Below are 55,813 nucleotides of genomic sequence, written 5' to 3'. Positions count from 1 at the left end.
GTATGATACGGAAAAGGAATGTCAGTATTTAGTGGAGTTTGCTGATAGTCAAGGGAGTGAATATGCTATGGCTATGTTGAAAGCTGATGAAATTTTAGTTCTGCAATATGAACTTGCAGTTGCTTAGTAATGTGAGGAGAAGAGAAGTTAGATAAGAGCGATTCCCTACGGGATAGCTTCGCACGCGCGTACTTGGGGAAGGAAAGGGCGATCGCCTTTTAGTTGGGTACTTAAATCGCGCCATCATTTAACGTGCCGTTTCAGCTTGAATTTCTCGAATAATAGTTGATATTTCTTCGGCTGACTCAAGGTGTCTAGCCAAAACTTGAGCAGTTTTGTCCAGCAAGCGTTCTGAAAAGACTTTAGCTAAGTCTTCCCGTAAACCTTGCCCTATATAAAACTTAAGCAATGCTTCTACAGACATATCTCGATTTGCCGCTATTTTATGAAGTGATGCTAAAGTATCTATTGGAATGTTTAGCGAGACTCTTTCCGCTGTACGAGGTCGCAATTGCAATTTTATTTCTTCTTCAGAATTGTTCATATAATTTCCTTTCAGTGCGGGTAGCAGGACGGGAAGAAATGATGCGTATTCGCAAGCTGCGTTCTACATAAACAACCAGTAATAGGCGTTGAGTGCGGGAGTAACCCAGGATAAAGTTACGCTGTTCGTCATTAGCCGTTGCATCTCCCTCCTGATAGAATGGATCGAAGAAAACTTCTGCGGCTTCTTCAAAGCTAACGCCATGCTTTTATAGGTTAATCTGGAATTTGTTTGTGTCCCATTCAAACTCAACGCCTTGCAGTCTGTACACACTATCCAGGCTTCGATATTAACATTCTTTAAATAAGAGCGATCGCACTTTGGGAAAAAAGGGCGATCGAGCTTTGACGAGTCTTCGTAGATGCCGACAAACTGACTAACGCAACCGAAAGATTCGTCTTAAGGCATTTTTTACCGTCACTGAAGAGTCTGTACATCAGGATATGCCAGAATTTTTGCATCAGCAGTTAGTAAGGGACACCCGCAAATCCTCGCAGTTGCCACAATGATTTGATCTGCTGGATCGCGGTGAAAACCTGTGAGTTTAGTTGACTCGACAATGATGGGAATGGTGAGTTCGAGTAGCTGCACTCCGGGATAAGCCAAAGCTTGTTTTAACCACTCATCAACTGTAACGGACAAAGTAAGTCTTCCCATTTCTACTAATTTAGAAACCTCCCAACAAGAAATGATGCTGATTCCTAAACCTTGAGATTGATATTGTTGTATCCAGTCCCGATGTTTCTGAGTCAGTCGTGTGTTATCGTCAACCCACCAAACCCATATATGAGTATCTAGTACAATCATTGTAGCACTTCCCAATCTTCCAAGGAAACCGCAGGTTCAAACGGCTCATTATAGCCAATGACAGTGCCTCGCAAAGGATATAGAAAAGTATTTTTCATGGTTTCATTTACCAAATTTAGATAGCTAATGAATTCTCGATATCCATCCAATTCTGTTTGTTCTTCGGGAGTGAGATTTGATGCTTGTTGTTGAGCTGTTAAAGTTTGAATTCGTTCCTGGGTTTGAATAGAAGCGCTAAATATTAAGAGTCCGTTGACTAACTCAATGCGGACAGAACCTTCGCTGGGCAAGCTGTTGGGTAAGTGAGGCAGCTTGATGGGCAAATTAGCAATCATGGCATTAATTGACTGTATTTGATGTTGTTTTTTTAATTATACCGATCGCTCTGTTGAATTTGACAGTGGTTGCCATGCTGAAATTATAGGCCGATCGCACTTTGGGAAAAAAAGGACGATCGAGCTTTGAGTAGTCTTCATAAATGCCGACAAACTGACTTACGCAAGTTAAAGTAAAATAAGATTAATTAAGCTTGACAATTTGCAAGTGAAACTTAGGTTATGTTAAAATGTTCTCAACAAGACCGCTTCTCCACCATACCGCACAGGAATCAGTGCCATGTCCATTTCTCAACCTGAAAAGCCACAGTATTTAAAACCGATTAATCCCCCGGATCTTCAAATGCGGGCGATCGCCTACAGTTTAGATACTTTAATTCCAGGGCTTTACATTTGGCTGGGTGCGCTCAAAATTCGGATTGGGGGTAGCGAGCCCGAAGAAAGCTATCCGGGGACTATTCACAGTCCCATTGGCATTGCTTTAGTATTCCCTGGCTACCGTATCTATAGCACTTACCAAGGTAGCTATGACCCTTGATAAGCATAAGCTTGACGGCATCATTCAAATTACTGCCAAAACTTTGCCTTCTACAGAATTTGAGTTACTTCTCTTGACAGCAGGCTACGGTAAAATTGGTACAGCTCCGGCTCAAGGAAATCGCCTGAAAGTATGGTGGACTCATTCTACTTTTAGACGCATCGAAGCCATTTACAGTGCTGATGGAATAGTTGCTATTACTGCTTATCACGTTTAGAGTTGTCGTTCCAACTCAGAAGTTTTTATTAATTGATGAAAGAGCGATCGCACTTTAGGAAAAAAAGGGCGATCGCACTTTTGGTTATTTCGGGGAAAAGGGATCTCGCTATCAATTTTTACTCTCGAATGCGAATTCTGTAAACTTCTACCAGTAGTAATTTACCTCGATAATGCTCCTCACTATCGTGCAATGATAAGTATTCTGTTAGCCTTGCCATCAACTGAGGAATAATTTCAGGGTGATTTCTCAGTTGAATAGAAATGATTCCTTGATATGAACTTGGCGGATAAGTTACAATATCTGCGAAGTCTCCATTGAGAGAAACAAGTATGGAATTAAATTCCTGAGCTTTGGCAATGACAATAGTATCTGGAGATTCAATTGGGATGTAATCTCACAATACAAAAACTTCATGCTCGGTATCACGAAGGATTTGAATAATAGACTTAGGAACGCATTGATCGATGAACAATCTTAAACTCATTAGGCAACTGTTTCAAAGTCAGACAAATCGCGAGCATAATCAAGACAAGCAGCTATCTGTTCTTTGGTGATATCTGGAAACTCGTCGATGATTTGTTCTACAGTATTATTTGATGCTAAATATCCTAAAATCAGGCCAACGGGAATTCTAGTCCCTTTGATTCTTGGTTTACCTCGCAGTACATCGGGGGTACTAACGATATGTTCTCTCCAGTTTACAGGCATAACTTGTCCTTTCTGAATCTGATAAGTTATATTATCTAATCTGACAAGTTATATTTTAACTTAAGGAATGGCGATCGCCCTTTGGGATTTGACATGGGAAAGGCGATCGCACTTTCGGACAATAAGGGCGATCGTACTTTAAAAAAGCAACAATTGCGTTACACCCAAAACATTAGGAAACTGCTTTGAGGTATTGCGTGACAGGCTTCAAATCGATGTCATCGTTGGAAGTGAGTATTTTAAATAAATGACGCGGGATGCCGGCTGCAATCAAAACTTCCAAATCGCGATCGAGCTTTGAGAAGTCTTCATAGATACCCACAAACTGACTTACGCAAGCTAAAGATGAATCTTTCGGGTCATTGACTCCCGTGTATTTGTACTGAATATCAAAACCTGCTTTTTCGCCAATTTCTTCGATATCCCAGTCTACAAGATTAAGATCGATCGCTTCAACGGCCAGGGCAATATGACCGGGCGGTATGGGGTCAAGAGGCTCGCAGCACCAGCCCTCAGAATGATTCCATACACTTTGACCAAGAGATTCTCGAATTTTCATGTCTTTTCCCTCACTGAAAGTAGCAGCGAAACCAGGCTTTGCCGCCCGGGCGAACATCTGCAAGAGACCGTTCATATTCAGTTGCTAGCTGTTGGCATTTCTTTTTCGCTTCTTTTAGGTTATACGCTTGTACGGGTTCGTTGATGGGATTGCCAAGCTCTTCTTTTTCCCGTTCTGGATCTCTCACTTGTCCCCCTTTTTGCTGCTCTTGCTGGATGAGGGGACTTGCTGAGCCTGAAACCACATCTCGATCGCCTCTTCCAACCCTTCTCCTATATTTAGCTGCTTCAGAGTACACGCAGCTTTAAACTGAAGTCCTAGTTCTTTTCGGACATCTCCCGATAGCTGTATGTAATTTGGGTCGTGTCGCTTGGCTGGCACTTCCGTACTTTTTCCCATTTAGGCTTCCTCCAATTTTTATATTCTCACGATCGTACACCTGTTATGCTGATATGTTATCATGTTAACAAGTTGAATATGTGCGCGAGTGAATAAAAAAAGGCCGATCGCCCTTTGGGATTTGAAATGGGAAAGGCGATCGCACTTTGGGATTCGGGATGGGAATGCCGATCGCACTTTCCGACAATAAGGGCGATCGAGCTTTGACGAGTCCTGGTAGATGCCGACTGGCCTGACTTACGCAAGCTAAAGATTCATCTTTCGGGTCATTGGTAGTAATGTCGGTAATTTCTTTGCTATACTTAAAGCATCGTCCGAAAGCGTGAAAAAGGAGCAAGAGTGTCAGCAAAAGATTACTATCATCCAGTTGTGAAACAGGCCCTTGTTAAAGCTGGCTGGAAAGTTACTCATGACCCGTTGTTATTGAAATGGGCTAAGCGAAAACTATTTGTAGATATCGGAGCAGAAAAACTGATTGGCGCTGAAAATAATCAGTCTAAGATAGCTGTTGAAGTTAAAAGTTTTATCAGTGACTCTAAAATTTGAGATTTAGAGAAGGCTTTGGGACAATACATTCTTTATCAGAAAATTTTAGAACAAACTGAACCGGAAAGAACGCTCTATCTTGCCATACCTGCGAGGTCTTTTGAGGAGCTTTTTATTGAAGATAAGTTTGCCGATCTTTTATTGGTCGATAATCATTTGAAGTTGATTGTTTTTAATCCACAAATAGAGGAGATTGTGAAATGGATACCCTAGTAGATTGCCGCCAGATTGTTAAAGGGATTCTCAATGAATACTCAGGGTTTTTTGGTTCTGAAATTGAGGTACAAAGTCAAGTAATTTTCGATTTAGAAAACGATCGGTATATGTTACTATCAATGGGATGGTTTCAGGGGAGAAGAATTCACGATTGTGTTATACACATGGATATTATCGACGGTCAAGTTTGGATTCAAGCCAATAATACCGATCGCTCGATCGCTGAAGAATTAGTAGCAGCGGGAATTCCTCCTAAGTTAATTGTTCTAGGACTTCAACCGCCAGAAGTAAGAGCTTATACAGCTTATGGCGTACCAAATTCCATACAGTCTCAAGAATTATTGCAAGTGGGTTAAATTTGCAGGGGAAGAGCGATCGCACTTTGGGTTATTTGGGAAAATAAGGTATATCGCGCTTTCGGAAAATAAGGGCGATCGCACTTTGACCAGTCCTCGTAGATGCCGACACTGAAAGTAGCATCGTACTTTGGAAAAAAGACCATCGCCCCTAAGAAGAAAAGGGGCAATGCCAGTATATTTCAAAGTGGAATAGGGGGCAGTGGGAAATCAGGTAACAAAGGAATAGGAGGTAAAGGAGGTTGCCCTGGTGTATTTACAGTCCCAGGGCTCTCAAGCAGTGGTTGATTAGGCAACAAAAGCCTTGTAGTTGTGATACTGGAAGCTAGAACATTATTCAGTTGAGCTAATTGTTCACCTGTACTTCTAAGACTAAGTAGGGTATTAGAGCCTGCGGTTTGAATCAAGATGTCACTGATACTTACACCTGCTGGTACTTGGATGAAATCGCTGCCATTTCCAAAGTCGGTGATTATATCTAAACCGCCACCTGTTGACAGTACAAATCTATCGTTTCCCAGCCCGCCTGTGAGAGTATCATTTCCCTGATCGCCTGAGAGGAAATCATCTCCTGCATCGCCAAAGAGTTGATCGTTGCCTTTGCCACCAAATAAACTGTCGTTTCCGTCTCCGCCTCTAATGATATCTTCATTAGAATCGCCTCGGATAGAGTCGTTGCCACTTCCTCCATCTACGAAATCGTTATCTTTGCCGCCTATCAGGGTATCGTTACCAGCACCACCTGAAATGCTATCTTGACCGTCGTTTCCCAGAATTAGTTCGCTGTCTGCAGAGCCTATTACTGTATCATTGCCGCCGAGAACCCACGCGCCACCGGGAATATTTGCTAGTTGTCCGGGGGATAGGGTGATAGATTCAGAGGTATTATCGCCTAGTAAGCGAATAAAACCATTATCATTGGTAAATCTTAATGCCATGTTTATCGCTTTGTTTGAAATTATTTTGAACGTTGTTTAACCACTAATTACACCTATCGCTTGTGGAATGTATCTTGGCCATATTGGCCTAGGATCTGTAGATTCAACGTAAGGCTTTCCCTGAGCTATCATTTGTGTAGACCCACTACCATCAAGCTGCATTATTTCATTAGCCCCAAAATATTTTAGTGTTTCAATTGCATCTGTTGTTGTAGTCTCTTTTTTTGAGGTTAAAATTAAAACTGTTTCATTGCTAAGATTAGAATCCCGATCTTTAACACCCACATAAGTCCTACTATTTGGGTCATTTGGATTTTGATCTTTAGTCTGTTTTGGCAGTCCAACTATCACCTGTGAAGCAGATGAATCCTTGATAGAACTAATATTGTCATTGAATTGAGTAATTGATGCCCTATCATTCCATATTTCTAATTTCAATTTTGATCCTTTATTATTATTTTCAGAACCATCAAATATTTGGGAATCTACTTTGAGGGGATAAGACAATTTAGTATCACCGAAAGCTAATATGTCCGCAGGACCTGATGGAAAAAATGCACCATTAGATACTGAAAAAGCTTTAGAGTTGCCTCTTGATAAATTATCCCAGAAACTATTAATACTTTCCCTTTTGAATGTGGGGCTATTTCCACCATAAGCACCGCTTGTTCCACTATTATCTTTCTGCTGACCAGTTAGCAATTTTATAGAAGCTCCTTGACTCAAATCTATAACTTGCACGTAATCAGACTTGTCCCTACTCTCGTATAGATTAACCCCTTTAGAATTTTTGACAGAAGTAAATCCATCCTTCTCCCAAGAGATATCGAAATAAGCCTTGCTATCTCTTTCCATATAGTAGGAAAACAACCAATATTTTCCATTATTTTCAGGCTTCCACTGAATCTCCTTGCCACCGTAAGCATCTTCCTTACCCTCCCAATTTATGTATTCCCACTTGTCGCCATTAACTGGGACTGCTGCTATATAGTAACGATCGTCAGCCCTGACTCGGAATTTGTAACTTTGATCTTTTTCAAAATCAGCTTGTGTCCAAAAGCCCAATAAGAAGAAGTCATTGTTTACGCCATTACCAGGACTCCCATCTCCCCAATCCTGTGCAAAACCTTTTTTGCCATCGCTGCGGGTAGCAGAACCAAAATCTTTGGCCTTACCATTCCATAACGCTTCCCAACTCTTTGAATTTCCCTTCCAATTCCAAGCTTGGACACCCCAGCGGTTGCCCCAATCAAAATCGGCTTTTTCAATTGAAATTGTTTGTCCATTGAAGAGAACAGTCCCACGATCGTCCTCACTCTTCAACCCCTGAAGCTCACCCTCACTCAACTCCTTCCCCTGAACAACCGCCCCAAAAATCGCCCCCTCATCCCCCACTGAATCCGTAACATTCAACCGCGAATCAACAGAGTGCCCGATTTCTTCCAACAACACATCCGCAACCGCCGCCGGATTCGCCGCATTCCCAGCCAAAAATTCCTTCGATAAATAAATCGTATCCGTCGCCGCCGCAAAAGCCCCATTCGCCCCATCAATCTCAGCAGACGAGACAACCTTCACCGGCGGGATATCACTAAAATCTCCCTCAAACCATCCTTCAGCTAAGGCTTTCGCACCCGCAGCATCCCAGTTTTCCCCAAAAGCCAAATTCATCTTCGCCACGAAATCTGGCTGGGCCACAAACTTACTCAAATCCGCATAGACTTCTGACATCGCCTGACCTGTTAGCAAATCGACAGAGCTATCCGGTAAACTGCTGTTGGAGTCCGCGATCGCCCCATTACCCATCCGCGTTAGCGCAGCATCAGGCAAGATCATATTGTCATAGGCTTCAGGCATTAAAGTCGGGAGATTAACTTCCTCACCGACACCGCCCGTTAGGACGCGGTTAGCATCTAGCTGCGGGATAATAGCCTTAGTCGGTTCTAGGCTGGCATTCCAAGGAGCGATCGCACTTTCGTTATTAAATTCAGGCGTGAAAAAATTAGACACGTTATTCTCCCGTGTTGATTAGAGACAAGTACATAGACTTGCCCTGTGTGTGCTTAGATTAAATAAACTGTTTGTTGTAAAAGCCGATCGGCCGATCGCCCTCATGAACCCTTAGCCCCGATGAACCGCAACAGTAGCGGTACTTCTAAAGCTCTATTTATCTATCGGGCTGAGTCCGCAAGTTTTATGCAAAATACTGCTTTTTTGTTACAAAACTTTACTTAGCGCCCTCTGACTTTTGCAAATACTAGCTTTGACGTTAGTTGAAGCGATCGCGCCCATTACTGACTCTGAGTATTCCTACTCCGCGCCACACCGCCCCAACAAACTCAACTATATATGATGTATATAACAATACACTAAGCAAACCTAGCAAGCAACTAACAAACGCTAGCAATTTCGGTTATGCTATCGTTAGCCACATCTCAACACACCCGACAATGGTACCAAAGGAAGACTTATTTGCCGAAGCCGCGAAACACTGGGACTTAGAAAGACTGTACCAAGCTTTTGCAGAAGCTAAACGGCAAATCTCTCCCCGATCGCGCAGGGGACTAACAGAAACAGAAAAACTCTACCTCCGAGGATTGCTTTCCGGTTGCAGTCCCGCCGAAATCGCCCGCCAACTGTTTCAGACTTCCAAAAGTGCAGAGGTTTATCTGTGTAAAACTTTATACCAATATGTTAAAAAACTCGCAGATGTACCTAACGAACCTGTAGGAAATTGGCGCAATATTTGCGATCGGCTACAGGAAGCCGGATATAAAACTCTGTCTTCTCCTGAATTTAAAATAAATAATTCTGTACCTACAGAAGCATTAATAAAGATAGTTAATATAGGTTGGCTGGAGCAAAGTACAATATCAATGGATATTAACATTCAATTAACATTCCCCTCAACTTCAGAAGCTCCGAAAACAGAAGATTTGGATAAAGACGGTTAGATGGGCGATCGCACTTGAGGACAGAAAGGGATCTCGCCCCTCCACTGAGAGGCAAAAATGTTAATAATCTTATAGCTGATAGTTTTAGAAGGAACTTTTTGATAAAATATCAAAATTAAAACTCCCTCACTCGCTTCGATTTTACCTAAAACAATCAAATTACTCAAATTTATGTCTCGATTAAGTATCAGATCGAACAAAAAAGCTCTGGGCTTTGTGCTGGGTTTATTAATTTTTGTCATTTTCATTCCCGGATGTTGGGATTTAACAACTAATATTGCTCCCACACCAGTACGGCAAATAAATAACACAGTAGCTGTGCGGGCCAATGTACAAAATACATCAAATTCTAGCTCTTCTTTAGGAATTGGGCTTAGTGGTATTGCTGACTACTCCACACAATTACCCTTTTTAGATGCTTTCAAATCTTCTAGAAAATGGATAACTCAGTGCGTCAGCGGACAACCAAACTGTAAAGGTGAATGGGATACAGAGGAGTATAATCTTTTAAACCTTGATGAAAATGGGTGGGTGAAGTCTCTGCCATCGCCCGAAGATGCTCCTAAATATACTAGGGTAAGTACGCTGTTACTTAGGGAAATCCCCAATCGCTATCCTTCAGGCCAATATATTGTTACTTATGAGGGTGAAGGTGCGATCGAATATAGCTTTGATGCCAAAAAAGATGAGGCTGCGTCGAAACCTGGGAGGGATATCATTAATGTAGATGCCACACAAGGCGGAGGCATAATGATTATAATTACTGCTACCGATCCCAAGAAAACAGGGAACTATATCCGCAATATTAAAGTTGTTCACTCGCAAGATGAAAAGCTTTATCAAAGTGGTGAAATATTTAATCCCCTGTTTATAGACAAGATTAAAAAATTTAGAGTCTTGCGTTTTATGGACTGGATGGGGACAAATGGTTCTGAACAAAAAGAATGGTCAAACCGACCTAAACCAGAGAGTATATCCTATTCTTACAGAGGAAATGTTCCCATAGAAATTATGGTGAATTTAGCTAATAAAGTCCAAGAAGAACCCTGGTTTAATATGCCACATCAGGCTACGGATGAATATATGACTAACTTTGCTAAAATGGTAAAAGATAGTTTAGATCCAAAGCTGAAAGTTAATGTAGAGTATTCTAATGAGGTTTGGAATTGGTCATTTCCACAATCGCATTATGCTTTGAAACAAGGTAAAGCGAGGTGGGGAGATAAAGGCGATGCTTTTATGCAATGGCACGGAATGCGTACTGCTCAAATGTGCGATATCTGGAAAGGCGTTTTTGGGGCTCAAAAGAATCGAGTTGTCTGCGTGTTAGGAACTCAAAGAGCCTGGAGAGAGTTAGGAAATTATGCTTTAGATTGTCCCTATTGGGTAGCTGAGGGCAATAAGCCTTGTTATCAACACGGCATTGATGCCGTAGCCATAGCTGGATATTTTAGCGGAAACTTGGGCGGGAAAGAAAATGTCAGCACGGTAGAGTCTTGGTTGAATGACGCAGATGGCGGATTTGGCAAAGCTTTTAAGCAATTAAGAGAGGGCGGGTTACTTGCTGGCTTCAAAGATAGTTTGCCCGATGTTGATAAGGACTTTAGGTATTACTTAGATGTGGCTCAAAAAAAAGGTCTCAAGTTATTTGTTTACGAGGGGGGGCAACATATTGTAGGTATTGAAGGAGTTGAGAATAACGAAAAACTGACCAAGTTTTTTATGGAATTAAATAGGCGGCCAGAAATGTATGAGCTCTACACCCAATTACTGAATAGTTGGAAACAAGTTGGAGGCAGTCTTTTCATGCACTTTGTGGATGTGGGTTCATTTAGTAAGTGGGGAAGTTGGGGGGCTTTGGAGTATGTGGAACAAAAGGGTTCGCCTAAGTATGATGCTTTGATGGATTTTATTGATAAGAATCCTTGCTGGTGGGATGGGTGTGCTATTGAGGGATGATGAGGAATTGGGTGCAATCAAGAATCGTTCGACACTTCCTCAAACTCTTCAGCATCCCCCGGCAAACCAGAACCCTCGCTACTCCTCAACCTGGGCGATTCCCCATTACTCGCCCCCGCACCGTAAACCCCAGAATACCTGTCCTCCAAACCCGAATCCCTCAGCGAAAGGGCACTTCTTTGACTCGGAGACAATCTATCTGTCGATCGGCGATTTGTCCCAGAAATCGCCGGCTTCCGAGTTAAAGTTTTCCAAGCCGCCTTCATCCCACTCACCACGCTGCGAGTTGTAGCCTGCAGGTTTTGCGCCTGCTTTTTCGCGCTACCAATACTTCGATCGACCTGTTTGACAACCTCGCCCGCACTTTGTACTCCCTCGCTGACATCATCCGTCAACTCGCTAATTTCCAGCCCCGTCAACCGAATCGCCTCCAAAGTGGGCGGAAATTCGCGAGAAAGCGTATCAGCGAGCTTTTCCACGCTGCGGGCCGCCCGTGCCAGCGCTTGCACCGCAGGTATTAAAGTCACTAAAACAGCAGTCAGGCTAACTGCCACTAGCAAAATCGAAAGTCCTAGCCAAAATATGGGATCGCTCACTTGAATCTGGGATTGAGGGTGGAGAATTTCATGCCATTTAGCGGATGGGAGGGCGCGACGGGGGACTCACTTCAGCTTCAGTTTCCGCCAGTGTTTGGCGTTCCCGCTGAGTCGCTTCCAAACCTGCCGCGATCGCCTCTTTGAGTCTAATCAAAGTTTCGTCCCAATTTCGGATTGCAGTTTCAGAAAGTCGATCGGCCTGCAACTGCACGCTAGTCGATAAATCCTCCGCCAACTCCGGCAAAGCATCGGCCGATTTTTTCAATATCTGCCGCGTCTCCTTGCCCGGTCGCGGTGCCATCAGCAAGCCAGTCACCGCCCCGATCGCAGAACCCACAAGCAAACCGCCAATAAATAATCCTGAACGTTTAGTTGACATTTTTATAACTTCTCTCCATACACCAATTTTAGGGGCGTTTGCCCGATCGCAGCCCTTTACAAAGGTAGAAATATTGTTGAAAATCCTACGGAGTCAGCACGGGCGGCAGTTTTAGGATAGCTTACCTCAAACGTCGATCGCGCCTGGACCAAAGCATCCGTCCCAAACCCAGCAATCCCAAAAGTTGCTGAACCTGTTGCAGTTGCAATTCCAGTTGTTGATAACGCCCTCGCAGTTGGCGGGTACCTTGCTGCCTTTTACCAAGGAAACCGGGCGACGTACTGAGGACATTGCTGCTACAGCGTTCCATTGCTGCGATCCGAAGTTCCAAACGTGCGATCGTCCGCCGGATTTTCCCCACCTTCGCAGCAATATAAAAGCAGACCAGAGATATCATTAAATTGATAATTACCACACCAGCCAGCATTATTTTACCTGCTTTCAACTAATCCCTTTGACCATCTCAATAACCTTTGAGTCGTCTTCAGACGACTTAAGCTTTGAGGCAGGGGTTTAAACCCCTGCCGGACTGCCGGACTGCAACAGCCCCAAGATACCCCTTGTAAAAGTTTTAAGCCTGAGACATAGCAGGCAAACAAACCTTAGTACCGCCCAAGCCGCAATAACCGTTCGGGTTTTTAGCAAGATACTGCTGGTGATAACTTTCTGCGTAATAAAACTCAGGAGCATCAATAATTTCAGTAGTAATCTTGCCGTAACCAGCCGGAGTCAAAGCCTGCTGGTAAGCATCGCGCGAAGCTTCAGCTAACTGCATTTGGCTAGCTGAATACGTGTAAATTCCCGATCGGTACTGAGTACCCGAATCATTGCCCTGACGCATTCCTTGAGTAGGATTGTGACTTTCCCAAAAAACTTTGAGCAGCGTTTCGTAACTAATTACTTTCGGATCGAACACAACCAGAACTACTTCATTATGTCCCGTCATCCCGCTGCAAACTTCGTTGTAAGTAGGATTCGGAGTAATCCCGGCCGCGTAGCCAACAGCCGTCGAAAAAACTCCATTTTGCTGCCAAAATTTGCGTTCCGCTCCCCAAAAACAGCCCAAGCCAAACAAGGCAGTCTCCATGCCGTTTGGAAAGGGAGGTTTGAGCGGATTGCCGTTAACAAAGTGAGTTGCCGGTACCGACATCGACTCTGCCCGTCCCGGTAATGCCTCTTGGGGAGAGGGCAGGCTCGACTTTTTGCCAAATCCAAATAGCACCATAAGTTTGTGAGGGGATCTCTGATAAACGTCTTTACCTTACTTAATAATATCAGATGTATACTGAAAAGAGTGGTCTTCTTAAAGGTAGAAGGTAAAAGCCAGAAGGCAGATTTTTTTTACGGAAGGTTTTTGGTGATACTGCTCACTGGCAACGCAGTTTTAAATCACATTAGGCAGTGTTCTGTGTCACCAAAACATACCTGAAATATCACCTATTGTTGAGGTATAAATCACGCTGATTTTAGGCAACATAGCCGATTATTAAAGGTATGGTGTTGTAGAAGTTATTCAATACCATTTATTGGGAGTGTGTAGAAATGGCCACTAAACCTTGCAGTCAACCTTTAAAATCTAATCCGTTTATTACTTACCGCGACCCAATTACAGGCAAGTGGATTGTTGTAAATCAGACTTTGCCCCAAGCAGCAGAACAAGCACAGCTAGCAGCAGCTTGAGTTCTCCTATTAATTTTACTTGAAAAATCAACTCTAATTTCAGATTGCGTAGAAACGGGTTTTACAAACCATCTATGTCGGAAACGAATAATCTGACAAACCGACCCTCACAAGGCGAACAATCCAAATGTACATTTTTTCGATTCGATCGCAGACAGCGTTGATGTAGATTATTCGTTGTGTGGGAGCGGGTCTATCTAGATTGTTGGCAGTCATTAAATAGTCGTAAGGTGCTGAGGTTGCACCATACATAGTCGTTAGGTGCTTATAAAGTTGCTAATTGAGTCGAGTGCGTTGTTTTGTTAAATCAAGCCAGAAAATATCTAAAATTGATTGTGCTTTGTGAAGCCGTGAACTTGCAAGGAGCAAGCAGCTATCTTGTAGAGTCGCCGGAAATCAGGCAAGTTGAGCAACAGCGGCAACAAATAACCTGAAGCGGGGTGAAGTTTATGGTAATTGAGCCAATATGTAACTAGAGTTCCTTCGCTGCTTCTCGACTGAAATGGATATTGCAAAACTAGATACTTGGTATTCTCCTTCTCAACGCCGCACGGTTGTTTCGCTGTTGATGAAACGAGTAGGCGTAACTCGCACTAGGGCTGAATGCTTTATCAGGCTTTGGGTTTACTTATCGGTGAAACAGCTTCAGGAAAGCCAGCCCCGTCTCAAACCACCGCTGGCGAAACTGGAAGTGCCCGCAACAGAAGTGCAGTGCACTCACCGCGAAGCCGCCGAACTATTTTACTGCGATTCCGATCGCGGGAGCGATCGCGCCGCCGGAATGATGTTAGATAAATTAGCAGCACTCGGATTAATCGCAAAACACTTTGATGGTAACACTACGGCAATTCAAATTCAACCAGTTTCAGAAATTTTAGAGGGCGCCGAACCTCAAAAGCCTGTACAACTCCAATTAGATGATTTCAACCCTCGGTGCGACGCAATTATCGTTGCCAATTTATTAGCTACCAATTACAACTGGATGAACCGCAACACTAACGCCGTTCCCCACAAAATTGCTAAACTCCTCCGGCTTTTTGCCAGTCAATACTCAAAGGGAATGCGAGTTTTGCGCCGATCTGATAATCTCAATCCAGTCGGGTTTTACTTACTTTATCCCACCGCTAGCGAATCAGAAGTAAATTTTTTTAACGCTCCTAGCAAAAGCCTTCATTTAAGTTCTATTTCCGATATCGATCCTTTCGATATGGCGCTACCAGGAGATCCAAATTGCCAGTCAGTATTTGTCCGCAGTTGGATAATCGAGCCACAGTATTTGTCAGAATACCGCATTGCTTTTCTCGAAGACTCACAGAAAGTTTTAGGCGAAATGCAAACAGATTTTCCGAATCTTTGCGACTTGTACACGCTGATGATTCACCCCATGTACGAAAAACTGTGCCTGACTTTGGGATTTCAGAAGACTAGCAGTGATAGTCAGTTATCTGTTTACTGGATGTATCTAGCATTGGATAGATTTTTGGCGATCGATATCAAGGAAGCATTAGTTAAACTATAAATTACCACGTCGATGATTCAGCGGTTGAAACCGCTACTACACAAACAAAGATGATTCGGCGGACTAAGAAATAAGGAGGATATTTATGCCTGATTTGGTATAATTAGAGCCACTTCAAAAACAGAAGATCCAGAACCCCGACTTCTTGAAGAAGTCGGGGCTCTAACAGTGTTACTTCTTAGTCCGCGAAGGCGGACTTCGTTTGTATAGTCGCGATTTCAATCGCCGAGTGACTTATAAAACTTCCCGTCCCAAATAGGGTTGTAAGGCTTCCGGCACTTTTACAGTTCCGTCTGGCTGCTGGTAATTCTCCAAAATTGCCGCCATTGTCCGGCCTATAGCTAAACCGGAACCGTTCAGCGCGTGAACGAATTGAGTGCCTTTTTTACCCGCTTCTTTAAAGCGAATATTTGCCCGCCGCGCCTGAAAATCTGCGACGTTAGAACAACTGGAAATCTCGCGGTATTTGCCCGCAGAGGGCAGCCACACCTCTAAATCGTAGGTTTTGGCAGCAGCGAAACCTAAGTCGCCGGTACACAGTGCGATCGCCCGATAAGGCAATTTCAGCGCCTGCAAAACTCCCTCAGCATCCTGCACTAACTTTTCGTGTTCTGCCTCGGAGGTACTCGGATGCACGAGTTTCACCAATTCCACTTTATTAAATTGATGCAATCGAATTAATCCCCTCGTATCTTTGCCGTAACTGCCAGCTTCGCGCCTAAAACAAGGAGTGTAAGAACAGTGATAAATTGGCAACTGTTCTGCTGTCAAAATTTCACCTCTGTACAAATTGACAACCGGAACTTCGGAAGTAGGAATCAGCCACAAATCATCTTGGTCGCACTTGAAACTTTCTTCAGCAAATTTGGGTAATTGACCCGTAGCAGTGAGGGATTCAGTGTTAACTAAAAGTGGGGGAATCACTTCTACATAACCGGCTTTTGTGTGGCGATCGAGCATGAATTGAATAATCGCTCTTTCCAGGGCTGCCCCGGCTCCAATTAAGGTAACAAAGCGGGGCTGAGCGATTTTTACTGCCCGTTCAAAGTTGATAATTCCTAATTTTTCGCCGATTTCCCAGTGCGGTAAAATACCGGGGTTTTGGGGTATGTATTCGTCTCCCCAGCGCCGGATTTCGACGTTTTCTTCTTCATTTTTGCCGATCGGCGTTGAGGAACCGGGCAAGTTTGGCAGCGGTAGCAATAAAGCTTCTATTTGAGCTTTTAGGTCTTTTTCCTGTGCTTGCAGTTCGTTCGACTCGGTGCCGACAGCGTTGCCTTCTGCCTGCAGTTCCTGAATTTCGGGAGATTCGAGGGGTAAACCCGATTTTCTTTTTTGACCGATGAGTTTGGCAATTTCGTTGCTGCGGGCTTGTAGTTGCGATCGCTTGCCTTCCAACTCCCGCTGCTGTTTGTCTAATTGCAAAATCGGCTCGATTTCATAGTTGCCTCCGCGAGTGTTGAGGCTTTCTTGTACGGCTTGCGGGTTTTCTCGGATTAATTTGAGGTCTAGCACAGATTTATTCTAAATCTTAAATCTTATCGGACTTGCGCTCAGAAACCCGGTTTCTTGGAAAATCTTGGCTTTGGCAAGCATAAATCTATGAATTAACAGGGTTTCTGAGGATTCCTGCGTCTGTCCTATCTTAGGTTAACAGGGACAATACGCTCAGACATACAAGTTTTCTCAATCTTTTCTCACCTCAATCATAATTTATTCTCATCTAGAAATCTGCCTTGGTGTCACCCATGATGGGTGACACCCCACAATTGATGCTATAGTAAGCACATTAGTAGATGCACCCTGATAATTTTCTACCCCGGCCAGCAATGGCTGGGTTTTTTGTTTGAGGGCTGACTTGAAAGCGCAGAAGGGTTTGGCTGCCCGAAGGTGGCGCGCGGGGATAGGGGCGCGCATCCGAAAGTTGGTCGATCGCCGGCACACTACTCCAACAACACGCTATATATATGATTGGGTGCGCGAAGAATTCCCCGCATCATCGAAATCAGGCGGGAGTTTTAATTGGATCGAAAAATGCGATCGACAAATTACCTATTCTGTTTCCTAGAAATATTTGCCAGCGAAGGCGGCATTCAATCCTACGTTCAAGACATTCTCAAAGCTTACCTGTCCATAACCGCAGGGACAAACTCGCCGCAAGCTGAAGTTTTGCTGTTGCGAGATTCCCCAGATTGTCACAATCCCTTCGAGTCAAAAAATCAGGACTTATATAGCAATTCCAAGTCAGTTATGAACGTGGTTCAGGCTTCTAGCTTGGACGGGCAAGATGCCCATCCCACAAATCATTTAGGATTGCTATATCAAATCCCGTTAGCTGCGAATGATACCACAGTACGATCGTCCCGTGAACGAACCCAATCAGAGCATGGCACTCGCAAAAAAGCAAGTATTTCCCTAAAAAACCCCGGTTTCTGCACCAGGACTGAAAATCTGAAATTTTATTACCTAAAAACTCATCCCGCTTGGTTTGGCCGTATTAAGTTTGCCGCAAAATTGCTAACATCCTTGCTGCAAAAACGACCGCAGCGGGTTTTTTGCGGTCACATCAAACTCGCACCGCTAATTCAAACTTTATGCCAGCCGCTGGGAATTCCCTACACGATTTTAACTTACGGCAAGGAAGTTTGGGAACCGCTTGCTCCCAAATATCAAACAGCAATGAGACAAGCTGAGAGTATTTGGACTATTAGCAGGTACACGCGCGATTCCCTACGGGATAGCTTCGCCGCGCGTACTTGCGAAATTAACAACTTAAATCCCGAAAAATTCCAAATAGTGCCTTGTACTGTAGATGAAAATATATTTACGCATGGGCCGAAGCCACAGGATTTATTAGAGCAGTACAAATTGGTTGGTGCTAAAATATTGATGACTGTAGCCAGATTGCGATCGAGCGATATTTACAAAGGCGTCGATGTCACAATTCAAGCTTTGCCGCAAATAGCCAAAACTTTTCCGAATGTGAAATACTTAGTTATTGGCAGAGGAGACGATCGACCTAGATTAGCCAAACTCGCTGATGATTTGGGAGTTACCGAAAGAGTAATATTTGCGGGTTTTGTACCCACAGAAAATTTAGCAGCACATTACCAGTTGGCCGATGCTTATGTAATGCCCTCCCAGGAAGGCTTCGGTATAGTTTATTTGGAAGCGCTGGCTTGCGGAGTACCCGTGCTGGCGGGGGACGCGGACGGGTCAGCCGATCCGCTGCAAGATGGTAAACTGGGGTGGCGAGTTCCTCACCGAGATTCCGCAGCAGTAGCGGTTGCTTGTGTGGAAATGCTGCGAGGGGAGGATAAAAGGTGCGATCGCCACTGGTTGAGGGAACAAACCCTGGCAAGATTTAGTTTTGAATCTCTTTGTCAATCCTTACAAGGAATGTTTCAACCCTCTGACTCTGATTAACTTATAACGTAGAGAGCGGTTTCTGGGTGTATGATGGGAAAATTAACTCGATCGACCGCCTGAATTTCTGAGTAGGATAGAGTTATGCCTACCTGCAAAGACACCCAAGGAGACCACCGTGAACCAAGGCACCCCCAAAATATCTTTCAAGCTACCCCGTATTAGCAATTGGCTGATACTGCTGGGCATCGCGTATTTGTTGGTGTCTATTGGTTTGGGTTGGATAGTTAAATCAGTGTTGATTCTAGTAGCTTTTTTGTTGCTGACGCCTGTGGTCGCGTTTTTCGCGCTTCAGTGGTGGCTGAAACGCAATTTAATTGAGGACAATTGTCCAGTTTGTCAATACGAATTTACAGCTTTAAATCAAACTCAGTTTCAGTGTGCCAACTGCGGGGAACCTCTGAAAATAGAGGAAGGTCATTTTAGTCGCTTGACACCGCCCGGTACGATCGATGTTACCGCAGTAGAAGTATCATCGGTTCAACAGTTGGAAGATTAACCGATTTTAGATTTTAGATTTGGGGTTTTAGATTGAAGAATTGTTGAATGTTAACTGCTAACGGCTAACTGTACTACCAATCCCCATCCCCAAAATTACTTTTCTAGACGCACTGCGTACCACTGCAAAAATTTTCCAGGCCCGACATCTAATTCACAATAAGTATCAATTAAATACTTGGCTTGAGCTTCCAAGCCAGATATTTTATCCACCTCCTGCGGCAAATCTTCGTGTTCCTCGGCTAACACGGCTTTCAGCTTTTCTAACAGTTCCGCCGCCGTCAAAAACTGCTCTGGCTGGTTTGTTTCTAAGACCACAAAGGTGTCTTCGTCATACAGTGACATAGTTTCAAAGGTTGAGGTTAATTATTTCTAAAGTTTCGTACACTTAAGCGATCGAAAGTATAAACTCTTAATTACAATTTTCCAGCCCCAGCTCGATCGTGTTACAATAGAACAACATCAGAATTCCTACCGGATTACCGTTATTAACTTAGTTATTAACCGAGTTGTCAACAGATCCGACACAGCATTTCTGAGGAGATTTGTCAAGTGCAAATTTGTCAAGTGTCAAATTGTCAAGAAATATTCGATCGGCTGTATCTAATTATAACTGGCACTATACATTCCCATGATCACATCTTCCACTTCAACCCCAGTTGCGCGCAAGCCCTCTAAATCAGAAGGTCTCAAAGAACGCAGCAACTATTTACGAGAACCCGTTGCGACTGAACTGTTACAAGAAACTACCCACTTCACCGAAGAAGGGATTCAGATTCTCAAATTTCACGGCTCGTACCAGCAAGACAACCGCGACAATCGAGTTAAAGGACAAGAAAAAGACTATCAGTTCATGCTCCGCACCCGCAATCCCGGCGGGTTCACTCCGCCGCAATTATACTTAGCCTTAGACAAGCTATCTGAAGAATACGGCAACCAGACGATCCGCGTCACAACGCGCCAAGGTTTCCAACTGCACGGCGTGTTGAAAAAAAATCTTAAAGCAGTGTTTTCCTCAATTATTAAAAATATGGGGTCAACCTTGGGAGCTTGCGGCGACTTGAACCGCAACATCATGGCACCGCCAGCACCGTACAAAAATCGCCCAGAATACAAGTATGCGCTGCAATACGCCAACAATGTCGCCGATTTGCTGACACCGCAAACCGGTGCTTATTATGAAATATGGTTGGACGGCGAAAAAGCTGTTTCAGCCGAGGAAGACCCCGCAGTCAAGGCCGCCAGACAGAAAAACGGCAACGGCACAATCTTTAGCGACGACAAAGAAGAACCGATTTACGGCAGCCATTATATGCCGCGCAAGTTCAAGTGTTCCGTTACCGTGCCGGGAGACAATTCAATTGACTTGTACTCTCAGGATTTGAGCTTGGTGGTAATTACCAATGAAGCGGGCGAGTTACAAGGTTTTGACGTGTTTGCTGGCGGCGGTTTGGGCCGCACTCACAACAAAGAAGAGACTTTTGCGCGGGTTGCGGATGAGATTTGCTATGTCGCCAAGGATGATGTTTACGATTTGGTCAAGGCAATTGTAGCAACCCAAAGAGATTTTGGCGATCGCACAGACAGACGGCACGCGCGACTGAAGTACCTGATTAACGACAAAGGTGTACAGTGGTTCCGCGAAAAAGTAGCCGAATATTTTGGCAAGCCGCTAGAAGCGTTTAAACCCCTGCCTGAGTGGAAGTATTTTGATTTCTTGGGCTGGCACGAACAAGGAGACGGTAAACTGTTTGTCGGCATTTCTGTGGATAATGGCCGGATCAAGGATGAAGGTTCATTTCAGCTAAAAACTGCTTTGCGGGAAATTGTGCAGAAGTACAACTTGCCGATACTGGCGACACCACACCAAAACGTGCTGATTTACGATATTTCGCCGGATGTTAAAGAAGAAATTCAGGGAATACTCGATCGATGCGGCATTCAGCGAGAAACTGCGATCGACCCCTTAGTGCGCTATGGGATGGCGTGTCCAGCAATGCCGACTTGCGGGTTAGCGATTACCGAATCTGAGCGCGTGATGCCGAGCATTTTAGAGCGGATTCGGGCGCTTTTAACCAAAGTGGGCTTGGCAGACGAGCATTTGGTGGTGCGGATGACTGGTTGCCCAAATGGATGCGCCCGCCCTTATATGGCAGAATTGGGGTTTGTCGGGAGTTCCCCGGAATCCTACCAGATTTGGCTGGGCGGTTCTCCCGATCAAACGCGGCTGGCAAAACCAATTGAGGAAAAGCTGCACGTCAAGGATTTTGAAGCTTTTCTGGAGCCGATTTTTGTTTATTTCAAGCAAAAACGGCAACTGAGCGAGAGTTTTGGCAATTTTTGCGATCGCGTCGGGTTAGAATCTATCCGTCAATTTGTAACCAACTACCAATCTGCTGACTCGATGACAACTGAGATTAATGAATTAGAAGTTACGTCTAGTAACGGCGATGAAAACGAGACTGCCACTGCTGGCGGCGGCAAAGTCCGCCGTCGAATTAGCGTCCGCGATGAAATCTACAACGAGCTCAAGGAAGAAGCAGCCCGTCAGGGCAAGCCAATCACGCAGCTAGCTACAGAAGCGATTTCCACTTATTTAAAGAAGATTAAGGAGGAAGGATAAGCCGATTTTCGATTGTATTCAATAGACTTCTGGCAAAAGTAATATAAAGGCAGAGCATTTGCAGAAAAAAACTTGAATTTGTAAAATAATTCCGGTTGTAGATGCTGTGCCTTTATTGTTTTTTGAACAGTTGAAACCCCGCCTGCCTATCTCTTCTCATTCTCTCTTCCTCTGCGTTCTCTGCGTTCTCTGCGGTTAAATAAAAAAAATCTCTAATAGAAAACGAACAATCCCAAATTCAATGCCTCAATTACAAAGATTAGCAATTACTCCCCCTCAAATTTGCGATCGCAAAATCGACTTAACTAGAGAACAGCAGCATTATTTAAATCGAGTGCTACGTTTGCAAGCGGGCGATCGATTTATTGCGATGGACGGTCGAGGGCATTGGTGGTTAGCAGTCCTAGAAGTACGGGAAACAGGGTTATTTGCCTCCATAACCGAGGAGATTGCTGTGAACAGGGAGCTACCCGTGGAAGTAACTTTGATGGCGGCCTTGCCCAAGGGAAACGGCTTTGACGAGGTTGTGAGGCAGGCGACGGAGTTGGGTGTGGCAAGTATTGTGCCGGTAACGAGCGATCGAACTTTGCTCAAACCAAGCGATCAAAAAGTCGATCGGTGGAGAAGAATTGCTGCGGAGGCGGCGGAACAGTCGGAACGTCAAATTGTGCCGACGATTTTAGAGCCTATTTCGTTTGAATTTGCTGTAAAAGATTGCGGTCAAAAATATCGATATATTTGTGTGGCTCGCGGGGACAATCGGCATTTGTGGGATTGTTTGATTGGTAGTTTCGATCCCCCCTTTGTAGGGGCGGTGCCCCCGTGCCCGCCCCCGGCTGGGGGAGAATTATCGATTGTGATTGCTGTTGGGCCGGAGGGTGGATGGACTGAGGGTGAGGTGAAAAGGGCGATCGAATTTGGTTTTGAAGCTGTATCTTTGGGGAGTAGAATTCTGAGAGCGGTGACAGCACCGATTGTGGCTTTGTCTTTAGTTGGAGCGGCATTTGAGAAGTGCTAATATAAACAAATAACAAATAATTCATAAAATAGGTGGGTTGAGGGGGAATGAAAATAGAGTTGAGGAAAGGTCGATCGCCCTTTTGGCCGATTCCCTACGGGATAGCTTCGCTTAACGCGCTTGTAGCAATAATCAGTACAACATCAGTGTCTGCACAATCTCCGAGCTTTCCCATTGCTCAACAGATTAATTGCGATCGCCCGCAAGGAGATGTGCAAGTCAGAGCTTGTATTCGGTTGAGGTACGAAGCCTCGGACAAACGGCTGAACGAGGTTTACAAACAACTGATTTCCCAATTGAGCGAAGAAGAGCGGGCGCTACTTTCCGAAGCACAATTAGGGTGGATTCAGTTAAGAGATAAAACCTGTGAATTTGAAGTTTATAAAAGTCGTGGCGGTACCGGTTATGGTGGTTTCCTCAATGAATGTTTGGATCGCATGACGAAACAGCGCACTGCGGAATTAGAAAAGTATTTAAAAGAGAGATAAAATAAGAAGTACAGCGTACAATACCTGACAACAATAAAGAAAAACAACTATTTATGAAAAGCAGATCGCCCTTCCCCCTCACCCTCACCCTCATCTCAGCAATTTTAGTCGCCAGCATCCAAGCAGGTTTCGCCCAGCGACAGCCATCAGCCAACGAAATCTACATCGATAAAAATTGTCAGCGCAATCAGCAACTACCGCAACTTGAAAGATTCACTATTTTTAGCAGAAACGAATTTACAACTAACGGTCAAAACTATTTGTTCTACGCCGCCCGCTATCTAGACGGAGCCGTGCTTTTCTGTACCTCAAAACCCAACTTCAACCAACCTAAACCTCTAACAGCAAAACAAATACAGTCCCAATTTATTGACAAAATAGTCCGAGATATCAACAACAAAACAGCTTTTATCATCGTAGTCCAAGAAGGAAATGGCCTCGATGTACCCATGACCAATTACGGCTTAGAATTGAGCAATGTCGATCGCCCAAAACTCACCTCCCTTTCCATCCTACAGCAGCGGGGAACCCTCAAAGACGGCGGCCCCAGTGAACACACCTTTCAAGGACGGGCAGGTCAATCTATTACGATCGACATCAAAAGCAGAGCATTCGACCACAACATAACACTGTTCGACACCAGCGGCAAAAATATTGCCGAAAAAACAGGTAACTCCCAGAATCGCCGAGAGTCTCAACTCACCGTAAAATTGCCTAGTAACGGCACTTATAAAATAGTTGTTAAAGGAGGCGATCGCACAAGCAAAGGTAATTACACATTAAGCGTTAATTCCAATCAGCTTTAACTCAATTTAAACCAAGCCCTAAGCAAACTCAAAAACAGGTGTTTCAATCACCCTAATAGGCTTTCTCTCTTCCCAAATCATCTTCTGCAACTGTTCCACAGTTTCAGGTGAAAAAAAACGCTCTCCCGTTTCCACACACACTCTAGCAGGAACGTTTTCAATGATAATAAACTTACCCTTGATTTCCAGGGTATAACTTACTTTTTCTTCCACCAGTTTTTCTTGCCAAATATCATTGTTCATTTTGATTTATCCTTAACTTAAAATCAATCCAAATTCTCGTATCTGGTTCGTATACAGTAATGATTTTTACCAAAGGACGAGATGGATAACTGCACTGAACGTGCAAAGGTCTATTGGCCAGGGTCAAACCGAAAATTAAACAGCTTGGGCCATATTTGTCATCGGGATACTCTTCGATAACTTCACCAGCCATTATTGCTTCCCGGAGTTCTTGTACCCTGATACGGCGAACTATGCTTTGGTTTACTGCGTGTTGTGAAAGCTCAAAATCATTTTTGACAATTTTGACACGTATTTTTTCAATGATTGTCATAGTTTCATATCATATCTATAAGTTAACACAACAGCAAAAATTGTTAACCAGTGGCGAAACCACCCAAACATCAGCCAATATAGAAACAACGCCATTCCCGCAATCGCCATGACAGACATCAACCAAATAGCCGCCGCCCTAGAGGGTAAAGAATACAAACAAGCTGCCCAACTCATCAAAAAACTACAAAAAGACTCCCCCGAAAATCCGTGGGTACAATACTATATCGCCCGCTACTACGAACTCACCAACAATCTCGAAAAAGCCCAAACAACCTACAAACAAATACTCCGCGATATCACCAACGCCAAAATCGTCTCCCAGACCCGCCAAGCTATTCAACGGATTGAAACCGCACAACAAAACCTCCGCCAACAAGCCATAGAAACCGCCAAAAATGACCCCAGCAACCTCGAACCCGGACTCCTTATCCTCGAACCCGTGAGTCCCGAAAACAAAGCCGCAGCCGTACAAAATATCAGCAGAATTTTTAAAATCGACGCCTACACAACGCGGATGCAAATCCAAAGCCGCGGCTGGAGACTCTACAAAACTGGCCCCATCGCCGAACTGCGAATTTACGGTCAAGAACTCCTCAACGCCGGCATTCCCGTATTTTGGGCAACCCTAAGCGATATTCAAAAAATCCAAATTTTCCGAGTGCAGCACTTCCAGTCTCTTTCTTCCCCAGCCGTTGTTTGCAAAGATAAATTCGATCGACTCGGTGCGATCGAATTTAGCTGGTCAGAAGTTACCCAAAGAGTAGAAGGCTTGTTGCCGATGTTCATCGAAGTCATGGACTACTCGCCCAACCGAAGAAAGGATCAATTTCGCCACAGAGAAATCAGGCAAGATTACGCTCAAATCTGTGACTTGCACATTCCCAGCAGAAACTGCATTCTGCGAATTTGCGACCAAAGTTACGAATTTCAACAAGGAGTTAACTTCACCCAAGCTTCTGCAGATATCCCCGCTTCACCGAACTCCAAAAACAAAACATCCAGAGTCACAAACTCTCAACAAATTCCTCAAAGTACAACCAGAATTAACTGGAATAACTTACTGGAAATATTCGATCGCCAGCTTGACGTTACAGTTTGGTCAGAATTTACGCCCTTTGCCGAGACCGTGCTCGATTACACGCAGATGTTGAGAAAGATCGAATCTCATATAGAAGTCGAGCGCAAATCAGAAACTCCTTGGGACTCAGCTTTTCAGCTATACAGCGGATTAGCCTTCCTCAGAAATGAAAAAAATAGGGAATAGAACCAAGAGTTAAAATTAAAAATGAGTAATGCCATTTTTTTATTTTTAACGCCAGCATTGGGAGTTATCCAATGCCCAATTCCCTATTATCAATTCCCAAATTCCTACTTCGTTTTTACCTGACGAGCCATTTCCCGGAAATTGTTCATGCTGGGGCCAGGGGTCCGACGAGTTCCTGTTGGTGTCGGCATTAAATTATTAGGAGCAAAAGTCCGATTCGGTTCAGCTTGACTCGGCACTTTGCCGTTAGTTGCTGCCGCGGCAGGTACCTTCATGGGTTCCGCATTATTAGCAGGAACGCTAGCGACTGGTTCGTTTTCTTTCTTAGACTTTTTCTCTACCTTAGCCTTCTTAGCCGGTTCAGACTTCTCAGACTTCTCAGACTTAACAGGCTCAACTTTTGTCGGTGCGATCGCCACAGGCTCAGCCTTCGCCGGCGCAACTTTTGCTGGTTCCTTCGCTCCCGATTCGCCCAAATCTAGGAAATATTCAGACTTTTTCAAGCCCAACAGTCTCCCAAAAAAGCCGAAAATACCGCCGAAGAAATTTTTGATAAAACCAAACATTAGACTTACTCCTTTTGTTCTTTTAGAGAAATTTGTACAAGCTTGTCAACAAAGTTAGATTACGAGGTAAGGCAACTTTTGTCTACATTTATTCATCAAAATTTACATTGGGCTATATCTAAGCTAGCTCATCAAAGCAATTTTTAGGTATAAATACTCGCACTGCTTTGCACTTATTTACAAACTATCTCAGAATTTGTTAGGGATTCCCACTAATGGTCGATCGTACCTCGATCCGATTCGCTAGCTGTCCTAGTAGGGGTCAAACTCTCTAGGGGAGTGATTTATGCTGTAATTAGCAAGCAATTTTCTTTTCAAATGAACAGTTCGCTCGATCGCAATCCCGTCATCCTCATACACGGCATCTGGGACACAAAGATGATTTTCAGCAAAATGTCCGCCCGCCTCACCGAACTCGGATGGTCAGTCCACAGCCTCAACCTCACCCCCAACGACGGTAGCCTCGGCCTCGACTTACTGGCCAAGCAACTGGCAGACTACATCTCTGAAACCTTCGATCCAGAACAATCTTTAGACATAGTAGGCTACAGCATGGGCGGCATCGTCAGCCGCTACTACGTCCAGCGACTCGGAGGAATCAACCGCGTACAGCGTTTCATCACCCTCTCTTCCCCCCACCACGGCACCGTCACCGCCTATTCCCTACGCCTACCAGGATACCTGGATATGCGCCCCGATAGTCGCTTGCTGCGCGATTTAAATCAAGATGTGACAATGCTCAAACGCATAAATTTTACATCAATGTGGACGCCATTTGACATAATGATTGTACCGGCGAACAGCTCCCAAATGCCAGTAGGTAAAGAAGTTAAAGTCAACGTTTTGCTGCACCGCCAAATGGTGACAGAGCCCCTAAGTATTAACGCATTAGTTGAAGAACTTAAAGCACCTATAGAAAATAAAATTCCCACTTAAAAATGAATAGCAATTTCCGCCGCAACCCAGTCTTGCTAATTCACGGAATCTTCCGAAAATCGGGAATTTTTCACAAAATGTCTGCCTACCTGACCCAACTGGGATGGTCAGTCTACACCCTCAATCTCTCGCCCCATTGGGGCAACGCCAGCATAGACGAATTAGCCCAACAAATAGCAGATTATATAGACAAAACCTTTGCGCCAGAACAGCATCTAGATATAGTAGGATTGAGCATGGGCGGTTTAGTAACTCGCTACTACCTGCAAAGGTTAGGCGGCATTAACCGAGTGCAGCGCTTTATTGCCATATCTTCTCCTCACAGCGGTACTTGGATGGCTTACACTCTCTGGGGAAAAGGCTGCATTCAAATGCGTCCTGGCAGTGCTTTTCTGGAAGATTTAAATCGAGATGCAGCCTTGTTGGAAAAGCTCAATTTTACTTCGATTTGGACAGATTGGGATTTCATCATCGTACCTGCTTCTAGTTCCCAAATATCGGCGGCAAAAGAAGTAAAATTGTCTGTTTTCGCCCATGCCATGATGGCCAGGCATTCCAGCAGTTTAAAAGCGGTCGCTGAAGCACTGTCAGAACCCTTAAAGATTGATAAATAGCTGGCTGTAAAGTAAAACGCTCTGCTTTGAAAACCCCGATTTTTTTTAAAAGTAGGGGTTCGGTCTTCGGTATTTTTGAGTCTATCTAGACGGATTTAAAATTTATTGATATAATCTTAATTGAAACACATAAAATCAACAATTATGATCGTCCTGCCCAAACTGGAAAAGCTGCGAGAGACTCTGCCTATAGAAGGAGCAGTTCGCATTGAATTAGTGGAAGGAATACCGATTTTCCGAGCCTCTACAACAGTCAAAAATCGCATAGAAGAACTGTTGGAAAAACAACAAAATTTGCAACTCAATCCCGAAGAAGACCAAGAACTGAATCTTTACGAAGAAATCGACGATTACCTCAGTTTTGTCAATCGAACTGTCCGCAATCTTTTCTTGGGTCAGATTCAGCCTACAGTATAGAAATGTCAGCTCGCCGTCAAATTCCTGAGAATATCCAAAATCAAGTTCGTCAGAGAGCCAACTGTCTGTGTGAATATTGCCATGCTTCCGAACAATGGCAGTATGTAGAGTTTACGATCGAGCACATCATTCCTCTCACTAAAAAAGGGAGTAACAATATTGACAATTTGGCACTAGCTTGCTTTCATTGCAACCGTCAAAAATCCGATAAAACTACAGCCATAGATACCCAGTCGAGTGTAGAAGTGCCATTGTTTAATCCCAGACAAGATACCTGGAACGAACATTTTATTTGGTCGGCGGATGGATTATCAATAGTTGGTTTAACTACAATTGGACGAGCTACAGTTACAGCATTAGTCTTAAATCGAGAAAGAGTTATTAATATTCGTACTGCTGACAAAGCTATAGGGCGACATCCACCAGCAGGTGATTTGATTCAATCCGAAAGTTGATATGCTGAAGTGCATTTAAATTGTATAGTCAAATTTAAGAAAATTCTTGTGGGGTGGGCGTCTCGCCCGCCCAAAAAATACAATTTAGATGCCCAACAGCTTATGCTGCAACTGGCTGTTATTTCGCGCAGCAATCAAACAGCATCGCCAACTTCAGCGTATTCGCTGCGACCAAAAATTGCTTCAGCTTCACAGTAATACTTGAACTCCAGTATATTGTGGAAAGGGTCTTCTAAGAAGAAAGTACGGTGCTCTGTAGGCAAACCGACAAATCGCCGTCTCGGTTCTTGATAGAAATTTAAGTTATTTTGCTGGGCTTTTTCTAGCAACGCTTCCCAGTCAGCTTCGGAAGTAAAAATTAACCCAAAATGCCGGGGGTAGATGCCTCGCTGAGGCGTCAAAGGTTCGCGGCTGACGTGGGCGACTATTTGATGGCCACACAAGCCCATAATCGCAGAATTAGGCGATTCGCGACCTAGTTCGCAGCCGAGCCCGTCTACATAGAACGCTTTTGTTTGGGCAATATCGGTCACGGGGAAGGCAAGATGAAATAAGACTTGGTTCATGGAGGTAGTAAATGCAGAATTCAGAATTGTTCTTTAATTATTTATCTTGGTCTAATCCTTGGTTGGTGGCGATCGCCCTAAATACATTTTTACTCACGATCGCCACCATAGCTCCTAAAAAATTGCTCACTCCCGCAGGCCAATTTCACGGCTGGGTATTGGGCGTCCTCATCTGGGGCTGTTTGGGATGGCAAGGCTATGCTGTCGTGATGTTTTACTTTCTTGTCGGATCGGGAGTTACCCGCATCGGCAAAGCCCAAAAAGAAGCAGAAGGCATAGCCGAAAAGCGTTCAGGCGCCAGAGGCCCAGAAAATGTCTGGGGTTCGGCTTTAACCGCTACTTTTTGTGCTCTGGGAGTTTTGGCGTTATCTATTTTAGCAGAGACAGGCAAGATGTCTGTTTTAGGAGAGACAGCAAAGATGGCTGTTTTAGGAGAGACAGGCAAGATGCCTGTGCCACAAGATGCTATTTCCCTCTTATTTCTGGGTTACGCGGCGAGTTTTTGCACCAAACTTTCCGATACCTGCGCTAGCGAAATCGGCAAAGCTTACGGAAAGCGGACTTTTTTGATTACTAGCTTGCAGCCTGTACCTAGGGGTACGGAAGGGGCCGTAAGTTTGGAAGGAACGATCGCGGGTATTGTCGGCTCAATTTTGATTGCACTTTTGAGTTGGGCCGTCGGTTTAATTGACTTGACAGGAATTGTTTTTTGTGTAATTGCAGCTTTTATTGCCACGAACATCGAGAGTGTGATTGGGGCGACGGTGCAATCAAAGTTTGAGTGGCTGACGAACGAGGTGGTAAATTTTTTTAATACACTCATAGGAGCGATCGCAGCGATTATTTTAGCGGCGACCTGGAGAGCTTTTTTAACTTAGTTAATCCTGGACGCATTCGCGACCCAATCAACCTGGTTTTTTACGATAATTCAAACGATTAATATTATGTCCGGTCGATTACCCCTAATACGGTAGGGGCGGGTTCACGAAAAATATCTGCCAATAATTTACAATCTCAAAAACCCGCCCTTTTAATCGCGGTCACTCGATCGGACATGATATAACGCAGTATTTTTGGAAGAAAAAAAGCCGGTTGCGCCGTCCAGGGCTATTAGCTATTAATCATTAGTCTCAAGCAATCAACTCATGACTAATGATTAATAGTTAATCCAACTAAGCGTCGTCTTGCGGGCCAAAAACCATTTGTAAAATCATCGTCGGTTCGCCCCGCTTGTGATAGCGATCGGCCCAATTGCGAATAATTTCATCTAATTCTTCAAGGGCTTGGTCGAGCCGTTCCGGCGGAATATCCAAAGTCTCCATAATTCGCATCACCTTCGGTTGTTTTTCCGCCCAATCCTTCATCAGCCGGAAATATCTAGCCGTATCCTCCACCATAGTAAATGTCCGCTCTTCCTGCTCTGCGGGAGAGTAAGTAGCGCGGGTGAGGGCATAAAACGGCATTCCCCAAGGAGAATCAATGCGAGTTACTGTCCCAGAATAGATCAAGCGTCGCTTAATGTGTTCTGCTAGAGCTTCGCTCAAAGGCATTCGCCTTTCTGGAGACATATCTTCTTGCGATCGCCTGTGCAGAAACTCGATCAACTCCATAAACTGAAAAGAATTGATCAGTTGAGCATCCGGCGGATTCGGAGGAATCTTGCCTTCGAGATATTTTTTTTCATCTACAGTCAAATTGTTTCCCGGAATGCGAGGGCGTCCCGGCATCCAACCATACTGTTCCAGCCAGACATAAGGAAACTGAATCAAATATCTAGGTTCTTGGGAACCCAACATTTTCAGCAATTTTCCCTGAGTCAGAGCTTCCCGGACTTCTTCAACAATCACCTTCACCCGTTTAGGCTCAATGTGATGCAAATGTCCGGTCATCCGCAGGTTGTTGTCCTGCTCCATATAAGTCATATAAATGGCACACTTAGCCGCCGTTGCGGCCGCGTCTAGAAACGCCCCGTGCCTGTGCCCACTGGTTCTCATGGCGCTAAACGCCAGATATAGCATGATCTGATCCATTGCACTAGGGCTGAGGCTTTTGACCAGATCCAAAGAGTCATTTTTCATCACTATCCCCGAAATAGCCAAATTAGGAGGCATTTTGTCATCCTCCATTAAATTATTGCGAGAGCGCCGAATCAAGCATAGCCGACTGTCGCCGGAAAGCTTGCCAGCTACCCTAATATTCAGGTTAGTTAATTTCCCTGAGGTAACAGGGGCATGGGCTTAAAGGCTATCCACACCGCATAAGTGGTTCTTATTGGTGGCCAATTTAAGTAGATTGCTGCACCCTCTGCGCTGACAGTTTACCTATATATAAGTTAGTTATCGCAAGTTAATTATAGTGCAGCGGTTGAAAATTAAACCCTACCTGTGGGGGGGAGAAGGTAAATAACTGTTGCGATGCCAGGAATTTGAGGCGACTCCGAGCCCCTAATTCTGGAAGAGTCATGGATGCCCAAACCCGGTTCGATCGACTAAAATAAGCCTGTTGCATAATTGCGGGAAGATTTTGATGGTTTTGTGGGATGGGATCTCGTAGCCCGTCCGCTGTATTTTCACAGCAGGCGGGACACCCCACAAGAATCCTCCTCAAATTGTGCCATGCCACAATCAGGCGTGGAGGGCGAGGGATATCGGTTGAAAAACCCAGATGCTCAGAGGCCTGTGGTTAGTTCCTGTTTAATTGAAGCGTTTTCAATACAAAACCGCCACATACTAGAATCTCTCTCTAGGTACATGGCGGTTTCCCGTTTATATGCTATCATATCACAAAAAAAAGAATCTCCTCAGAACTGTCCACAAAAAGTGCAGTTGTCGCTTAACCTGAAACACTAGAATTCCAGAAAATCCGATCGAGCGATCGAATGAACGGCCCGAAGCAACTCAGTTGTAGTCATCACTTGCGTCCAGTGTCATTAGAAATCTTGTAGCGGATGAGTGTAAACTGTAGGCTCAGTAAAATTTCTGCGTCTGCCCCTCTCAGCAGGGCGATTGCCCCTTTGTTGAGTTTGGACTGACAACATATATTGGGCGGTGGCAGTTTCGACAATGGGGAGTGAAGATTCAAAAGCTTGAGCGGCGCTGGCACTCAAGGTAATGCCCAACAGGCTCAGTAAAGCAATTGCTGTGTAGGTTTTCATGGGTAGTATTTGTATCAGTATCTATTTAGAGATACGACATTACCCAGGCTGATCAGGATTAATTTCCCTGAAATTATCAAACTATAGAATCAGGAATCAGGAATCAGAAGGAAGAATCAGAAGGAAAAAGGAAGAAGGAATCAGGCTTAAGTTAAGCTATCTCGCATTTAAATTGTCTCCTAAAATCCTTGTATAAAAAGCGGAAAATTATCTTTCCCTCTCCCTTTCTCACCCTCTACCTCTCCCCAAGCAACAGACACTTTAGATGCGTAGCATCTGATCTATGAGAGCTGTCAGAAGTCGATGTAAAATGGAATAAATAAAATCTCTGGCTTCAGGAAAAAAAAAATCCTAATTGCACTACCCAGAAGGTTGCAATAATATACAAAACCGCCAAATACGAGATTCAATCTCTCAATAGATGGCGGTTTAAGGTTTATATGCTATCATCACTCACATAAAAGAAGAGCCTAATGACTGTAAACAAGAAATGCAGTGGCCTTGGAAACCTGAAAAACTAGCATCCCAGGAAATCAGATTGAGCGCTCGACACGGGCGGCAGAAACTAACTCAATAACGGAAATCGCTTTCGTCCAATGTCATTAAAATGCTTGTAGTTGATGAGTGTAAAGATTAGGCTCACTGAACTCTCGGCGTCCGCTGCCTCTTTCAGGAGAACGATCGCCCCTTTGTTCGGTTTGGGCGGATAAAATGTATGAAGCGGTGGCAACTTCCAGCAGTCCGACGAGGGATTCAAAGGCTCGAACGACAGTGGCGCTCAAAGTAACGCCCAAAAGACTCTGTAAAGCAATTGGTGTGTAAGTTTGCATGGGGTTAGTATCCGTGTCATTGTCTATTAACTGATACGGACTCTCCCCGATCGATCAGGATAAATTTCTGTGAATTTTTCGGATCTCTGCAAAAAACCTTACCCCTTCAATTCTACTGAGCCCGCCAGCAGCCAAGCACCTGCCGAATTCAGCCTGCCCCATACTGTCAGAGGCTTTTCGGTTTCGCAATTGTGTAAAAATCTGTCGGTTTCCGAGTCCAAAGTCACGAGTTGCCAAGTTTGACCGGCTAAGGATGCAGGGCTTGTCAGCGTTAGTGTCCAGTCTTGTTCGCCGAGGCGACGGAAAATGCCCGAAAATTGGCTTTGGGTATTTGCTGTTTGACGGCTTTGTTTCTCTACTGACTCCTGACATTCGCCGCTGGCGGGATATGCTTGGGGTCGATCGAGATAATAGCGTTGCCAATCCAGCCAATCCGATCGCCCCCGTGTCAAATTAAATAAAGGAATAACCGCCGCACTAGCCTCGGAATCTTGCAGCAAAGCTTCCTGCAAAACTCTCACCGGCAACTCCCGCGGCTGACATCCAGATTCCGCGCACAAAGCCGCCGCCATCCCCGCCGCCTGTCCAATATTCATTACCGTCGGTTGCAAGCGAGTTGCACCGTTGGCGATGTGAGAGACGGAAATATTTTTTTCGCAGACTAGCAAACCGTCTGTACTCGCAGGAATTAGCGCGCTGTAAGGAATGGTAAACGGAGTTCCCGTCCAGCGGCCGCCCCAGCGGAGAGATTTTGGCTGCAAGGGAATGTCGCCACTGGTGTAGTGGTGGTCATTGGCGTAGTTGCCGATCGCAATTGTTTCACAAATGCCCTCAGAATTTATCGGCAACTTCGCGACTCTGCCACCGACAATCGGCAAAATATCTTGTTCTTTGACTGTACTTATCCCTCGCAAGCGCCGACTTTCTCGGTAGTAAGGATGTAAGGCAAAGGAAGAAAGAAGGGAAGAATTTTGTTGATTGTCGATCGTTGAAATGGGGAAAATATTCTGTGCTAGGCCGTAGCGGCGGCCGAGTTGCGTTTGAATGAAGCGGGCGAAACTTTGAGTATGCCAGAGACTTTCTTGCAGGAATTCTTGTCGAGATGCTTCCGATGCAATTAGTCGATCGACTCCTTCACCATAATCATTACCTCGAATCGGCCAATTAATCATCAACAATCCACCCGGAAGCCTGCCGTAATTGAGAAATTGTTCGGGAGTGTAACCGTCCCAAGCACCGATAAATCGATCGGGATTGTCAATAGGCGGCGCGGGAATTTCTGGCCCGGCTGCACCTTTACCAAAATCCTGCAAGATTGCCACCCAAGTCGGAGCTTGCACCGAATACCTCTGTGTGAGAGCATTAGAGGCAGCCGGCGCGCTGGGTTCTCCCCACTCGGCTTGGAATTCCCAACCCCAGCGGTGTCCAACATCGGCTAAAGCCAGCAAATCTCCCAATTCCGTTGCATCTAAAGTGATTTTGGCCGAAACCGTAAAATCTGCAAACCGAACGCCAGAAATGCGAGATTCTTCCCATAGCACATCTTGAGCTTTTTGTCCACAAATCCACTGTAAGTTCGGCAAACATTTAACCCAATCAGCGAAAATTTCAGCACCTGTGCGGGGATCGTAAGTAAAAAAACTTACCCAGCCCCAATCCAAACCTCCCGGCTGTCGCTGCTGGAGTTCCCGCAAAAACGCGCCCCACAAACCGGTTTGAAAAGCTGCTAATTCATTGCCATCGGGGGCCGAAACGCCAGCAGAAGTCAGCATTCCTCCCAGCCAGGGGAATTCGCTTACTAAAATTGTTTTGGCACCTCGGCGGGCTGCTTGCACAGCAGCAGCGGTGCCGCCAGTGCCGCCACCGACGACCAAAACATCTGCTTTTAAGGTTGGGGACATGGGGAATAGGATTTTAGATTTTAGATTTTAGATTTTAGATTGCAAGAGGCTCATTCATCATGTAAGGTGCGACCACAAGCACCCAGAGGATAGATGTTCGGCGTTGGCGATCGCCCATTGAATGTAAGGGTACACACACGGCGCACCCTACGGATTTTAAAATTACCTCTTTATCCTCTTCCCTCTGCCTCTGTGTCCTCTGCGTCCTCTGCGGTTAATAAAAAAATTAGTTATTGTGAAAGTCAGATCGCATCTCAAATCAAAAAGAATCAGAAAATGGGGAACCGGGACACTAAAGTCATACGTCGCGTAATTTCCCCACTACTCACTACTAACCAAGCAATTGAAAATGGAAAAAGGTTTTATTTTGTGGTTCACCGGGCTGAGCGGTTCCGGCAAGACAACTATCACCAAAGCCCTCGAACCTGAATTGAAGGCAAGAGGTTGCAAAGTGGAAATATTGGATGGAGATGTCGTTCGCACCAACTTGTCAAAAGGTTTGGGATTTAGCCAAGAAGACAGAGATACTAATATTCGGCGGATTGGATTTGTAGCTCACCTGCTGAGCCGCAATGGAGTAGCCGTAATGACCGCAGCTATTAGCCCATACAGAGCAATTCGCGACGAAATTAGAGCAATGGAGCCCAATTTTGTTGAAGTATATATCACAGCGCCGTTAGAAGTGTGCGAAGGTCGCGATGTCAAGGGGTTATACGCTAAGGCGAGAGCAGGAGAAATTAAGGGTTTTACGGGAATTGACGATCCTTATGAAGAACCGCTTAATCCTGAGATTATTTGTTACACAGAGCGAGAAAGTGTGGAAGAGAGTGTTAAAAAAGTTCTGACCAAGTTAGAACAGTTGGGTTACATTTGAAGTTGGCGGGGTTGGATGAGGATAGGGGCAAAAAGCGATGGTGGTGAAAAGTTATTCGCACGGCGTGCAACTTGAGAAAAAATCTCACCCTTGTGTCCCCTTCGCGGATAGGGAGGGTGAAGAATTTCTCCCATTTCCTGCAAGGAAAGGGGCCCAGGCAGAGGTTTCCAGCAAAAGCTGCAAGCTAAGTTATTGGGCAAGCAATGCTGTCAAAAGTTTAATGATTCAAAGTTTAACAGTGTCAGTGCTGGCGGCGGTGGGTTCATCTCCTGCGGCGGCCCAGTTTATGCCTCCTCCTCCTCCTCCTGCTGATGCGGGATCTCCTGTTCCTGTACCAGTACCGGCAGTGCCGGGATTGCCGGGATTGCCGGCAACTGAACCTTCAAGTGTACGATCGGAAGTTTACACTTTAGGCGCGGGCGATCGTATTCAAATGGACATCTTCAACGTCCCGGAATACAGCGGCCCCAACGGTCAACACCAAGTACAGGCAGACGGTTCCCTGAATTTGCCGTTAATTGGCAGCGTTTCGGTGTACGGGATGACTCTAGAACAAGCTTCTAATGCTGTTAAAGACAAATACGGCAAATACCTCAAACGTCCTTGGATTACCCTGAAACTGCTGGCGGCACGTCCTTTGCAAATTGCGATCGCGGGCGAAATCAACCGCCCCGGAGCCTATACAATATCTTCAGCAGCAGGCCCCGGAGGCACAGCAGAGCAAATGGGAACTCAAATGCCAACGATATCGCGGGCTCTGCGAATGGCCGGTGGAATTACCCAGTCAGCAGACGTGCGGCAAATCAAAATCCGCCGCCCCCAGCGCAACGCAGCGGAACAAATTATTAGTGTGGATTTGTGGGAATTATTGCAAAACGGCGATTTGCGGGCCGATATGACTTTGCGCGACGGCGATACTATATTTATTCCCACTGTAACTAGCCTCAACCGCCAAGAAGCACCGACTTTAGCAGTAGCTAACATTACCGGACAAAGCACTCAACCCATTAATATTGCTGTGGTGGGCGAAGTAACTCGCCCCGGTACTTATACTTTGGCAAAAGAGGCTCAAAGTAGGGTACAAGAGAATGAAATGGGTGAAAATTCTGGTTTGTTTGCTGCTAGCGAAACCAACGGCGGGGAAAATGTTTTGCAGCAAACGGTAACGAGGGCAATTAAAATGGCGGGCGGCATTACGCCGGTAGCTGATATCAGACAAATACAAGTTCGCCGCCTGACGCGGGCGGGTACCGAACAAATTATTAATGTGAATTTGTGGCAACTTTTGGAAGGGGGAGATGTATCCCAAGATTTAGCGCTGCAACAGGGAGATACGGTAATCGTTCCCAAAGCCGAAAATCTCGATGCAACCCAAGACGAACAAGTTGCTAATTCTAATTTTTCACCGGATACGATTAGGGTGAACATTGTAGGAGAAGTCGTGAAACCGGGAGCGATTGCGGTGCTGCCCAACACTACTTTAAATCAAGCGCTGGTAGCAGCGGGAGGTTTTAATAAAGCGCGGGCCGAAATGGATTCGGTGAATTTAATTCGCCTCAATCCTAACGGCACCGTTTCCCAGCTAAATGTTAAGGTTAATTTTTCCGCAACGGCCAATGAAGAAACTAATCCCAAACTGCAAAATAATGATGTAATTATGGTAAGGCGATCGGGTCGCGCTACGTTCTCGGATAATGTAGGCGGGACTCTCGCTCCTCTCAGCCCCCTGTTAGGAATATTTCGATTGTTCGATATTTTTCGGTGAGTTGAATAGACTCGCATTAAGACCTCAGAAACCCGCTTTCTATAAAAAATTGCGGTTTGGTAATGAAATATTTAGGAATCAACCGATTTCCGGAAACTCCGCTACCAATACAGACGTTTAAACTAATAAGTTGTAGAAATCCAATGAAACCAGGGAAACAATCTCAAGTAGCACTGTTTAATCATAAAAAAGCCGCTAATCTGCAAAAACTGTCTTCTGGGCTTTATGAAGAAGATCAATTTTTAGGCAGAAACAAAACCGAGGCAGAAGAGTTAAGTTTTTGGGAAGTTTGCCGCAGTCGCTCCATCTTAGTCATCGGCGTAGCAGCGGCAGTGACTACCGGAGTTTTCGCCTGGACGCTGAATCAAAAAAGCGAGTACGAAGGGCGCTTTCAATTATTAGTAGAACCCGCAGTTACGCAAAATACTTTAGCAAAAATCTACTCCGGTGAGCTGAAACTGCAACCAGCGGGCGCCGCGACGACAGAAAATGCGGGTTTTGACTACGAATCCCAAATTCAAGTTTTGCAAAGCCCGCAAGTAATGTCGCCGATTATTAAACAGTTGCAGGCTAAGTATCCCGAAATAAATTACAACTACCTCTTGAACCAAAAAGCAGATAATTTGCCGTTTTCTCAGGAAACTAGGCTGTCAATTAATCGCTTCAAAAATACCAAGATTATCGAAGTTAGATATCGGGATTACGATCCGAAAAAAATTCAGTTTGTTTTGGAAAAAGTTGCGCTAGGCTACCGCAACTACAGCGTGCAAGATACCACAAGTCAAATTAGTCAGACTCTGGATTTTGTGAAATCGCAAATTCCCAACCAGCGAAAGCGCCAACAAGCTCTGCAAACAGAAATTCAAAAATTGCGGCAGCAGTACAATTTCATCGATCCGCAAATTCAAACCCAACAGCTTTCGCAGCAAATCACCCAACTTCAAGCGCAAAGATTGGACGCGCAAACGCAGCTCAATCAGCAGAGATTGCTCTATTCCAATCTGCAAAATCAGCTCGGACTGAACCAGAAGCAAGCGCTGATGGCCTCGGCTCTGAGTCAAGCTCCCCGCTATCAAGGGATGCTGACTCAATTGCAGCAATTAGAAGGGCAAATTGCGATTAACTCGGCTACGTTTACAGACGAAACTCCGCAAATGCAATTGTTGCGAGAACAGCGCAAAAACCTGATTCCTTTGTTGAAGAAAGAAGCCCAACAGGTTCTGGGAACTGATTTGGCTAAGGTAAATTCGCAAGTGCTGACTTTTCAAGATCCGGTGCGGATTAAGTTAATCGAGCAGTTTATCGGTACTGCTAATTTAATTCAGGTGCTGGGCGTGCGGAATCAAGTTTTGGAGCAAGCTGCTAAGCAGTTGAATCAATACTCTCAAAAATTCCCGGTGATTTTGCGGCGCTATTCCGATTTGCAGCGCGAGTTGGATTTGACTAACAATACGCTGAATGGTTTGCTGGCAAAACAGCAAGCTTTGCAGCTTGAAGCTGTGGGCAAAAAAGAGGTGGCTTGGGAAGTTATTGCTAAGCCGGAAATTCCGCGTTACAAAAATGGCGAGTTGATGGCTGTTGCTCCGATTATGCCTTTGAATTTGGCTTTGGGGGGAGTGGCTGGTTTGCTGTTTGGTATGCTGGCGGCGCAGTTGGCGGAACGGTTTAAAAATAAAACGGTGTTCCAAACTCCAGAGGATGTCAAACAGTCGATTCGCCTGCCTTTGTTGGGGGTAATTCCTGCTAGCGATAAAATTTTGAGACTTCCTCCTGCTGAGACAAGCCCGGTGGATGTGGCAATTTCGCCGATGCCGACGGATGCTTTTCAAGAAGCTTTTCGATCGCTCAATGCGAATATTCGCTTACTAAACGTTGATACTCCAATTAATTCTTGCGTAATTACTTCTTGTCAAGTAGGTGATGGCAAGTCTACCGTAGCAGTAAATCTGGCGCGGGCGGCGGCTGCAATGGGGCAGCAAGTGCTGTTGGTGGATGGGGATTTACGGCGCCCGCAGGTACACGAAATGCTGGGTTTACCGAATTGGCAAGGCCTGCACAATGTGATTGCTGATGATGTGGATGTGCAACAGGTGATTTTGCGATCGCCCCGCGATGAAAATTTGTTTGTGTTAACTTCCGGCCCGGTTCCTCTCGATCCCACAAAGGTGCTTTCTTCCCGAAAAATGCAGCATTTAATGGCAGCTTTGTCAAGTCATTTTGACTTAGTTATTTACGATACTGCGCCGCTTTTAGGTTTGGCGGATGCGAATTTGTTGGCGGCTCACACTAACGGATTGATGCTGGTAGTAGGGCTGCATCAAACTCAGCGGGAGGCGCTGGTGTTGGCTTTTGAAGATTTAAAAATGGCGGGAATTCCGCTGTTGGGAATGGTGGCGAATAACGATAAAGGCAGCAGGTATTACTATCAGTCTTACGTGCAGGATTACGTCCAGGAAAAGTCTGTTTGAGGGAGGGGAATAGCATTAGATTCGGGTAGTTGACCTTCGGGTTAGCTACCCGAATCTTTGGGAGTTATATCAAATCCCTCTCTTTTCTTCCTCTGCGTTCTCTGCGTCTCTGCGGTTTTAATCATTCAAATACAAAAGTAAACGGTATTAAATGGAAGAGTTTACGATCGAGCAGAAATATTTAAAATTATTATGATATAATTAGGAACATTAGCCTTAAAAGTAGCACCAGCGAACGGCCCGGAAATGGCTAAAATATCAGTGAAATAAAATGACTCTCTCCGCTCGGAACAGCAGGCGATTCCCAGAGGAGAGTAGTACATTGATTCGCCTGAAGTAGCGATCGCTTACATCCGCAAGAGACCCACCTCAATACGGCTCGCTTAAGGAAAGAAAGGGGTACAAATTGATTTAAGGCACGTTACCGCAATGACTCCACTGACAAAACTTGAATGAATTGACAAACCGATTCGCATTCTCCTCGCTAGATTCAGCCCGAAGTATATAAAGTATGTTGACGTTAGCGTACAACCTGAGAACGAACACTCCTTTTGGTGAAGCCTCCCGGAATTCTCGTCCGGGGTACCCGTCCAGCGGCATATTTTGTCCCCGCTCTAATAAATAAGTTTTATTCAATGACTTGAGAATGTTGGATACTTCTCGATCGAAATTATTCTGGGGAATGCCACCGACGCCGTAATCTATATAAGTAACTCGAAAAAGAGAATTGCTATCTTTCCACTCGAATTTGCGCTGTCTGACTCTAGGCTGTCCCGGTGCCGAGTCTTGGGGTGTCCCCGGCATCTCGAATTGAAAATACTCTCCAGGTTTAATTGAAACCCAACTCGACTGAGCTAACAGCTTTGTTTCTAGACTCTGTTCGTTGCTTTGTTCGTTGATGCTGGTGGCCTTGCTGGGTAGCGCTAACCCAAGGGAGGCGACTAAAGCAGCTAGAACTAAAATTCGACTTTTCATATTTCTTCCAAATTTTGCTGTTCTTCCCAAGCAGCAACCTCTCGCTGCCAAGAACCCCGATCTGGAATACGATGGTCGAGGCATTGGTGAGGTGCGGCCCGATTTCTCAAAGATTCTGCCAGTATCTCATAAATTAGCTCAGACCGCTTAGCAAACAATCCCATCCAAGGGTCTGTTGCCACTTTTGCTGCTGGTAGTAGTTTGATGACTTCTGCAATCACGTCTGGTAATGTAAATTGGCGATCAACCGCCCTCCGCCTCCTTCTAAGACAGTAATCGATCGTGTGTCGCCTGCAAAATATTCGATCGCGCTCTTTGCGATCGCTCCCTTATTGTGTAGCCGAACAGAACAATATTTTTGGAGGGCTTGCAGGCTCGATGTGCTTGATGCGTGTCAGGTGAGGCCGATTGCAGCAGCAAGCCCCGATCGCCCTTCTGCCAAGGTTTTTCTTGCCAAACATCAGTTTAAGATGGGAATTTTCTTAAGATTTGCGCTCGATAATCTGCAGTATAATTAAAATCTAGGAATTTAAAAAAAATCGCGGCACTTGCAAATTGACAAGACCTGAAAACGTGGCTGGTAAATCCCATTTTTGTAATACCTTGATACAACTCCCTGCCTAGGCTGAAAACTAGAAGGGAGTTTTGTGTTTTTCACACAGGAGATGAAACAATGGCTATTGCTACTATCAACCCGGCAACGGGAGAAACGCTGAAAACTTTCGAGCCGATCGCGGATGAGGCAATAGAAGCTAAGCTGGAATTAGCACAGCAAGCTTTTAAAAAATACCGCCAACTGCCGTTTGAGCAGAGAGCTCTGTGGATGCAGAAAGCAGCAGACATCTTGGAACGCGATCGCGAAATTTACGCTGAAATGATGACCCTGGAAATGGGTAAAACGCTCAAATCTGCGATCGGCGAAGTCGAAAAATGCGCCTTAGTTTGTCGGTATTACGCCAAAAATGCTGCTCAATTTATGACAGACGTACCGGCAACCACTGACGCTAGCAGCAGCTTTGTCCGCTACCAACCACTAGGGGCTATTTTAGCCGTTATGCCGTGGAATTTCCCATTTTGGCAAGTTTTTCGGTTTGCGGCGCCAGCACTGATGGCGGGCAATGTCGGCTTGCTCAAACACGCTTCCAACGTGCCTCAGTGCGCTTTGAAAATAGAGGAAATTTTCAGGGAAGCTGGCTTTCCCGAAGGAGTTTTTCAAACTTTGTTAGTCGGCGCCGACAAAGTAGCCGATATCGTTGGGGACGATCGCATAAAAGCAGCAACCCTCACCGGTAGCGAACCAGCGGGTGAAAGTTTGGCAGCAAATGCGGGCAAAAACTTGAAAAAAGTTGTACTGGAATTAGGAGGAAGCGACCCATTTATTGTGATGTCCAGCGCCGATTTAGCAGCAGCTTTATCAACTGCTGTGACATCGCGGATGCTGAATAACGGTCAATCTTGCATCGCCGCCAAACGCTTTATTTTAGCAGAAGATATCGCCGACGAATTCATCAAAGGATTTGTCGAAAAAATCGAGCAATTAAAAGTAGGCGATCCGATGTTGCCCGAAACTGATATCGGCCCTTTAGCTACTCCCGCAATCCTCAAAGACTTGGACAATCAAGTGCAAACTTGCATCCAATCGGGAGCAAAACTTCTGACAGGCGGCCGGGCATTGTCAGAGAATGGCGGCAATTTCTACTTGCCAACTATTTTGGCAGATATTCCGCCGAATGCCTCTGCCCGTCAAGAAGAATTTTTCGGGCCCGTAGCTTTAGTATTCCGGGTTGCAGGCATCGATGAGGCGATCGAACTGGCAAACAGCACATCTTTTGGCTTGGGTGCGTCAGCTTGGACTACAGTAAGAGAAGAGAGCGATCGGTTTATTTCCGAACTAGAAGCAGGCGCCGTATTCATCAACGGCTTAGTAAAATCCGACCCCAGATTGCCCTTTGGCGGCATCAAACGCTCCGGTTACGGACGCGAATTGAGCATCCAAGGAATGCACGAATTTGTTAACATAAAAACAGTGTGGGTGAAATAAGCTCCCACTCTATCAACCGATCGCACAAATCTACATAAGTCTGCGTTTATCTGCGTTTACCTGCGGTTAAAAATTCCCATTTAGTATTTTGGCGATCGGTTGAAACAGAAAGACCCAAAACCCCCATTAACCGAGGAGAAAAACGGAAATGAACACAGCTCAACTATTGGTAAAATGTTTAGAAAATGAAGGCGTCGAATACGTCTTCGGACTTCCCGGAGAAGAAAATTTAGAAGTTCTAGAAGCCCTGAGAAACTCTTCAATTAAATTTATTACTACTCGCCACGAACAAGGCGCCGCATTCATGGCAGACGTTTACGGTCGTCTCACAGGCAAAGCCGGCGTTTGCTTGTCCACCTTGGGCCCTGGCGCAACTAACTTAATGACAGGAGTTGCTGACGCCAACTTAGACGGCGCTCCTTTAATAGCAATTACCGGACAAGTCGGCACAGACAGAATGCACATAGAATCGCACCAATATTTAGATTTGGTCGCCATGTTTGCACCAGTTACTAAGTGGAATGCTCAAATTGTTCGCCCCAGCACGACGGCAGAAATTGTCCGCAAAGCATTTAAAGTAGCTCAAAGTGAAAAGCCGGGAGCAGTTCACATTGACTTACCTGAAAACATCGCAGCCATGCCTGCTGAAGGACAGCCGCTCACCAAAGACAACCGCGAAAAAACTTTTGGCGCTTACCAAAGCTTGAATAAAGCCGCTGTGGCAATTTCCAAGGCAAAAAGTCCACTGCTTTTAGTAGGAAACGGCGCGATCCGCGCTAACGCCAGCGATGCTTTGACACAATTTGCTACTCGATTGAATATTCCTGTAGCTAATACTTTCATGGGCAAAGGGGTAATTCCTTACACTCATCCTTTGGCACTGTGGACAACGGGCTTGCAAAAACGTGATTACATTAGCTGTGCTTTTGAAGAAACGGATTTAGTGATTGCTGTTGGCTACGATTTGATTGAATATTCCCCGAAAAAGTGGAATCCAGAAGGAAAAATTCCGATTATTCATATTGGAGCTCTGCCAGCAGAAATTGACAGCAGTTATATTCCTCTTATAGAAGTTGTGGGGGATATTTCTGATTCTCTCAATGAAATTTTGCAGCGTGCCGATCGCATGGAGAAAGTAGACCCTTTTGCTAAGCAATTGCGGGCGGATATTCGGGCTGGGTACGAACAATATGCAGCCGACGACGGTTTCCCGATCAAGCCACAAAAACTCATTTACGATTTGCGGCAAGTCCTGGGCCCGGAAGATATTCTTATATCTGATGTGGGAGCTCACAAAATGTGGATCGCGCGGCACTATCATTGCGATCGTCCGAATACCTGTTTGATTTCCAACGGCTTTGCGGCGATGGGAATTGCGATTCCGGGTGCGGTAGCTGCAAAACTCGTTTATCCCGATCGCAAAGTAATAGCAGCCACCGGCGACGGCGGTTTTATGATGAATTGCCAAGAGTTAGAAACTGCTTTGCGAGTCGGTACTAATTTTGTGACGCTGATATTTAATGATGGCGGTTACGGGTTAATTGAATGGAAGCAGCAAGATTATTTTGGTCATTCCGATTTCGTCAAATTTGGGAATCCCGACTTTGTGAAATTTGCGGAAAGTATGGGTTTAAAAGGCTATCGAGTAGAATCTGCAACGGATTTCATTCCGATTCTGAAAGAAGCCCTTGCTCAAGATGTCCCTTGTGTGATTGACTGTCCGGTAGACTATCGGGAAAATGCGCGTTTCAGTCAATTATCTGGGGATATGAGTTGCAATTTGTAAGAGTAGCTAGAGCCCCGGCTTCTTTAAGAAGTCGGGGCTCTAATAATGGACATTGTTCGAGATAGAGTTTTGTAGCTTGTTTAAGATTGGCGATCGCTTATTCTATGGTTTCGCCTTGGTCAACTGTGGGGACTTCTGGACATTCGGCAATGTACTTCTGCCAATTATTTTACCCAAGTATGAGAAGCATAAATCACTTCCTCTTCCTTCTGGTGAGCGTTTGCAATTTGCTTCTCAATCTCTCCGTAGAGTGTTGTTTCCACTTGTCGGAGTTGTGATATCAAATCCGGTAGCATCGGAATTAATATTACCCACTGCTTTCGAGACGACGCCGTGCCTATTAGTGTCAACAGTTAACACTCAACCATTCAGTTTTTAGACCCGCCCGTCAACAGTCAACAGTCAACAATCATTCCGGTGGCACCGGAATTGATATCAAATCTAATCACTTCAAACCCAATAATAAGGCGATTCCGCCGATCGCACCAACTACCCCCAAAACAGCCCGAATGCTCACTTTTTCGCCCGCCAGCACCGCTAAAGGCAGTATAAACAGGGGACTGGTAGAACTGAGTGCTTGAGCGATTGCTGCAGGTGCATATTTCAGCGAAATCTGTTGCAAAAAAATTCCCAGATAGGTTCCTAAAAAAGCTGCTAGAATAATTGCACCTAATAGTTTTGGCGCTTTTAATTGTTTGAAACTATCAAGTTTTTTTGGGTTCAAAAAGCATAGCATGACTGCCATGCCGCCGCTCAAACGCAAGGCGGCTGTCCACAGGGGATCAATATCTATTTGAGTGAAGGCGGCGCGGGATAAAATTGCTCCAGCGGCGTGGCTTGTTTGTCCTAGTAAACTAATACCTAATCCCTGCCAAAGATGTTTTGATGATAAGGTTGTTTCGGCTGTTCGTTCGGCAATTACCCACGCTACGCCGCAGATTGTTAAAAGAATGCCAGTACAAGCAATGGCCGATAACTTTTCTTGCAAAAATATTAAGCCCAATAAAGCTGTTAAAGGGGGAGATAGGGTTTCTAAAAGCAGCGTTCGCCTCGCGCCTAAATATTTTAATACGATAAAGAAAGCGGTGTCTCCGATGCCAATTCCTAGGCCGCCGCTGATGAGCAGCATTGCTAAAATATTAGGGTTGATTGCGGGTAAGGGTTTGCCTAAAATTAGTACAGTGGCAAGGAGCATGAAAAGGGCGATCGCACCTTTGAGCAAGTTTAGCACGACTGCGGGGATTTGCTGTCCCACTCGCTGCCAGATTGTGGAAGATAGAGCCCAGACAAATGCAGCCCCTAAAGCGGCGATTTCACCCATAAAATCTCTTGACTGTTGACGGTTAACGGTTGACTGTTGACTGTTGTCATTAGTTACCAATTCGCAATTCCCGATGCCCGATGCCCGATGCCCGATGCCCGATGCCCGATGCCCGATGCCCGATTCCCAATATAAATTAGGGTTCCAGACTTATCATCTGGAACCCTAGATTTATTAAGCTTTTCTAGCAGTGGGCGGGGAGAGAATCGAACTCTCATACCTTTCGGTGTCAGATTTTGAGTCTGATGCGTCTACCAATTTCGCCACCCGCCCTTTTGGGTTTCACCATCATAACACACCGATCGATTTCTTGCAAGCAAAGATTCATAATCTTTTGAACTTGCCCAGCGATCGATCTCTCTGGCGCGCAATACTGGTACAGGATGGGACAACTGAGCCGTCTGAGCTTGTTTGAGCATATCTCCGAGTTGAGTGGTGCTGAGGTCGTCGTAGGCCCGCGCCTGCGCCAAAAACGCATCTACATTCAGTTTCGGAGCTAAAGTCGGCGAACCTCCGGCCAGTTTCATCAGCACCGATGCTACCACTCTTGGGTCTTGGGTGGCGAGCAAGGCGGCGCGATCGCACGTAAATTCCGCACACCGCAACCATTCCAACATTTGCGCCTGCAAACCCTGCGCCAGCACGGTTCCCACAGGCGAAATTTGGCCGGCGGCCAACACAATTAAATTAGCCAGAGTCAGGTAAACTCCGTGCTCGCACTTCAAATGCCCCAACTCGTGAGCAATTACTGCCTTAACTTCCTCATCTGTGAGCAAATCAATCAGAGAAGTGTGCATCACCACAAAAGGCTGTTTTCCCCGCATCGCAAAGGTGTAAGCATTTGGCATCGGATGCTGGCGGACATAAAGCTGCGGCACTTCCAAATCCAGAGTTTTGCAGGCATCCAACAGCAATTGATGCAGGTGGGGCAATTGATTTTCGCCGACTTGGACGCTGGAAGCCAGATTTTCCAGCATAAAAAACTGTTCGCCAAGTTGTCCCAGCAACTGCCGCACGATCAAATCCAGACCGGGCAGTTGTTTGAGAGTGCTGGTGGCTTCCAAGTCTAGCGGGTGGCGAAACTGGTCTGCTTTTAAACCGATGAGCGGTATGTTCGACATTTTAATCCTGAGTCATTAGTCATTGGTCATTAGTCATTGGTCATTGGAAAGTGGGAATTGGCAATTGGGAAGCGGGAATGGAAAAAGGTTGAATTATTTTTCTTTCTTCCTTTTTCCTTCTTCCTAATGACTAATGACTGCTGACTAATGACTAATGACTAATTAACAGTTTAAACCCGATCGCACGGGATTGACAGGAGCCTCAGCAGTCGCCGGGTCTGTACCCTCTTTGACCCGTCGCAACTTAGCTCCCAATTTTTGCAGTTTCACCTCTAACTGCTCGTAGCCGCGGTCTAAGTGCTGCAAGCTGCTGATGGTGGTGACACCATCGGCTGCAAGTCCCGCTAACACTAACGCCGCCGAAGCCCGCAAATCTGTTGCGACTACCGGCGCACCCGACAGCCGCGACACTCCGCGCACAATCGCTACATTGCCTTTAAGGCGAATGTCGGCGCCCATGCGGTTGAGCTCTGCTACGTGGCGCAAGCGATTCTCAAACACGGTTTCTTTGATCAAGCTGTCGCCTTCGCTCAGCGTCAGCAAAGCCATAAACTGAGCTTGCATATCTGTGGGGAAACCGGGATAAGGCAGAGTTTCGATGTCTGTGGCGGAGTGAGTTTGGCCGGGAACTATCCGCAAAATGTCGGGGGATTCTGCAATAATTTTCGCCCCCATTGTCTGCAATTTGGCAATGACTGCGGTCAGGTGGTCGGGAATTACCGGCGACAAACTGATTTCCGAGTGAGTGATGGCTCCGGCTACTAAAAATGTTCCGGCTTCAATGCGATCGGGAATAATTGAATAGTCTACCGCGTGCAGCTTGGGAACTCCCGAAATGACGATCGTATTCGTGCCAGCGCCTTGAATTTTTGCTCCCATTGCGCGGCAGAAATTCGCCAAATCTGCGACTTCCGGCTCTTGAGCCGCATTTTCAATCACGGTTTCTCCTTCAGCCAGAGTCGCCGCCATCATCAAAGTTTCAGTTGCGCCGACGCTGGGGTAGTCCAAATAAATTTTGGCTCCTTTCAGGCGGCGGTTCGGCCCTTTGACGTAAGCGTGAACCGTGCCGTGGTCGATGTGGACTTCGGCACCGAGGGCTTGCAGACCGCGAACGTGGAGTTCCACGGGTCGCGCACCGATGGCGCACCCACCGGGCAAGGGCACTTTTGCAAATCCCAAACGTGCTAGCAGTGGGCCGATGATGAAGAAGCTCGCCCGCAGTTGGCTGACTAATTCGTAGGGGGCTTGAGCGTCTATGAGGCTGCTGGCGTTGATGTCTAAAACGTCCCCGTGCTGCTGTAATTTGACTCCTACAGCCGAGAGAATTTGCCCCATGCGGGCGACATCGACTAGACCGGGAACGTTGCGGAGACGGCAATCCTCTGGGCATAGCAGGGCTCCTGCCATGACGACTAAGGCCGAGTTTTTGGCGCCGCTGATTTTGATATGTCCTTTAAGGGGCTGGCGACCCCAAATTTGCAATACTTGTTGGTCGCTTTCAGGTGAAGCTGACAGGTTAGATGAGTTCTGAGCTGGTGTAATGGGTTTGCCCTCCATAATTCGCTTCGTTACTTTATACATTATTAATTTTGGTTCGATTTTACCGGAAAGTTTTTATATGTCTAGGGGTAACATGAGGAATTCCCACAATTATATTTGCTGGAATTCACTAGGGACAAGGCTTTCAGGTTTAATAGCACAAATAATGCCGATCGAGTCTCCTGAAGTTATCTGTATCAAAATTTACGTTTATTTGTAGCGGTCGCTTTGATCACAAATCTTGTACGTTTGTCAACGAACTTTTTAAGTAAAAGCCGGCTGGGTTGTTGAAAAAGGTGTAAGATATCGGTTCGATCGACAATGCCAGAAAGTTAACACATTGTCGATCGCCCCATTGCCTGTGCTACCCTGTCAGTAACTCAGGGCTAAAGCCACTGAGCTTGTAAGAGAAATCAAACAAGCTGTACTGACCAGCCTAAGCCTTAACAGGCTACGTTATTTAGGTCATGACACCCTGGGATGCGAAGCTAGTCCCCTGCCCTGTCGCTAGTAGTTAAACAGTCTTAAAGTCACTGAGACAGTGCTGCCAGCCTAACAAGCCTCCATAACATTGGCGAAGCTAACTTTACCCCAGAAATGGGAGATTGAGGACAACCATATCCTCACGGGAGGGGCAACCATACCCCTCTGCCCCGCGAGGGGATTCAAGGCGATTGAAATCGCCTGGTCGTTTTCCTCTCAGGACTAAAGTCTCGGAGTTTCCCACTTACCGAGTATTTTTTGTGACAACAACCTAGAGCCAAAGCTACTCCTAGCATATGGTTCACATTAAACGGATCGAACTGACTAACTTTAAATCTTTTGGCGGCACGACGGCCATTCCCGTGCTGCCCGGTTTTACTGTGGTTTCCGGGCCCAACGGTTCTGGGAAGTCCAACATCCTCGACGCTTTGCTGTTTTGTCTCGGACTTTCGAGTTCTAAGGGAATGCGGGCTGAACGTTTGCCGGATTTGGTGAACAGCGCCCAAAACAAACGCGGTACGATCGAAGCTAGCGTGACTGCGACTTTTGCCCTGGAAGATGTGGGAGAGGAATGGTTCGCGCGGGATGAAGATGAGGATGAAAATGCAGCCGATGAGTTATCTGTTGAAGCAGAGGAAGTCGAAGGGATAGAAACTGCCGAAACTCAAGACAACAACGGACAATCATCTGCCAATCGAAAATCCAAAATCGAAAATCGAAAATCGGAAGAGTTATCTGTTGAAGCAGAGGAAGTCGAAAGCATAGAAATTGCCGAAACTCAAGACAACAACGGCCAATCATCTTCTGTCAATCAAGAATCGCCTCTATCTGTTGCAGAAGCCGAAGGGATAGAAACTGCCGAAACTCAAGACAACAACGGCCAATCATCTCCTGTCAATCGAAAATCGAAAATCGAAAATCGAAAATCGGATGAGTTATCTGTTGAAGATGTAGAAGAGATTGAAATCGCAGCAACTCAAGACAACAACGGACAACTACTCGCTACTAATAAAAAATCCAAAATCCAAAATCCAAAATCGGATGAGTGGAGTGTAACGCGCAAACTTCGGGTAACTCGCCAAGGTACTTACACTTCAACTTATTACATTAACGGCCAACCTTGCACGCTGACTCAACTTCACGAACAACTCAACCGCTTGCGAATTTATCCCGAAGGCTATAACGTCGTCCTGCAAGGAGACGTTACCAGCATTATTTCGATGAATTCTAAGGAACGCAGAGAAATCATTGATGAATTGGCTGGGGTGGCTCAGTTCGATCGCAAAATCTCTTTAGCAAGGCAGAAGTTGGATGAAGTTAAGGAGGTGGAAGAACGCAGCAGCATTGTAGAAAAAGAGCTGATGTCTCAGCGCGATAGACTTGCTTCCGATCGCACAAAAGCGGAAAAATATCAAAAATTGCGGGCGGAATTTCAAGAAAAGTCGCAATGGGAAATTGTGCTGAAATTCCGGCAATTGCAGCAGCAAGAATGGAAGCTGCGAGAACAAATCGAAGCGGGTGATCGCACTTCTGCATCTCTCACGGAACAACTGCAAGCAATTAGCACCCAAATTCAAGAAGCAACCGCCGAACTTGACGCGCTGAATGCCCGCGTTAAAGCTTTGGGAGAGTCGGAATTGTTGGCTTTGCAAGCGACGATTGCGACTCAGGAAGCGGAACGGCGGCAACTGCAAAACCGCAAACAGGATTTGGAAACAACTGCTGGGCAAATGGCGGCTAACATAGCACAAACCGAGGAAGAAGTTCGCCAATTCCGGCAAAGTTTGGAGCAAATTGAGATTGAAATATCTTATGTTAAGTCTCAGCAGGGGAGTTTGCAGGAACAGCGGGATGCAGCCCAGCAAAGTTTAGATGAAAGTCGGGAAGTTGCCAATGCGATCGCCTCGACGGCGGAAGTTTGGGTACAGCAGCAAACGGAACTGCACCGCCAAATCGAGACAATTCAACAAACTTTGGAACCGCAGCGTACAGAACAAGCTACCATTGGCGAAAGAGCCGATCGCCTGCAAAGTCAAATTCAAGAACAAAACCAATCGCTGCAAGTATTGGAACAGGAAATTGCAGCGAAAAAAGAGCAGCAATCTCGCCTTGTGGAAACCAAAGGCGTGGCATCTTTGCAAGTAGAATCGCTGAATCAGATTTTAGTCGAAGCCGAACAAGAATTGCAACTGCAACAGGAAACTCAAACTCGTTTGTTGGAAGAACAGCGGGAAAGACAGCGCAAATTAGACAAACTAGAAGTGCAGTTTCAAGCACTGCAAGAAGCGACGGGAACGTTTACTGCAAAAATTGTCGCGCAAAGCGGAATTGGCGGAGTTTGCGGCTTGGTGGCTCAACTCGGCAGGGTAGAACCGCGCTATCAGTTGGCGCTGGAAATTGCGGCGGGCGGGCGCATGGGAAATATGGTGGTGGAAGATGACAGCGTGGCTGCTGCTGCGATCGAATTGTTGAAACAAAAACGGGCGGGAAGGATGACGTTTTTGCCTTTGAATAAGATTAGAGGCGGCAGGTATTCGGTGAATGAAAATTTGCGGCGCGCGGCTGGGTTTGTGGATGCGGCTGTTAATTTGATTGATTGCGATTCGCGGTATCAGGAAATTTTTGCTTACGTTTTTGGCAGTACGGTTGTGTTTAGCAACCTCAGCGACGCGCGCCGCTATTTGGGACAGTACCGGATTGTCACTTTGGACGGGGAAATTTTGGAAACTAGCGGGGCAATGACTGGGGGAAGTTCTACTAATAGATCTACCTTGCATTTTGGCACGGTTGAGGCGAGTGAGGCTGCTAGTGAAGCGCGGACGATCGCCTCTTTGCAAGAAAGGTTGGAGGAAATTGAGCGGATTTTGGAACGGTGCAAAATTGCGATCGATCGCGCTTCTGTTGCAGTCAAAACTCGCAGCCAAGAATTGATGGAAGCGAAACAAAATTTGCGCGAAAATCAGTTGCGCTTGGAACAGTTGGATTCAGAAATTAAGAATTTGCAAGCGCAACAGGAACAAGTGCGATCGCAAATTGCCAAAAATACACAGGAATTAACTAATTCGCGATCGAGATTGCAGTTGCTGGAACGAGAATTGCCCGCACAAGAAACTCAATTGCAGCAGTACCGGCAAACTTTGGCGCAGTTGGAAGAGTCGAACAGTCACAGCGAATGGCAGCAAATGCAATCGAGTTTGCGCGCTCTAGAAGCGCAGCTCCAAGAGCGAGAATTGGCTCTGAGAAACGTCCAGCAACGCCTTGTAGACTTGGAAAATCAATTCGGGCGTTTGGAAGACAAAATTAAGGAAGGCAGCGAGAAGTTGCAGGAATGGCAAGTGCAGCAAAACGCGGGGGCGGATGTACTCGATCGCATTGTTTCGCAGCAGTTAGAACTCGATCGGCAAATTGCAGAAGCTAAGGCGGCTTTGGGGGAAATTGAGGAAAAATTGGGCGTGCAGAAGGGAGATCGCGATCGGGCGGAATCTCAATTGCGAGAACAGCATTTAGCCAAACAGCAGTTACAATGGCAGTTGCAAAAACTCCACGAAACCCAGCAAGAACGCCGGGAACAATTGGCCGCCATCCGCACTCTATTGGAAACGCAGCGGGCGGAAATGCCCGACCCCGTGCCGTCGATTCCGGAAAATGTCGAGAAAGCCAATTTGACGGAATTGCAGCAAGAAGTAAAGGCGATCGCCAAACGCATTCAAGCTTTAGAACCAGTCAATATGCTAGCCTTGGAAGAGTACAACCGCACTCAAGAACGCCTTCAAGAATTGAGTCAAAAATTGACGACATTGGAAGGAGAACGCACTGAACTGCTGTTGAGAATCGAAAATTTTACCACACTCAGGCGGCGCGCTTTTAAAGAAGCTTTCGACGCGGTTAACGAGAACTTCCAGACTATCTTTGCGGAACTTTCCGAAGGCGATGGCTATCTCCAGCTAGATGACCAGGAAGACCCCTTCAGCAGTGGCTTGAATTTGGTGGCTCACCCGAAGGGCAAACCCGTACAGCGGCTGGCTTCCATGTCTGGAGGCGAAAAGTCGCTGACGGCGCTGAGTTTTATTTTTGCGCTGCAACGCTACCGCCCGTCTACGTTTTACGCTTTTGATGAAGTGGATATGTTTCTGGATGGGGCAAATGTGGAGCGATTAGCTAGAATGATAAAACGACAGTCTGAACAAGCCCAGTTTATTGTTGTGAGTTTGCGGCGACCTATGATTCAATCGGCTGAGCGTACAATTGGTGTTACTCAAGCACGGGGAGCTTATACTCAAGTCATAGGACTGAAGTTGTAGTCCCGGAGTGTCTGTTGATGACCCTACCCAAAAACGGGTACAAGCCGCCGACAACAGTCGTGGATAGATCAAAATTTTAGACCCTAGTTCCAGCTCCCACATTCCTCTGTGGAGTAAATCTAAAATCTAAAATCTAAAATCTAAAATCGACTGACTGAAGTTGTAGTCCCGGAGTTTCTGTTAACGCTAGTGTTGAGTGATATATGTACTTATTGACACTCCTCGACCTGAAGGTACGAGGATTCTTGGCTCACCGAGACCACTTAAACTAGATTCCTTGAAGTCTCTAGCCCAGAGGTGGGACTCTCCCCAAGAGTTAATTCGGGTATGCCCTACCCTATTTGCTTTTAGGCAAGTCCTGTTTCAGTTTGAAGCAAATTCGCTTCAAATGCTGTTTGTCTAGCTCCTCTGAATCTTTTACCTACTGCGAGGTGGAGTCTAGAAAAATGCAGTAGAACCGCTTAGATTCAATTTTCAAGGTTCAGCGCTTTGTCTTTTGACAGCTAGGTTTTTAGAGTGGTTGATTACCTTTCCACTACTACAAGCATACAGCAAAGCCGTGCTAGAAGCACGGGGGTTTTAGGCCCATTTTTATGATAAATCAGGACTAAACTTAGAATGACATCAGAACAAATTTGCCAACGCTCAGATATTCTCGGCACTCAAGTCATCACCCGCGACAGAGGTAAACGCTTGGGGGTGGTTAGTCAATTGTGGGTGGACATCGATCGGCGGGAAGTTGTGGCGATCGGGCTGCGTGATAATATATTCGCGGTCGCTGGAATGCCGAGGTTTATGTTCCTCAACAATGTCAGCGAAATCGGCGACGTGCTGTTGGTGGAAGATGAGAGCGCGATCGAAGATGATGTTGATGTTGAAGTCTACAGCATTCTGATTAACAGCGAAGTTATTACCGAAACCGGCGAACTTTTAGGTAGGGTGCGGGGCTTTAGGTTCGATCCCGAAGACGGTAAGTTAGTTTCTATAATTATCGCTTCCCTGGGAATCCCCCAAATCCCCGACCAAGTTCTCAGCACTTACGAGTTGGGGATTGAAGAAATTGTCAGCAGCGGCCCGAATCGCTTGATTGTGTTTGAAGGTTCCGAGGAAAGGCTCAGGCAGCTTAGTGTGGGTTTGCTGGAGCGCGTCGGTTTGGGCCAAGCACCTTGGGAACGAGAAGAGGACGAGGCAGGTTATTATCCGAAACCCGTGGCTACGGGAAATCAATTGGGCCCGGGGGTGCGGATACCTGCACCGGAAATGCGGAGCCGGGTAGCTGCGCCTGCGGTTGAGGAAGTTCCTTGGGACGAGGATTTAGAGTGGAATCGGCCTGCGGTTCGCCAGCCGCCGATGCGCGCGGTGCAGGCACAGCAGCCTGAGCCAATAAGCGACGATTACGACGATTACGAAGAGGATAATTGGGGCGGTGAGGAGGACGATTACGAGGAGGAGTACGAGGCGAAGCCGCAATACACTCGCCCTGAGATTTCTCGCCCGAAGCAGCCGGTGGTGCAGTACGAGTACGAGGATGATGTGGAGGCGGATGCTTGGGCTGACGATGAGGCACCGAAGCCTTACCAGGCTCCTCGGGTGAATATTCCTGAGAAGACTAAGACTCCTGAGTACGAGGAGGAGCCTGGTTATTAGGAATTAATCAATTAGCTGAAACCAATATTTTGCACTCTTCTTAAGAACGGGCAAGATGCCCGTTCCACAAAAAGTAGATTTTCTTGTGGAACGGGCTTCTAGCCCGTTGCTGATATTGG

The 55,813-nt window shown here is 45.7% G+C and carries 60 protein-coding genes, 1 tRNA gene and 2 pseudogenes (1 of these 63 only partly in view); 28 read left to right on the top strand and 35 right to left on the bottom strand.

Translation table 11 applies throughout. The annotated features are described in order from the left end of the window. A protein-coding gene (locus QT992_RS06180) for a DUF4926 domain-containing protein (RefSeq protein ID WP_333334991.1) crosses the window boundary here: on the top strand, positions 1 to 127 show its final stretch. The gene continues 137 nt to the left of window position 1, outside the view; 127 of the gene's 264 nt are visible here — the last part of the coding sequence; its start codon lies beyond the left edge, outside the window; the stop codon is at positions 125 to 127. Positions 128 to 247: 120 nt separating this feature from the next. Here the strand turns inward: QT992_RS06180 and QT992_RS06175 are convergent, their stop codons facing one another. The 4 genes and pseudogenes from QT992_RS06175 to QT992_RS06160 all read right to left on the bottom strand — a co-directional run bounded on the left by QT992_RS06175 (position 248) and on the right by QT992_RS06160 (position 1,686). Further along, positions 248 to 544, bottom strand: coding sequence for a hypothetical protein (locus QT992_RS06175; protein ID WP_333334988.1), 297 nt, complete (start codon positions 542 to 544; stop codon positions 248 to 250). Continuing rightward, a pseudogene (locus QT992_RS06170) lies at positions 531 to 740 on the bottom strand (BrnT family toxin); the annotation flags it as partial. The gene QT992_RS06175 and the pseudogene QT992_RS06170, both read right to left, overlap by 14 nt. Positions 741 to 961: 221 nt before the next feature. Beyond that, positions 962 to 1,351 (bottom strand): type II toxin-antitoxin system VapC family toxin, encoded by a 390-nt coding sequence (locus tag QT992_RS06165; protein WP_333313635.1) that lies wholly within the window; start codon positions 1,349 to 1,351, stop codon positions 962 to 964. Beyond that, entirely contained in the window at positions 1,348 to 1,686 is a 339-nt protein-coding gene (locus QT992_RS06160; protein WP_333053425.1) for a hypothetical protein, read from the bottom strand. The genes QT992_RS06165 and QT992_RS06160 overlap by 4 nt, the downstream gene beginning before the upstream one ends. Before the next feature lie 280 nt (positions 1,687 to 1,966). Here QT992_RS06160 and QT992_RS06155 point away from each other — a divergent pair, with 280 nt between their 5' ends. Continuing rightward, a complete protein-coding gene (locus QT992_RS06155; RefSeq protein ID WP_333144410.1) occupies positions 1,967 to 2,224 on the top strand; it encodes a hypothetical protein in 258 nt (85 codons plus the stop codon). Then, the gene (locus QT992_RS06150; RefSeq protein ID WP_333144411.1) at positions 2,214 to 2,441 is read left to right on the top strand and encodes a hypothetical protein; all 228 of its coding nucleotides are present in this window, start codon (positions 2,214 to 2,216) and stop codon (positions 2,439 to 2,441) included. Before QT992_RS06155 ends, QT992_RS06150 begins: the two co-directional genes overlap by 11 nt. A 118-nt stretch (positions 2,442 to 2,559) precedes the next feature. On the opposite strand, the gene QT992_RS33550 is transcribed toward QT992_RS06150, so the two are convergent. The 6 genes from QT992_RS33550 to QT992_RS06125 form a co-directional block, all read right to left on the bottom strand. Continuing rightward, positions 2,560 to 2,808 (bottom strand): hypothetical protein, encoded by a 249-nt coding sequence (locus QT992_RS33550; protein ID WP_445305279.1) that lies wholly within the window; start codon positions 2,806 to 2,808, stop codon positions 2,560 to 2,562. Between the two features lie 119 nt (positions 2,809 to 2,927). Continuing rightward, positions 2,928 to 3,152 (bottom strand): DUF433 domain-containing protein, encoded by a 225-nt coding sequence (locus QT992_RS06145; RefSeq protein WP_190742266.1) that lies wholly within the window; start codon positions 3,150 to 3,152, stop codon positions 2,928 to 2,930. A gap of 172 nt (positions 3,153 to 3,324) precedes the next feature. Further along, positions 3,325 to 3,711, bottom strand: a complete 387-nt coding sequence (locus QT992_RS06140) for a hypothetical protein (RefSeq protein WP_333334985.1) — start codon at positions 3,709 to 3,711, stop codon at positions 3,325 to 3,327. 10 nt (positions 3,712 to 3,721) lie between these two features. Then, positions 3,722 to 3,898 carry a hypothetical protein gene (locus tag QT992_RS06135; protein WP_333334982.1) on the bottom strand — a complete coding sequence of 59 codons (177 nt, stop codon included), beginning with the start codon at positions 3,896 to 3,898 and terminating at the stop codon, positions 3,722 to 3,724. Next, positions 3,895 to 4,110: a hypothetical protein gene (locus QT992_RS06130; protein WP_333053422.1), complete on the bottom strand. Its 216-nt coding sequence runs from the start codon at positions 4,108 to 4,110 to the stop codon at positions 3,895 to 3,897. The genes QT992_RS06135 and QT992_RS06130 overlap by 4 nt, the downstream gene beginning before the upstream one ends. A 64-nt stretch (positions 4,111 to 4,174) precedes the next feature. Continuing rightward, complete coding sequence (locus tag QT992_RS06125) at positions 4,175 to 4,459, bottom strand: hypothetical protein (protein ID WP_333334978.1); 285 nt, start codon at positions 4,457 to 4,459, stop codon at positions 4,175 to 4,177. Between QT992_RS06125 and QT992_RS06120 the strand changes: the two are divergent. Both QT992_RS06120 and QT992_RS06115 read left to right on the top strand, forming a co-directional pair. Beyond that, positions 4,450 to 4,869, top strand: a pseudogene (locus QT992_RS06120) (element excision factor XisH family protein). The gene QT992_RS06125 and the pseudogene QT992_RS06120 overlap by 10 nt on opposite strands. Beyond that, entirely contained in the window at positions 4,857 to 5,228 is a 372-nt protein-coding gene (locus tag QT992_RS06115; RefSeq protein ID WP_333105893.1) for a XisI protein, read from the top strand. Before QT992_RS06120 ends, QT992_RS06115 begins: the two are co-directional and overlap by 13 nt. Here QT992_RS06115 and QT992_RS06110 read toward each other — a convergent pair. From QT992_RS06110 to QT992_RS06100, 3 genes are read right to left on the bottom strand one after another with little or no spacing between them, the layout of a single operon-like run. Continuing rightward, on the bottom strand, positions 5,225 to 5,374 hold the full coding sequence (locus tag QT992_RS06110) for a hypothetical protein (RefSeq protein ID WP_333376726.1): 150 nt from the start codon (positions 5,372 to 5,374) through the stop codon (positions 5,225 to 5,227). The genes QT992_RS06115 and QT992_RS06110 overlap by 4 nt on opposite strands. A gap of 36 nt (positions 5,375 to 5,410) precedes the next feature. Continuing rightward, a complete protein-coding gene (locus tag QT992_RS06105) occupies positions 5,411 to 6,166 on the bottom strand; it encodes a calcium-binding protein (RefSeq protein WP_333376724.1) in 756 nt (251 codons plus the stop codon). Between the two features lie 36 nt (positions 6,167 to 6,202). Continuing rightward, on the bottom strand, positions 6,203 to 8,023 hold the full coding sequence (locus QT992_RS06100) for a phosphodiester glycosidase family protein (RefSeq protein WP_333376722.1): 1,821 nt from the start codon (positions 8,021 to 8,023) through the stop codon (positions 6,203 to 6,205). Positions 8,024 to 8,616: 593 nt separating this feature from the next. Here QT992_RS06100 and QT992_RS06095 point away from each other — a divergent pair. Both QT992_RS06095 and QT992_RS06090 read left to right on the top strand, forming a co-directional pair. Next, positions 8,617 to 9,120: a DNA-binding response regulator gene (locus QT992_RS06095; RefSeq protein ID WP_333376720.1), complete on the top strand. Its 504-nt coding sequence runs from the start codon at positions 8,617 to 8,619 to the stop codon at positions 9,118 to 9,120. A gap of 216 nt (positions 9,121 to 9,336) precedes the next feature. After that, the gene (locus tag QT992_RS06090; protein ID WP_445305791.1) at positions 9,337 to 11,079 is read left to right on the top strand and encodes a cellulose-binding protein; all 1,743 of its coding nucleotides are present in this window, start codon (positions 9,337 to 9,339) and stop codon (positions 11,077 to 11,079) included. Between the two features lie 17 nt (positions 11,080 to 11,096). Here the strand turns inward: QT992_RS06090 and QT992_RS06085 are convergent, their stop codons facing one another. From QT992_RS06085 to msrA, 4 genes are all read right to left on the bottom strand, one after another. Continuing rightward, on the bottom strand, positions 11,097 to 11,675 hold the full coding sequence (locus QT992_RS06085) for a DUF948 domain-containing protein (protein WP_333376716.1): 579 nt from the start codon (positions 11,673 to 11,675) through the stop codon (positions 11,097 to 11,099). Positions 11,676 to 11,712: 37 nt separating this feature from the next. Next, a complete protein-coding gene (locus tag QT992_RS06080; protein ID WP_333205936.1) occupies positions 11,713 to 12,054 on the bottom strand; it encodes a YtxH domain-containing protein in 342 nt (113 codons plus the stop codon). A gap of 121 nt (positions 12,055 to 12,175) precedes the next feature. Next, positions 12,176 to 12,499, bottom strand: coding sequence for a hypothetical protein (locus tag QT992_RS06075; protein WP_333376715.1), 324 nt, complete (start codon positions 12,497 to 12,499; stop codon positions 12,176 to 12,178). A gap of 126 nt (positions 12,500 to 12,625) precedes the next feature. Continuing rightward, positions 12,626 to 13,279, bottom strand: coding sequence for a peptide-methionine (S)-S-oxide reductase MsrA (msrA, locus tag QT992_RS06070; RefSeq protein ID WP_333313614.1), 654 nt, complete (start codon positions 13,277 to 13,279; stop codon positions 12,626 to 12,628). A gap of 317 nt (positions 13,280 to 13,596) precedes the next feature. On the opposite strand from msrA, the gene QT992_RS06065 reads away from it, so the two are divergent. After that, the gene (locus QT992_RS06065; RefSeq protein WP_333282124.1) at positions 13,597 to 13,734 is read left to right on the top strand and encodes a hypothetical protein; all 138 of its coding nucleotides are present in this window, start codon (positions 13,597 to 13,599) and stop codon (positions 13,732 to 13,734) included. Between the two features lie 502 nt (positions 13,735 to 14,236). After that, on the top strand, positions 14,237 to 15,253 hold the full coding sequence (locus QT992_RS06060; RefSeq protein ID WP_333334967.1) for a hypothetical protein: 1,017 nt from the start codon (positions 14,237 to 14,239) through the stop codon (positions 15,251 to 15,253). Positions 15,254 to 15,487: 234 nt separating this feature from the next. Here the strand turns inward: QT992_RS06060 and serS are convergent, their stop codons facing one another. Beyond that, positions 15,488 to 16,768, bottom strand: coding sequence for a serine--tRNA ligase (gene serS / locus QT992_RS06055; protein WP_333313611.1), 1,281 nt, complete (start codon positions 16,766 to 16,768; stop codon positions 15,488 to 15,490). A gap of 519 nt (positions 16,769 to 17,287) precedes the next feature. On the opposite strand from serS, the gene QT992_RS06050 reads away from it, so the two are divergent. Both QT992_RS06050 and QT992_RS06045 read left to right on the top strand, forming a co-directional pair. Beyond that, complete coding sequence (locus tag QT992_RS06050; RefSeq protein ID WP_333313610.1) at positions 17,288 to 18,679, top strand: glycosyltransferase; 1,392 nt, start codon at positions 17,288 to 17,290, stop codon at positions 18,677 to 18,679. Positions 18,680 to 18,797: 118 nt separating this feature from the next. After that, a complete protein-coding gene (locus tag QT992_RS06045) occupies positions 18,798 to 19,178 on the top strand; it encodes a hypothetical protein (RefSeq protein ID WP_190737398.1) in 381 nt (126 codons plus the stop codon). A gap of 95 nt (positions 19,179 to 19,273) precedes the next feature. Here QT992_RS06045 and QT992_RS06040 read toward each other — a convergent pair whose 3' ends face one another. Then, positions 19,274 to 19,522: a chlororespiratory reduction protein 7 gene (locus tag QT992_RS06040; RefSeq protein WP_333282151.1), complete on the bottom strand. Its 249-nt coding sequence runs from the start codon at positions 19,520 to 19,522 to the stop codon at positions 19,274 to 19,276. A gap of 286 nt (positions 19,523 to 19,808) precedes the next feature. Between QT992_RS06040 and sir the strand changes: the two genes are divergently transcribed. The 4 genes from sir to QT992_RS06020 all read left to right on the top strand — a co-directional run bounded on the left by sir (position 19,809) and on the right by QT992_RS06020 (position 24,112). Continuing rightward, positions 19,809 to 21,800, top strand: a complete 1,992-nt coding sequence (gene sir / locus QT992_RS06035) for a sulfite reductase, ferredoxin dependent (protein WP_333334963.1) — start codon at positions 19,809 to 19,811, stop codon at positions 21,798 to 21,800. Between the two features lie 241 nt (positions 21,801 to 22,041). Further along, a complete protein-coding gene (locus tag QT992_RS06030) occupies positions 22,042 to 22,818 on the top strand; it encodes a 16S rRNA (uracil(1498)-N(3))-methyltransferase (RefSeq protein WP_333334960.1) in 777 nt (258 codons plus the stop codon). A gap of 47 nt (positions 22,819 to 22,865) precedes the next feature. After that, the gene (locus tag QT992_RS06025; protein WP_333334957.1) at positions 22,866 to 23,306 is read left to right on the top strand and encodes a lysozyme inhibitor LprI family protein; all 441 of its coding nucleotides are present in this window, start codon (positions 22,866 to 22,868) and stop codon (positions 23,304 to 23,306) included. A 53-nt stretch (positions 23,307 to 23,359) separates the two neighbouring features. Next, positions 23,360 to 24,112, top strand: a complete 753-nt coding sequence (locus tag QT992_RS06020) for a PPC domain-containing protein (RefSeq protein WP_333334954.1) — start codon at positions 23,360 to 23,362, stop codon at positions 24,110 to 24,112. Positions 24,113 to 24,130: 18 nt separating this feature from the next. On the opposite strand, the gene QT992_RS06015 is transcribed toward QT992_RS06020, so the two are convergent. Next, positions 24,131 to 24,355, bottom strand: a complete 225-nt coding sequence (locus QT992_RS06015; RefSeq protein WP_333313602.1) for a YgiT-type zinc finger protein — start codon at positions 24,353 to 24,355, stop codon at positions 24,131 to 24,133. After that, positions 24,345 to 24,668, bottom strand: a complete 324-nt coding sequence (locus QT992_RS06010; protein ID WP_333313601.1) for a DUF4258 domain-containing protein — start codon at positions 24,666 to 24,668, stop codon at positions 24,345 to 24,347. The genes QT992_RS06015 and QT992_RS06010 overlap by 11 nt, the downstream gene beginning before the upstream one ends. Positions 24,669 to 24,776: 108 nt before the next feature. Here QT992_RS06010 and QT992_RS06005 point away from each other — a divergent pair, with 108 nt between their 5' ends. Continuing rightward, on the top strand, positions 24,777 to 25,934 hold the full coding sequence (locus tag QT992_RS06005) for a tetratricopeptide repeat protein (RefSeq protein WP_333313599.1): 1,158 nt from the start codon (positions 24,777 to 24,779) through the stop codon (positions 25,932 to 25,934). Positions 25,935 to 26,038: 104 nt separating this feature from the next. Here the strand turns inward: QT992_RS06005 and QT992_RS06000 are convergent, their stop codons facing one another. Beyond that, positions 26,039 to 26,500, bottom strand: a complete 462-nt coding sequence (locus QT992_RS06000; RefSeq protein WP_333334949.1) for a hypothetical protein — start codon at positions 26,498 to 26,500, stop codon at positions 26,039 to 26,041. Between the two features lie 318 nt (positions 26,501 to 26,818). Here QT992_RS06000 and QT992_RS05995 point away from each other — a divergent pair, with 318 nt between their 5' ends. From QT992_RS05995 to QT992_RS05980, 4 genes are all read left to right on the top strand, one after another. After that, entirely contained in the window at positions 26,819 to 27,436 is a 618-nt protein-coding gene (locus QT992_RS05995; RefSeq protein WP_333313596.1) for an alpha/beta fold hydrolase, read from the top strand. A 2-nt stretch (positions 27,437 to 27,438) separates the two neighbouring features. Then, on the top strand, positions 27,439 to 28,050 hold the full coding sequence (locus tag QT992_RS05990) for an alpha/beta fold hydrolase (RefSeq protein ID WP_333334946.1): 612 nt from the start codon (positions 27,439 to 27,441) through the stop codon (positions 28,048 to 28,050). Positions 28,051 to 28,194: 144 nt separating this feature from the next. Next, positions 28,195 to 28,467 carry a hypothetical protein gene (locus tag QT992_RS05985; RefSeq protein ID WP_333158061.1) on the top strand — a complete coding sequence of 91 codons (273 nt, stop codon included), beginning with the start codon at positions 28,195 to 28,197 and terminating at the stop codon, positions 28,465 to 28,467. 2 nt (positions 28,468 to 28,469) lie between these two features. Next, positions 28,470 to 28,922: an HNH endonuclease gene (locus QT992_RS05980; RefSeq protein WP_333105924.1), complete on the top strand. Its 453-nt coding sequence runs from the start codon at positions 28,470 to 28,472 to the stop codon at positions 28,920 to 28,922. A gap of 134 nt (positions 28,923 to 29,056) precedes the next feature. Here the strand turns inward: QT992_RS05980 and QT992_RS05975 are convergent, their stop codons facing one another. Beyond that, entirely contained in the window at positions 29,057 to 29,488 is a 432-nt protein-coding gene (locus tag QT992_RS05975; protein ID WP_333098932.1) for a VOC family protein, read from the bottom strand. Positions 29,489 to 29,499: 11 nt separating this feature from the next. Between QT992_RS05975 and QT992_RS05970 the strand changes: the two genes are divergently transcribed. Then, positions 29,500 to 30,366, top strand: coding sequence for a TIGR00297 family protein (locus QT992_RS05970; RefSeq protein WP_333334941.1), 867 nt, complete (start codon positions 29,500 to 29,502; stop codon positions 30,364 to 30,366). 294 nt (positions 30,367 to 30,660) lie between these two features. Here QT992_RS05970 and hetR read toward each other — a convergent pair whose 3' ends face one another. The 4 genes from hetR to QT992_RS05950 all read right to left on the bottom strand — a co-directional run bounded on the left by hetR (position 30,661) and on the right by QT992_RS05950 (position 35,373). Then, on the bottom strand, positions 30,661 to 31,566 hold the full coding sequence (gene hetR, locus QT992_RS05965; RefSeq protein ID WP_333034952.1) for a heterocyst differentiation master regulator HetR: 906 nt from the start codon (positions 31,564 to 31,566) through the stop codon (positions 30,661 to 30,663). An 851-nt stretch (positions 31,567 to 32,417) separates the two neighbouring features. Beyond that, positions 32,418 to 32,642, bottom strand: coding sequence for a hypothetical protein (locus tag QT992_RS05960; protein ID WP_333313589.1), 225 nt, complete (start codon positions 32,640 to 32,642; stop codon positions 32,418 to 32,420). Positions 32,643 to 33,244: 602 nt separating this feature from the next. Continuing rightward, complete coding sequence (gene patX, locus QT992_RS05955) at positions 33,245 to 33,472, bottom strand: heterocyst-inhibiting protein PatX (RefSeq protein ID WP_333142683.1); 228 nt, start codon at positions 33,470 to 33,472, stop codon at positions 33,245 to 33,247. 98 nt (positions 33,473 to 33,570) lie between these two features. Beyond that, positions 33,571 to 35,373, bottom strand: coding sequence for an FAD-dependent oxidoreductase (locus tag QT992_RS05950; protein WP_333334937.1), 1,803 nt, complete (start codon positions 35,371 to 35,373; stop codon positions 33,571 to 33,573). Between the two features lie 349 nt (positions 35,374 to 35,722). Here QT992_RS05950 and cysC point away from each other — a divergent pair, with 349 nt between their 5' ends. From cysC to QT992_RS05935, 3 genes are all read left to right on the top strand, one after another. Further along, on the top strand, positions 35,723 to 36,247 hold the full coding sequence (gene cysC, locus QT992_RS05945) for an adenylyl-sulfate kinase (RefSeq protein ID WP_333224077.1): 525 nt from the start codon (positions 35,723 to 35,725) through the stop codon (positions 36,245 to 36,247). Between the two features lie 37 nt (positions 36,248 to 36,284). Continuing rightward, positions 36,285 to 38,012, top strand: coding sequence for an SLBB domain-containing protein (locus tag QT992_RS05940; RefSeq protein ID WP_333313584.1), 1,728 nt, complete (start codon positions 36,285 to 36,287; stop codon positions 38,010 to 38,012). A 143-nt stretch (positions 38,013 to 38,155) separates the two neighbouring features. Continuing rightward, positions 38,156 to 40,480: a polysaccharide biosynthesis tyrosine autokinase gene (locus tag QT992_RS05935; RefSeq protein WP_333313583.1), complete on the top strand. Its 2,325-nt coding sequence runs from the start codon at positions 38,156 to 38,158 to the stop codon at positions 40,478 to 40,480. Positions 40,481 to 40,891: 411 nt separating this feature from the next. Here the strand turns inward: QT992_RS05935 and QT992_RS05930 are convergent, their stop codons facing one another. Both QT992_RS05930 and QT992_RS05925 read right to left on the bottom strand, forming a co-directional pair. Then, positions 40,892 to 41,455, bottom strand: a complete 564-nt coding sequence (locus QT992_RS05930) for a hypothetical protein (RefSeq protein WP_333313582.1) — start codon at positions 41,453 to 41,455, stop codon at positions 40,892 to 40,894. Continuing rightward, complete coding sequence (locus QT992_RS05925; protein ID WP_333313581.1) at positions 41,452 to 41,676, bottom strand: hypothetical protein; 225 nt, start codon at positions 41,674 to 41,676, stop codon at positions 41,452 to 41,454. The genes QT992_RS05930 and QT992_RS05925 overlap by 4 nt, the downstream gene beginning before the upstream one ends. A 452-nt stretch (positions 41,677 to 42,128) precedes the next feature. Between QT992_RS05925 and QT992_RS05920 the strand changes: the two genes are divergently transcribed. Both QT992_RS05920 and QT992_RS05915 read left to right on the top strand, forming a co-directional pair. Beyond that, entirely contained in the window at positions 42,129 to 43,496 is a 1,368-nt protein-coding gene (locus QT992_RS05920; RefSeq protein ID WP_333376714.1) for an NAD-dependent succinate-semialdehyde dehydrogenase, read from the top strand. A 148-nt stretch (positions 43,497 to 43,644) separates the two neighbouring features. Continuing rightward, complete coding sequence (locus tag QT992_RS05915) at positions 43,645 to 45,282, top strand: acetolactate synthase large subunit (RefSeq protein ID WP_333200086.1); 1,638 nt, start codon at positions 43,645 to 43,647, stop codon at positions 45,280 to 45,282. Positions 45,283 to 45,446: 164 nt separating this feature from the next. Here QT992_RS05915 and QT992_RS05910 read toward each other — a convergent pair whose 3' ends face one another. The 6 genes from QT992_RS05910 to murA all read right to left on the bottom strand — a co-directional run bounded on the left by QT992_RS05910 (position 45,447) and on the right by murA (position 49,305). Next, positions 45,447 to 45,632 carry a hypothetical protein gene (locus QT992_RS05910; RefSeq protein WP_333376713.1) on the bottom strand — a complete coding sequence of 62 codons (186 nt, stop codon included), beginning with the start codon at positions 45,630 to 45,632 and terminating at the stop codon, positions 45,447 to 45,449. Between the two features lie 95 nt (positions 45,633 to 45,727). Beyond that, positions 45,728 to 46,603 carry a DMT family transporter gene (locus tag QT992_RS05905; RefSeq protein ID WP_445251088.1) on the bottom strand — a complete coding sequence of 292 codons (876 nt, stop codon included), beginning with the start codon at positions 46,601 to 46,603 and terminating at the stop codon, positions 45,728 to 45,730. Positions 46,604 to 46,656: 53 nt separating this feature from the next. Continuing rightward, on the bottom strand, positions 46,657 to 46,821 hold the full coding sequence (locus QT992_RS05900) for a hypothetical protein (protein WP_333313575.1): 165 nt from the start codon (positions 46,819 to 46,821) through the stop codon (positions 46,657 to 46,659). Beyond that, positions 46,795 to 46,876 (bottom strand) — tRNA-Leu (locus QT992_RS05895). The genes QT992_RS05900 and QT992_RS05895 overlap by 27 nt, the downstream gene beginning before the upstream one ends. Then, on the bottom strand, positions 46,855 to 47,724 hold the full coding sequence (locus QT992_RS05890; RefSeq protein WP_333313573.1) for a M48 family metallopeptidase: 870 nt from the start codon (positions 47,722 to 47,724) through the stop codon (positions 46,855 to 46,857). Before QT992_RS05890 ends, QT992_RS05895 begins: the two co-directional genes overlap by 22 nt. 162 nt (positions 47,725 to 47,886) lie before the next feature. After that, positions 47,887 to 49,305, bottom strand: a complete 1,419-nt coding sequence (gene murA, locus QT992_RS05885; RefSeq protein ID WP_333313572.1) for a UDP-N-acetylglucosamine 1-carboxyvinyltransferase — start codon at positions 49,303 to 49,305, stop codon at positions 47,887 to 47,889. A 737-nt stretch (positions 49,306 to 50,042) separates the two neighbouring features. Between murA and smc the strand changes: the two genes are divergently transcribed. Together smc and QT992_RS05875 are read left to right on the top strand one after the other, a co-directional pair. Then, positions 50,043 to 54,047 carry a chromosome segregation protein SMC gene (gene smc / locus QT992_RS05880; protein ID WP_333334927.1) on the top strand — a complete coding sequence of 1,335 codons (4,005 nt, stop codon included), beginning with the start codon at positions 50,043 to 50,045 and terminating at the stop codon, positions 54,045 to 54,047. Between the two features lie 618 nt (positions 54,048 to 54,665). After that, positions 54,666 to 55,694 carry a PRC-barrel domain-containing protein gene (locus tag QT992_RS05875; RefSeq protein ID WP_333313569.1) on the top strand — a complete coding sequence of 343 codons (1,029 nt, stop codon included), beginning with the start codon at positions 54,666 to 54,668 and terminating at the stop codon, positions 55,692 to 55,694. Positions 55,695 to 55,813 lie beyond the last annotated feature (119 nt).

It is taken from the genome of Microcoleus sp. T3_D1 (assembly GCF_036700405.1).
Taxonomy (GTDB): Bacteria; Cyanobacteriota; Cyanobacteriia; order Cyanobacteriales; family Microcoleaceae; genus Microcoleus.
Note: the sequence above shows the minus strand (reverse complement) of the source record. Positions and strands in the feature narration are given on the sequence as shown.

Excerpts from the sequence above, each read along its gene's own strand:
- QT992_RS06175 (WP_333334988.1), bottom strand. The coding sequence starts at position 544 with ATGAACAATTCTGAAGAAGAAATAAAATTGCAATTGCGACCTCGTACA.
- QT992_RS06165 (WP_333313635.1), bottom strand. The coding sequence starts at position 1,351 with ATGATTGTACTAGATACTCATATATGGGTTTGGTGGGTTGACGATAAC.
- QT992_RS06160 (WP_333053425.1), bottom strand. The coding sequence starts at position 1,686 with ATGATTGCTAATTTGCCCATCAAGCTGCCTCACTTACCCAACAGCTTG.
- QT992_RS06155 (WP_333144410.1), top strand. The coding sequence starts at position 1,967 with ATGTCCATTTCTCAACCTGAAAAGCCACAGTATTTAAAACCGATTAAT.
- QT992_RS06150 (WP_333144411.1), top strand. The coding sequence starts at position 2,214 with ATGACCCTTGATAAGCATAAGCTTGACGGCATCATTCAAATTACTGCC.
- QT992_RS06145 (WP_190742266.1), bottom strand. The coding sequence starts at position 3,152 with ATGCCTGTAAACTGGAGAGAACATATCGTTAGTACCCCCGATGTACTG.
- QT992_RS06140 (WP_333334985.1), bottom strand. The coding sequence starts at position 3,711 with ATGAAAATTCGAGAATCTCTTGGTCAAAGTGTATGGAATCATTCTGAG.
- QT992_RS06130 (WP_333053422.1), bottom strand. The coding sequence starts at position 4,110 with ATGGGAAAAAGTACGGAAGTGCCAGCCAAGCGACACGACCCAAATTAC.
- QT992_RS06115 (WP_333105893.1), top strand. The coding sequence starts at position 4,857 with ATGGATACCCTAGTAGATTGCCGCCAGATTGTTAAAGGGATTCTCAAT.
- QT992_RS06110 (WP_333376726.1), bottom strand. The coding sequence starts at position 5,374 with ATGGTCTTTTTTCCAAAGTACGATGCTACTTTCAGTGTCGGCATCTAC.
- QT992_RS06105 (WP_333376724.1), bottom strand. The coding sequence starts at position 6,166 with ATGGCATTAAGATTTACCAATGATAATGGTTTTATTCGCTTACTAGGC.
- QT992_RS06100 (WP_333376722.1), bottom strand. The coding sequence starts at position 8,023 with ATGCCTGAAGCCTATGACAATATGATCTTGCCTGATGCTGCGCTAACG.
- QT992_RS06095 (WP_333376720.1), top strand. The coding sequence starts at position 8,617 with ATGGTACCAAAGGAAGACTTATTTGCCGAAGCCGCGAAACACTGGGAC.
- QT992_RS06080 (WP_333205936.1), bottom strand. The coding sequence starts at position 12,054 with ATGTCAACTAAACGTTCAGGATTATTTATTGGCGGTTTGCTTGTGGGT.
- msrA (WP_333313614.1), bottom strand. The coding sequence starts at position 13,279 with ATGGTGCTATTTGGATTTGGCAAAAAGTCGAGCCTGCCCTCTCCCCAA.
- QT992_RS06065 (WP_333282124.1), top strand. The coding sequence starts at position 13,597 with ATGGCCACTAAACCTTGCAGTCAACCTTTAAAATCTAATCCGTTTATT.
- QT992_RS06060 (WP_333334967.1), top strand. The coding sequence starts at position 14,237 with ATGGATATTGCAAAACTAGATACTTGGTATTCTCCTTCTCAACGCCGC.
- QT992_RS06050 (WP_333313610.1), top strand. The coding sequence starts at position 17,288 with ATGCGATCGACAAATTACCTATTCTGTTTCCTAGAAATATTTGCCAGC.
- QT992_RS06040 (WP_333282151.1), bottom strand. The coding sequence starts at position 19,522 with ATGTCACTGTATGACGAAGACACCTTTGTGGTCTTAGAAACAAACCAG.
- sir (WP_333334963.1), top strand. The coding sequence starts at position 19,809 with ATGATCACATCTTCCACTTCAACCCCAGTTGCGCGCAAGCCCTCTAAA.
- QT992_RS06030 (WP_333334960.1), top strand. The coding sequence starts at position 22,042 with ATGCCTCAATTACAAAGATTAGCAATTACTCCCCCTCAAATTTGCGAT.
- QT992_RS06025 (WP_333334957.1), top strand. The coding sequence starts at position 22,866 with ATGAAAATAGAGTTGAGGAAAGGTCGATCGCCCTTTTGGCCGATTCCC.
- QT992_RS06020 (WP_333334954.1), top strand. The coding sequence starts at position 23,360 with ATGAAAAGCAGATCGCCCTTCCCCCTCACCCTCACCCTCATCTCAGCA.
- QT992_RS06015 (WP_333313602.1), bottom strand. The coding sequence starts at position 24,355 with ATGAACAATGATATTTGGCAAGAAAAACTGGTGGAAGAAAAAGTAAGT.
- QT992_RS06010 (WP_333313601.1), bottom strand. The coding sequence starts at position 24,668 with ATGACAATCATTGAAAAAATACGTGTCAAAATTGTCAAAAATGATTTT.
- QT992_RS06005 (WP_333313599.1), top strand. The coding sequence starts at position 24,777 with ATGACAGACATCAACCAAATAGCCGCCGCCCTAGAGGGTAAAGAATAC.
- QT992_RS06000 (WP_333334949.1), bottom strand. The coding sequence starts at position 26,500 with ATGTTTGGTTTTATCAAAAATTTCTTCGGCGGTATTTTCGGCTTTTTT.
- QT992_RS05995 (WP_333313596.1), top strand. The coding sequence starts at position 26,819 with ATGAACAGTTCGCTCGATCGCAATCCCGTCATCCTCATACACGGCATC.
- QT992_RS05990 (WP_333334946.1), top strand. The coding sequence starts at position 27,439 with ATGAATAGCAATTTCCGCCGCAACCCAGTCTTGCTAATTCACGGAATC.
- QT992_RS05985 (WP_333158061.1), top strand. The coding sequence starts at position 28,195 with ATGATCGTCCTGCCCAAACTGGAAAAGCTGCGAGAGACTCTGCCTATA.
- QT992_RS05980 (WP_333105924.1), top strand. The coding sequence starts at position 28,470 with ATGTCAGCTCGCCGTCAAATTCCTGAGAATATCCAAAATCAAGTTCGT.
- QT992_RS05975 (WP_333098932.1), bottom strand. The coding sequence starts at position 29,488 with ATGAACCAAGTCTTATTTCATCTTGCCTTCCCCGTGACCGATATTGCC.
- QT992_RS05970 (WP_333334941.1), top strand. The coding sequence starts at position 29,500 with ATGCAGAATTCAGAATTGTTCTTTAATTATTTATCTTGGTCTAATCCT.
- hetR (WP_333034952.1), bottom strand. The coding sequence starts at position 31,566 with ATGAAAAATGACTCTTTGGATCTGGTCAAAAGCCTCAGCCCTAGTGCA.
- QT992_RS05960 (WP_333313589.1), bottom strand. The coding sequence starts at position 32,642 with ATGAAAACCTACACAGCAATTGCTTTACTGAGCCTGTTGGGCATTACC.
- patX (WP_333142683.1), bottom strand. The coding sequence starts at position 33,472 with ATGCAAACTTACACACCAATTGCTTTACAGAGTCTTTTGGGCGTTACT.
- QT992_RS05950 (WP_333334937.1), bottom strand. The coding sequence starts at position 35,373 with ATGTCCCCAACCTTAAAAGCAGATGTTTTGGTCGTCGGTGGCGGCACT.
- cysC (WP_333224077.1), top strand. The coding sequence starts at position 35,723 with ATGGAAAAAGGTTTTATTTTGTGGTTCACCGGGCTGAGCGGTTCCGGC.
- QT992_RS05940 (WP_333313584.1), top strand. The coding sequence starts at position 36,285 with ATGGTGGTGAAAAGTTATTCGCACGGCGTGCAACTTGAGAAAAAATCT.
- QT992_RS05935 (WP_333313583.1), top strand. The coding sequence starts at position 38,156 with ATGAAACCAGGGAAACAATCTCAAGTAGCACTGTTTAATCATAAAAAA.
- QT992_RS05930 (WP_333313582.1), bottom strand. The coding sequence starts at position 41,455 with ATGAAAAGTCGAATTTTAGTTCTAGCTGCTTTAGTCGCCTCCCTTGGG.
- QT992_RS05920 (WP_333376714.1), top strand. The coding sequence starts at position 42,129 with ATGGCTATTGCTACTATCAACCCGGCAACGGGAGAAACGCTGAAAACT.
- QT992_RS05915 (WP_333200086.1), top strand. The coding sequence starts at position 43,645 with ATGAACACAGCTCAACTATTGGTAAAATGTTTAGAAAATGAAGGCGTC.
- QT992_RS05905 (WP_445251088.1), bottom strand. The coding sequence starts at position 46,603 with ATGGGTGAAATCGCCGCTTTAGGGGCTGCATTTGTCTGGGCTCTATCT.
- QT992_RS05900 (WP_333313575.1), bottom strand. The coding sequence starts at position 46,821 with ATGAGAGTTCGATTCTCTCCCCGCCCACTGCTAGAAAAGCTTAATAAA.
- QT992_RS05890 (WP_333313573.1), bottom strand. The coding sequence starts at position 47,724 with ATGTCGAACATACCGCTCATCGGTTTAAAAGCAGACCAGTTTCGCCAC.
- murA (WP_333313572.1), bottom strand. The coding sequence starts at position 49,305 with ATGTATAAAGTAACGAAGCGAATTATGGAGGGCAAACCCATTACACCA.
- smc (WP_333334927.1), top strand. The coding sequence starts at position 50,043 with ATGGTTCACATTAAACGGATCGAACTGACTAACTTTAAATCTTTTGGC.
- QT992_RS05875 (WP_333313569.1), top strand. The coding sequence starts at position 54,666 with ATGACATCAGAACAAATTTGCCAACGCTCAGATATTCTCGGCACTCAA.